Below are 57671 nucleotides of genomic sequence, written 5' to 3'. Positions count from 1 at the left end.
CCGATCACGGTGAAAGCCCAGTTCAGTGGCGGGTTCGCCGACGTACGGGCGGGGCGTGCGCGGGCTGTGGCGGGCCCGCGGGCCGGTGCCGTGGCGGCCGCCTTCGGCCGAGTGCACGCGGTTTCGGGCGCCCCCGCCGAGGGCCGCCACGGCGCCGTTCCGGACCGCTCCGGAGCGGGTTTCTCACTCCGTCGCCTTCTTCGCCCGGCTGGGCTGCACGCGCTTCGGCTCCCCCGGCATCTTGGGGTACTCCGGCGGGTACGGCAGGTCGCCCAGGCCGTGGTCGGCCTCGTCTCGCCGGGCCAGGTCGAGCAGGGACTCCAGGCTGAACCGGCGGTCGTCCATGTCCGCGTGGACGTCGCCGGCCTCCGCGTACCGGGCCGGCATGGAGATGATGTCGAAGTCCTCCGGCACCGCGTCGTCGACCTCGTCCCAGCGCAGCGGCGCGGAGACCGGGGCGTGCGGCCGGGGCCGCACCGAGTAGGCGGAGGCGATGGTGCGGTCGCGGGCGGTCTGGTTGTAGTCGACGAAGATCTTCTCGCCGCGCTCCTCCTTCCACCACTTGATGGTCACGTGCTCCGGCATCCGGCGCTCCAGCTCCCGGCCGCAGGCGATCGCCGCCCGGCGCACCTGGGTGAAGGTCCAGCGGGGTTCGATCGGTACGAAGACGTGGAGGCCGCGCCCGCCGGAGGTCTTGGGCCAGCCGCGCAGTCCCGCCTCGTCGAGGACGGCGCGCAGTTCGTGGGCGGCGCGCACGGCGTCGGCGTAGTCGGTGCCGGGCTGCGGGTCGAGGTCGATGCGCAGCTCGTCGGGGTGGTCGGTGTCGTCGCGCCGCACCGGCCAGGGATGGAAGGTGACGGCTCCGAGGTTGGCGGCCCACAGGACGGCGGCGGGTTCGGTCGGACACATCTCGTCGGCCGACCGTCCGCTGGGGAAGGTGATGTGCGCGGTGGGGATCCAGTCGGGGAGGTATTTGGGGGCCCGTTTCTGGAAGAAGGACTCGCCGGTCACGCCGTCGGGGTAGCGCTCCAGGGTGGTGGGGCGGTTCCGCAGCGCGCGGGTGATGCCCTCGCCGACGGCCAGGTAGTAGGTGACCATGTCGAGCTTGGTGTAGCCGCGCTCGGGGAAGTACACCTTGTCCGGATTGGACACGCGTACGGTCCGCTCGCCGACTTCCAGTTCCACCGCTGCCGCCTTGCCTGCCATGCGTGTCAGCGTAGAGCTCGCCGACATTCCCCGCATACCGGACAATCGACCCATGGATCTGCCGGTGATGCCGCCCGTGAAACCGATGCTGGCCAAGTCGGTGAAGAAGATTCCGCCCGGCATGCAGTACGAGGCCAAGTGGGACGGCTTCCGCGCCATCGTGCACCGCGACGGCCCGGAGCTGGTCATCGGCAGCCGTACGGGCAAACCGCTGACCCGCTACTTCCCCGAGCTGGTCGAGGCGCTGCCGCCCCGGCTGCCGGAGCGGTGCGTGGTCGACGGGGAGATCGTGATCGAGCATGCCGGGCGCCTCGACTTCGACCGCCTCACCGAACGCATCCACCCCGCCGACTCGCGGGTGCGGATGCTGGCCGTGAAGACCCCCGCGCGGTTCGTCGCGTTCGATCTGCTCGCCCTCGGGGACGAATCCCTGCTCGACACCCCGCTGACCGAGCGTCGGGCCGCCCTCGAGGAGGCACTGGGCGGGGTGGAGCCACCGGTCCACCTGGCTCCGGCGACCACGGATCCGGAGCTGGCGGCGCGCTGGTTCGAGCAGTACGAAGGGGCGGGCCTCGACGGGGTGATCGCCAAGCCCCTGGATCTGCCGTACCGGCCGGACGCCCGTCTGATGTACAAGATCAAGCACGAGCGGACGGCCGATGTGGTGGTGGCCGGCTACCGCCTCCACAAGAGCGGTCCGGTCGTCGGCTCGCTGCTGCTCGGTCTCTACGACGACCTCGGCGTCCTCCAGCACGTCGGTGTCTGCGCGGCCTTCACCGCCCGGCGGCGCGAGGAACTGGTCACGGAGCTGGAACCGCTGCGGATGGACCCGCCCGACGGCCACCCGTGGGCGATGTGGACGGACGAGTCCGCGCACGCCGGGGCCCGGCTCCCGGGGGCGCCGAGCCGCTGGTCGGGAAAGAAGGACCTGTCCTGGGTGGCGCTGCGGCCGGAGCTGGTCTGCGAGGTCGGGTACGACCACATGGAGGGCGACCGGTTCCGCCACACGGCTCAGTTCAAGCGGTGGCGGCCTGACCGTACGCCGGAGTCCTGCGGGTACGCGCAGCTGGAGGAGCCGGTCTCGTACGACCTCTCCGAGGTGTTCGCACCGGTTCAGCCGTAGAGCGCCTCGATCTCCGCCGCGTAGGCGGCCGTCACGGCGTGCCGCTTGACCTTGAGGGACGGGGTCAGCATCCCGTTCTCCTCGGTGAACTCGCCCGGCACGATACGGAACCGGCGGATCGACTCGGCCTGGGAGACGGCCCGGTTGGCGTGGTCGACGGCCTTCTGGACGTCGGCGATCAGCTCCGGATCGTCGCGGAGCTCCGCCACCGGGGTGTCCAGGGGCCGTTTGCGGACGGCCAGCCAGTGCCGTACGGCCTCGGGTTCGAGGGTGACGAGCGCCGCGACGTAGTGGCGGTTGTCGCCGATGACGAGGCACTGACCGACGGGCGGGCGACTGCGCAGTCGGTCCTCCAGGACGGCCGGGGAGACGTTCTTGCCGCCGGAGGTGACGATGATGTCCTTCTTGCGGCCGGTGATGACGAGATAGCCGTCGTCGTCGAGGGCGCCGAGGTCGCCGGTGGCGAACCAGCCGTCCCGCAGCACCTCTTCGGTGGCGGAGGGGTTGTTCCAGTACGCGGTGAAGACGATGGGGCCCTTGATCAGCACCTCGCCGTCGTCGGCGATGCGTACGGCCGTGCCGGGGACGGGCCGGCCGACGGTCCCGGGCCGGGGCCTCAGGGGCGGCGTGACGGTGGCGGCGGCGGTGGTCTCGGTCAGGCCGTAGCCCTCGTAGACGAGGATGCCGGCGGCGTAGAAGAAGAGACTGAGGCGACGGTCGAGAGGGGAGCCGCCGCTGATGGCGTACCGCAGCCTGCCGCCGAGCTCCTTGCGGACACGGCGGTAGACGAGCAGGTCGTACAGGGCCCAGGCGGCGGTGAGGCCGGGCCCGGGGCGACGGCCGTTGCCGAGGAAGTGGTCGATCGCCGCCTGCCCGAAGCGTACGGCGACGGAGTCGGCGCGGTCGAAGGAGGCGCCGCGGCCGAGTTTCTCGGCGGTGGCGCGGCCGGTGTCATGGATCTTCTCGAAGAGATAGGGCACGCCGACGAGGAAGGTCGGCCTGAACCGGCGCAGCTCCGGCCGCAGTTCCCGGGGGTCGATGCTGGGGAAGTGGCCGAGTTCGATCCGCGCCATGAGGCAGGCGATCTGGAGGGCCCGGCCGAGGATGTGCGCGAGCGGGAGGAAGAGGAGGGTCGAGGCGGTCTGCCCGGTGACCTCCGTGAAGACCGGATGCAGCAGCTCGACGGTCGCGGACGCCTCGGCGTGGAGGTTGCCGTGGGTGAGGACGCAGCCCTTCGGACGGCCGGTGGTGCCGGAGGTGTAGCAGAGGGTGGCGATGGTGTCCGGGGTGAGGGCGGAGCGGCGCTGGTTCACCACCTCGTCCGGCGTCCCGCTGCCGAGGGAGGCGAGTTCGGCCAGGCCGCCGGAGTCGGTCTCCCAGACGCGGGGCGGTTCGGGCAGCGTGCGGGCCGCTTCCAGGACCGCGGCGGTGTGTGCGTGGCTCTCGGTGACGACGTGGCGGGCCCCGGAGTCCCGCAGGATCCACGCGATCTGTTCGGGTGCGGAGGTCGCGTAGACGGGGACGGTCTGTCCGCCGGCCGCCCAGACGGCGAAGTCGAGTACGGCCCACTCGTAGCTGGTGCGCGCCATCAGCGCCACCCGGCCCCCGGGTTCGAGTCCGGCGGCGACGAGCCCCTTCGCCGCGGCGGTGACGGGCCGCCAGTCCCCGTGGCGCCGACGGCGCATGACGACGGCGCCGGGATCCTCCGCGGCATGGTCGAAAGGGATGTCGGCGGGGGTGCCGGCCGGCACCGCCGCGGAGGAGAGGGGCGTGCGCGCCTCCCGAACGACACCGTTCTCGTCCCGGACCAGCTCGACCGGGAACCGGTCGGCGAGATCGCTGCGCTTCCTGGCCTGCTTCAGATCCTTGCGTACGCCCATCGGGACTCCTGTTCGCGGGGTGCGGCGGGGAGTTGCCTGGATCTCCGGACTGACTTCGGAGTCAACTTACTAGGGCGTAACAAGAATTCAACCGTCCGGACGCGTTCATCTCGCCCCCCCGGCCCGCCGGGAGCGCGCTACGGGACGGGGGCGGGCGCGCCGGCCTGTTCCGGGATCGCGGTCTCCCCCTCGGCCTTGCGGCCCGGGCGCACCCGGTCCCACAGGGATCCGCAGCGCCGGTCCAGCCACAGCAGCAGGACGGTCGGGGCGAACACCGCGTCGGCGGCGATCATCACCATCGAGAAGTACGGCAGACCCATCAGCACCCAGATGCCGATGTGCTCGCCGATCATCAGCACGAGCAGGACGTTCTTCACCTTGCGCCGCATCAGGGCGAACGGGAACGCGACCTGGATCGCGACGGTTCCGTAGGTCATCACCAGCGAGAGCAGCGCGTTGCCGCTCAGCGCGTGGCTGAGGGCGGGCCAGGGCGTCAGGAACTCCAGATGGGTGGCGTAGTAGACGGCGGAGCCGTTCTGCCAGGTGGTTCCCTGGATCTTGTACCAGCCGGCGCTCGCGTACACGAGACAGATCTGCGCCCCGATGACGAACAGGGCCCCGTTGTGCACCAGGTGGGCGATCCGGTCGCAGACCTGACGGGCGGCGCCGTCCCCACCCCGTGCGCGACCGGCCCACCACCAGACGCCCTGGACGACCCAGAGCCCGCCCAGCAGCGCGATCCAGCCCGCCGAGAACAGTCCGGCGAGCGCGAGCGGGGCGAGCAGGGCACCGAGCAGCGCCCAGAGCAGGACCCCCGGCGTATCGCGGTCCCCGGCTCCGCGCCGCGACGCGCGGCGCGCGTCGAGCGACCAGACCTGGGCGCAGCGGGTGAAGAGCAGATAGAGCGCGAGGATGTGCAGAAGCCGGTCCCCGGCGGTGGTGACGTAGTCGTTGCGGTGCTGGAAGGACAGCATGCACAGCACGAAGACGACGGAACTCGCACGAGTGCGCCAGCCGAGGAGGAGAGCGACCGCGGCGGCGACGGCGAGGAGGTAGAACACCTCGAAGTACGCCTGGCCCTCCCACCACAGCAGAGCCGAGAAGCCCTTCTCGGGCGGGACGCCGCGCTCGGCCATCGCGCGGCTCCAGGCCGCGTCGGGGCCGTAGATCGCCGCCCGGTCGGGCCAGTGCCGCAGCAGGTAGACGAGCCAGACCGCCGCGAGGCCGATGCGCAGGACGGCGGTCTGGTAGGGGGCGTACGAGGTGGCCGCGGCCCGCTCGTACCAGCGCCGCGCGGTGGTGTCGCTCATCGTGCGCCCGCCTCTCCCGTGAGGTCTTCGCGGGTCACCCGGATCCAGGGGTGCTCCTGGCTCGTGGGGGCGGCGGGGACGGGCTTGGCCGCCCACCGAGGCGGCGTGACGGTGGTGGTGACGGTACGGAACTGGATGTGGTCGGGTACGTCGCCCGCGGTGTGCCGGCTCAGCGGCCCGAGGGCGAGACGCTTGAGGAAGCGCTCGTACAGGACGCCCTCGGCTCCGATCGGCCGGCCGGAGTCGTCGTGGTAGCGGCTGTAGTCCCGCCAGCCCTGCCGGATCTGGTCCATGGTCACGGTGGGCAGGAGGCTGCCGCGCAGCTCGGCGAGGTCGAGGGCGGTGAGGTCGACCCACGGGGTGGTGCGTGCCGTGCCGTCGGCGGAGCCGGTCCGCGCGCGGGCCAGGATCCGGGTGTTGCGGTCCCCCGGGTCCGGCGCGAACACCCGCCAGCTCTGAGACAACTCCGGTCCCACATAGCCGTGGATCGTCCGGCCGTACTGCTTGCTCACCGCGTTCTCGGGCGCCACGTGGAAGAAGACCATCCCCAGATGGACGAGGACGGCGCCGACGACGACGACCGCCGCCGCCTCGACCAAGAGGCGTGCCCAGCGCGACTCCGCTGCTGGCTCCATGCGGATTCCTCAGCTTCCCTTCCCGACGGACGCCCGCTGCTCCGCGTTCCGGCGGTGGGCGGCCTCGTCGAAGGCCGGCTCCGGCTCCGCTCTCGAACTCCTGTGGCCGGGCCCGCGTACGAACCGAACCCGACCAGGCCCCCCTGCCGGACGCGGAGCGCGGCCTGCTGCGACCGCGCGTCCTCGACCTTCTCGTTCGCCAGCATGCTACGTGAGCGCTCGGGTGCGTTCCGGCGCCTCCCCACCCGCCGAACAGCTGCGCGGAGGGGTGAGATGCTTCACATTCGGCGACCGCCGGCCCACCGCCGGAAGCGGAATCTCGGCTCTTCGTTCGGTGGACTGCCGAGCGATCCGGATCACCGGTTCGCCAGGAAGATCGGCCAGCGCGCCACGCACCTGCGGGAACGTCCCGCGCCCGCCGCCGGCCCGTCGGGCGCGCGAGGGCCCGACCGATCCGTACGCCGTGCCGAACGGCCCCGAGACCGTTGCACCGTGGAGACATCCCCGTCGGCGAAACCGCATCCTCATCCGGTACGTATGTAAGGAGACCCCGCCTCCACAACGGACCCACAAGGACTGACCCGTGATCACCTCGCCCTCGCGCCTCGTTCCCGTTCCGATCCCCGACCGCGTGGCCGCGATGATCGGTTCCTGCCTGCCCCTGCACGTCCTGCAGGCGGAAGTCGACGCCGACAGCGCGGCTCGCGAGGTGTACCGGTTCCGCGGGCCGCTGTGCGCGGAGGACCACGCGGACCGCGAGCACGCCCTGGCCACGCTGGCCCGAGCCAACAAGATCCTTGCGAAGCATCACCCCCTGCTGCCGGTCCGCCCGATGTGACCGGACGACTGGGGCCTCGCTCGTCGACGTGCGGCCGCGGCCGGACGCCGTACCGGTTCGGCCGTCCCCCGCATGCGCGGTGAACCGCCCGGTGTGAGGCTGCCAGGGTGACGACCCTCAGCGAAGCCGCGCCCGCGCCCCCGGCCGCCGAGCCGCCCGTGCTCGACAGCCGTCGCCGCAACATCGTCTTCGGGACGATCATGCTGGGCGTGCTCCTGGCCGCGCTCGACCAGACGATCGTGGGCACGGCCCTGCCGACCATCGTCTCGGACCTGGGCGGCGCCGCCCACATGTCGTGGGTGGTCACCGCCTATCTGCTGGCGGAGACGGTGGCCACCGTCCTCGTCGGCAAGTTCGGGGATCTTTTCGGCCGCAAGGTGATCTTCCAGATCTCCGCGATCGTCTTCATCACCGGTTCGTTCCTCTGCGGACTCGCCACCAACATGACGCTGCTGATCGTCTGGCGCGGACTGCAGGGCATCGGCGCCGGCGGGCTGATGGTCACCTCGATGGCGCTGATCGCCGATGTGATCCCGCTGCGCGACCGTGGAAAGTACCAGGGCGCCATCGGCGCCGTCTTCGGCGTCTCCACCGTCATCGGCCCCCTGCTCGGCGGACTCTTCACCGACCATCTGAGCTGGCGCTGGGCGTTCTACGTCAACGTCCCGATCGCGATCCTGGTCGTCATCGCCGCCGCCCGCACCATCCCCTCCGTACGCTCCGTGAGCCGCCCGGTCATCGACTACGCCGGCATCGCGCTGGTCGCCGCCGGCTCCAGCGCCCTGATTCTCGCGACCAGTTGGGGCGGCAACGAGTACGCCTGGGGTTCGGGGGTCATCATCGGGCTCTTCGCCGGCGGTCTGATCGCCCTCGCGCTGTTCTGCCGGGTGGAGACCCGGGCGGCCGAACCGATGCTGCCCATGCGGCTGTTCGCCAATCCGGTCTTCACCGTCTGCTCCGTGCTCAGCTTCGTCGTCGGCTTCGCCATGCTCGGCGCGATGACCTTCCTGCCGTCCTATCTGCAGTACGTCGACGGGGACTCGGCCACCGTCTCCGGCATCCGCACCCTCCCCATGGTCGTCGGCCTGCTCATCGCCTCGATCTTCAGCGGCAACGTGGTCAGCAAGACCGGCAGCTACCGGATCTTCCCGATCCTCGGCTGCGCGGTGATGGGTCTCGGCCTCTACCTGCTCTCCCTCATGGGGACGGACACCAGCACCTGGCTGGAGTCGCTGTACATGTTCGTGCTCGGTGCCGGCATCGGTCTGTGCATGCAGGTGCTCACCATCGCCGTGCAGAACACCGTCGAGTACGCCGACCTCGGCACCGCCACCTCGGGCGTCACCTTCTTCCGTACTCTCGGCAGCTCCTTCGGCACGGCCGTCTTCGGCACGATCTACACGAACGCGCTGCGGCCGAACCTCACGGAGGGGGTGGGTTCGGCGGCCGCGGTCTCCGGCACCCAGGATCCGTCCGTGATCGCGCGGGCCGCCGAGAGCCCGTCCGGGCTCCACGGGCTGCCGGACGACACGGCGGCGCCGATCGTCCAGGCGTACGCGGACACCCTTCACACGGTGTTCCTCTGGACGGTGCCCGTCGCCGTCATCGGCTTCGTCGTGGCCCTGTTCCTCAAACAGGTGACGCTCCGGGACACGGCCCGGGCCTCGGCACCCGACATGGGCGAGGGCTTCGGCTCCCCCACCACGGCGGGCGACTCGGCGAAGCTGCTCGAACTCTCCATCGGCCGGATCATGCGGCAGGCCGATCTGGACACCGCGCGCCGGATCGTCGCCGGCTCCGACACCCGGCTCGACCCGGCGGGCGCGTGGGCCGTGATGCAGGTCGAGCTCTTCACCCGGCTGGTCGGACACGCGAGTCTCGGCCTGATCGCGGCGGGGCGCCGGGTGCCGCCGGAGGTACTGCTTCCGGTGTTCGACCGGATGGTGGAGGAAGGGTTCCTCACCCGGGACGGCAATCTGCTCTCCCACACGCCGGCCGGCAAACGGGAGGCCGACATCATCACGCGCGCCTGGTCGGACTGGCTGAGCGACCGGATCGAGCGGGAGCGGGGCCGCCCGAGCGGACCCGAGCTGCGGGCGGCGACGGACGCGATCGCCAAGAAGCTCATCGCGGAGGACCTGGCGAACGGCCTGCCGTCGGGCCGACGTGAGCCGGTGGGCGCCACGGCGCGCTGAGCGGGGGGGTGGGCCGCGTTCCGCCCGGACCGGTGGCGCGTCGCGTTCCGCCCGGTCCGGTCAGACCGCAGGGCAGTCAGTCCCCGTCGATGAAGTCGCCGTCCACGTACACCCAGGCGCCCTCATGGCGGGCGAAGCGACTGCGCTCGTGGAGGGAGCCGGGGGCGCCGCCGTGGGTGTAGCGGGCGACGAACGTGACGGTCCCGGCCTGGTGGAACGCGCTGCCGTCCGTCGTGTCCCGGATCTCCAGCCCCGTCCAGCGCATCGACGGATCGAAGTCGACCTCGCCCGGCCGTGTCGCCGGCGCCCAGGTACGCAGCAGATACGGCTCGTCGCGGACGACGAAGGCGCTGTAGCGGGAGCGCATGAGGAGTTCGGCGGTGGGGGCCGCGGCGGTGCCGGCGTGGAAGCGTCCGCAGCACTCGCCGTAGGAGGCGGCGAGGCCGCACGGGCAGGGCGAGTCCCCGGTCACGGACGGCGCGGCGGGCTTCGCGACGGGCTTCTTGGGGCGGGTGTTGCGTCGGGACATGGGCCCATTGTGTCCCGGGCGCCGGGGGACGGGATCGCGCCATGTGTGCGAAGGGGCCCGCACGATGCTTCCGGGCGCCGATGGGCGCCCGTATGCTCCTGCGCCGGACCTGAGGGTTACCACCGGTAAAGGGGTTGGGGCATGGAGCGTGCGTCGAGTTCACGTCGGACCTTCGTGGCGGGCGCCGCCGCCGTCACGAGCGCGGTCGCCTTCGGAGCCGTACCGGCGGCGGGCGAGGCGCGAGCGTCGACCGGCGGGACGTCGCCCGCGTCCGTCGCCGTCCTCGGCGGCGGGGTCGCGGGTCTCACCGCCGCCCATGAACTGGCCGAACGCGGCTTCCGTGTCACCGTCTACGAGCGCCGGGCGCTGGGCGGCAAGGCCCGCTCCATGGACGTGCCCGACAGCGCACGCGGTGGGCGGCGGCCGCTCCCCGCCGAACACGGCTTCCGCTTCATCCCCGGCATCTACCACAACCTCCCGGACACGATGCGGCGCATCCCCTTCCCCGGGAACCCCAACGGCGTCTGGGACAACCTCGTCGCCCCGGCCGAGATGGCGTTCGCCCGCACCGGCCGCGAGGACCTGCGCATCCCCCTTCCCTGGCCGGGCCACCGGCCCGCCGAGCTCACGCTCGACGAGATCAGCCGCGCCCTGACCGCCCTCATGGAGACCGCCGTCTCCATCCCGCTCCACGAGAGCGCGTACTTCGTCAACCGCTTCCTCGTCTTCCTCACCAGCTGTGACGAGCGCCGTGACGAGACGTGGGAGCGGACCCCCTGGTGGGACTTCCTGCGGGCCGAGCGGATGAGCTACGACTACCAGCGCATCCTGGCCGTCGGTCTCACCCGCAACATCGTGGCGACCAAGGCCGAGGAGGCCAGCACCCGCACGGTCGCCACGCTCCTGGAGGCCTTCGCCTTCAACGCTCTGGGGCGCGGCGCCGACGGGCCCCTGGACCGGATCCTCGACCTGCCCACCAACGAAGCCTGGATCGACCCGTGGGTGGCCCATCTGACCCGCCTGGGCGTGGAGTTCCGCGTCGGCTGGACCGTACGCGAGATGGCTTACGACTCAGGGGCGGGCCGGATCGGCGCCGCGGTGGTCGAGGACCCGCGGGGGGTCCGGCGGTCGGTGACCGCCGACCACTACATCTCCGCGATGCCGGTGGAACACGCCCGTCGGACCTGGGGCGCCGCGCTGCGGGCGGCGGATCCGCAGCTGGCGCGGTGCGACCGGCTGGCGACCGACTGGATGACGGGCATTCAGTTCTATCTGACCGAGCGCGCCCCGCTGCTCGCCGGACACGCCAACCTCATCGACTCGCCCTGGTCCCTCACCTCCATCCAGCAGGCGGGTCACTGGCCGTCGCGTGACTTCCCGGCCGACTACGGCGACGGGGCGGTCGTCGACTGTCTCTCGGTGGACATCTCGGAGTGGGACCGGCCCGGCATCCTCTACGGCAGGACCGCCAAGCAGTGCACCCGCACGGAGGTCGCCCGGGAGGTGTGGGCGCAGCTGAAGGCCGCGTTCAACGACACCGGCCGTACGGTGTTGAAGGACAGCGCCCTGCACTCCTGGTTCCTCGACCCGGGTGTGGACGGCCTCGGCACGCCGAACCCGACCAACGACGACCAGCTCCTCATCCACCCGGTCGGCACCTTCCACAACCGCCCGCGGGCCGCCACGAGGATCCCGAACTTCTACCTGGCCGGCGACTACGTGGCCGTCGACATCGACCTGGCCACCATGGAGGGCGCCAACGCCTCCGCTCGCCAGGCCGTGAACGCCCTGCTCGACCGTGCGCACTCCTCCGTCGCCCGCTGCACGGTCACACCGCTCTTCCGCGCCCCGGAGCTGGAGGGGCTCAAGCGGCACGACCGGCTGCGTTACCGGCTCGGCCTGCGCAACGCGCTCGACGTGGGCTGAACCTCCGAAGGCCATGCGGGCGCCTCACGGGCGGTAGCGCAGCGGATGCTCCTCGGGCACCTCGACGACGGCGATCCGGACCCCGTCGGGGTCCGCGATCCACATCTCGACCAGGCCCCAGGGCTCGGTCACCGGCTCCCGGAGCACCTCCACATCCTTGCCCCGCAGCTCTTCGCGCACCGCCCGCACATCGGCCACCTGCATCCAGAGCCGCAACTCCGGCGGGTCCGTCGCGGCGGCGGCCCGCCCGGACACCTCCAGGAACCCGCCGCCCAGGAAGTAGACGGTCCCGCGCTCCGGTCCGGTGCCGAACTCGCGGTACACCGCGAGCCCGAGGGTCTCGCCGTAGAAGCGCCGGGACCGCTCGGGATCGGCCGGCCGGAGCAGAATCCTGCTGCTCAGTACATGCATCCGAGTAGCGTACGACCATGAAACTGACGATTCTCGGAGGCGGCGGATTCCGGGTGCCGCTCGTGTACGGCGCCCTGCTCGGGGACCATGCCGAGGGCCGGGTCACCCATGTGACGCTGTACGACCTCGACGGCGGGCGGCTCTCGGCCGTCGCCCGGGTGCTCGCCGAACAGGGAGCCGGGGTGCCGGACGCCCCGGAGGTGACGGCGACCACGGATCTCGACGAGGCGCTGCGCGGAGCCGACTTCGTCTTCTCGGCGATCCGGGTCGGAGGGCTGGAGGGACGGGCGGCCGACGAGCGGATCGCGCTCGCCGAAGGGGTGCTGGGCCAGGAGACGGTCGGGGCGGGCGGGGTCGCCTACGGGCTGCGGACGGTGCCGGTCGCGACGCACATCGCACGGCGGATCGCCGAACTGGCCCCGGATGCCTGGGTCATCAACTTCACCAACCCGGCCGGTCTGGTCACCGAGGCGATGTCCCGGGTCCTCGGCGACCGGGTGATCGGCATCTGCGACTCCCCCGTGGGGCTCGGCCGCCGGGTCGCCCGGGTGCTGGGCGCCGACCCCGACGAGGCGTGGATCGACTACGTCGGCCTCAACCACCTCGGCTGGCTGCGAGGTCTGCGCGTCGGCGGCCGGGACGTGCTGCCGCGGCTGCTCGCGGACGAGCAGGCCCTCGGCTCGTTCGAGGAGGGCAAGCTCTTCGGCGCTGAGTGGCTGCGATCACTGGGCGCGATCCCCAACGAGTACCTGCACTACTACTACTTCAACCGCGAGGCCGTACGCGCCTATCAGCAGGCCGAGCGGACACGCGGAGCCTATCTTCGGGACCAACAGGCCGGATTCTACGAGGAGATGGGCAAGTCGGACACACCGGCGCTTGCGACCTGGCGGCGCACCCTCGCCGACCGCGAGGCGACCTACATGGCCGCCAACCGGGAGGCGGCGGGCGTCGGCGAGCGCGACGAGGACGATCTGGAGTCGGGCGGTTACGAGAAGGTGGCGCTGGCCCTGATGCGGGCCATCGCGCGCAACGAACGCGCCACGCTGATCCTCAACGTCCGCAACCGTACGACCCTGTCGGTGCTCGACACGGACGCGGTCATCGAGGTCCCCTGCTTCGTGGACGCGGCCGGCGCCCATCCGGTCTCCGTGGCGCCCCTGCCGTACCACGCGGTGGGTCTGGTGACGGCGGTCAAGGCGGTCGAGCGCGAGGTTCTCGCGGCGGCGGAGAGCGGCTCGCGGGCGACGGCGGTCAAGGCGTTCGCGCTCCATCCGCTGGTCGACTCCGTCACGGTGGCGCGCCGGCTGGTCGACGGATACACGGACGCGCATGCCGGACTGTCCTATCTGCGAAGGTGAGTCGTACGGCTGACGAACACCTTTACGCCACTGAGGGCACGGCATACGCTCGCGCCCCATGACCTTTCCTGGCACACGTCTGCGCAGGGTGGCGACCGGACTCGGGACGGCCTGCCTGCTGGCCGCCGGTCCGGTGGCGGCCGGACCGGCCGTCGCCGAACCGGCCCCCGCCCAGGGCGCCATGACCACCTCCGTCACCGAGGCGGCCACCGTCGTCCCCGTCCAGACCACCGGCCCCGCCGACAAGCGGTTCAACCTGGTGGTCATGGGCGACGGTTACACCGCGGACGAGATGAGCGACTTCCGGGCCGACGTCGACAAGCACCTGAACGTCCTGTGGAGCGTCGAGCCCTTCGCCTCCTACCGCTCCTACATCAACGTCTGGGCGGTGGAGATCCCGTCGCCCGACTCCGGTGTGGACTGCGACCCCGGCCTCGACGCGCCGGCCCGTGACACCCCGCTGAACATGGGCTTCTGGGGCGGCTGCAACCCGGACAGCGTGCAACGGCTGCTCACCGTCGACAGCCGGCGGGCCGTCGCCCTGGCCGATCTCGTGCCGGGAGCGAGCGGCGCCAACCGGCAGATCGTGGCGCTCGCCAACAGCGACACCTACGGCGGCGCGGGCGGCAGTTACGCCACCGCGTCCGGCGGGAACGCGCTCTCCTCGCTCATCACCCCGCACGAGATCGGCCATTCCCTCGGCAAGCTCCAGGACGAGTACGACTACTACGCGCGCGGAGTCCCCGGCGGCACATACTCCGGTCCGGAGCCCTCGTCGACCCACCACACCCTCCTGACCGAGGGGCAGATGCGGGACCAGCGCGCCAAGTGGTGGCGCTGGCTCGGCGAGAAGAGCGAGTCGGGCGGTGTCATCGGCCGGTTCGAGGGCGGGATGTACAGCACCAAGGGCGTCTGGCGGCCGAGCGCGCACTCGCTGATGAAGACGCTCGGGTACGCCTTCGACCAGGTGGAGCGGGAGGTGATGGTCCAGGCGATCTCGGCCAAGGTGAACCTGGTCCAGGACCACACGCCCAACACGGCACCGGTCGGAGCGGACCGGACGGTGTGGGTGGACACCCTGCATCCGGTCGGAGGCGAACTCGACGTCCGGTGGCGGCTGGACGACCGTCCCCTGAACACCGGCAACGCGCGCACCCTGGACCTGCGGTCGCTCGATCTCGCCCCCGGCACCCACACCCTGACGGCGACGGTGAGCGATCCGACGCCGTTCGTCCGGGACCCGGCGGTACGCGGTTCGGCCGCCCTCACCCGTACCGTCGGCTGGAGGGTGGACACCGCGCTCACCACGCCCCGGGACGACGTCTAGGCCGCGTTCACCGGTCACACCCCGACGGGGACGCCGGTCGGCGCTCGGTCGGTGGTCCATGCCGACACCACCCATCCGGCGCACCGCACGCCCGCCGTACGGTGGAGCCTCGACGGGCGGGCTGTCGCCAATCCGGGCAACGACCGTGATCTGGACCTGCGTTCCCTGCGGCTCGCCTCCGGTACGCACACGCTGACGGCCCGGATACCCGGCTCGGACGCGGTGTTGAGGTGGACGGTGGACGCCCGTCCGGCGACCGCCTCGTACGAGCTGTCGCCGCCGTCCCGCACGGTCACGCGCCCCGGCCGGCCCGTCGAGTACGTCTACGACGGCGAGTTCACCATGCGGCTGACGGCCCGGGACGACCGGCCGGGGGTCGTGGTGAGCCAGTTCCGGGTGGACGGCGACGGCTGGTACACGTACTACGGCTGGCCGACGGACGCCGACGCGCCCTTCCGCTTCTCCCCCAGCGGCACGGTCATCGACGGTCTCGTCTACGGCAAGCTGGGCAGGAGCCGGGCGGTCCCGTGGGACGACGCGACGCCGGACTACGGCACCCACACGGTGGAGTACCGCACGATCGACGCGGCGGGGAACGTGGGGGCCGCGAAGAAGTTCCTGGTCACCCTGGTGAAGCCGGGGAGCTGACGACCGGAACCGTCAGCGCCGGCAGGAACCGGCAAGAGCGGGCAGGAGCCCGGCAGGAGATGACGGCGAAGCCCGCGGGCCGTGCGACGGCCCGCGGGCATTCCTCGAAGGGGCCCGCTCTTCGGTCAGGGCTTGCGCGCGACGGCGGCCCAGCCCGGGATCGGGCCGTCGCCCTGGACCGGAACGGGATCGCCCAGCTCCGGGTGCCACTCCGCGGTGAGGGACACACCGGGCTCGACGAACTCCATACCGTCGAAGAACGCGGCCAGTTCGTCTCGGGAGCGCGGCCGCAGGGTCAGCCCGCGCGCCTTGTACATGCCGACGGCCTTCGCCGCGCCCTCGGGGTCGAAATCCCCGGTGACGTGGGAGAGAACGAGGTAGCTGCCCGGCGCGAGCTTCTCGACGATCTTGGCGACCAGGTCGTACGCCCCGTCCTCGTCCCCGACGAAGTGCAGCAGGGCGAGCATGGACAGGGCGATGGGCTGGTCGAAGTCAAGGACCTTTCCGGCCCTCTCGAGGATGACCTCGGGCTCGCGGGCGTCCGCCTGGATGTACTCGGTGGCGCCTTCGGGAGTCGAGCGCAGCAGGGCGGCCGCGTGCGCGAGCACGATCGGGTCGTTGTCGCAGTAGACGATCCGCGACTCGGGCGCGACCCGCTGGGCGATCTGGTGCAGGTTGGGCTCGGTCGGGATGCCGGTGCCGATGTCCAGGTACTGGCGTACGCCGTTGGCACCCAGCCAGCGGATGGCGCGGTGCATGAAGGCCCTGTTGACGCGGGCCATGTCCCGGCCGCGGGCGTCGACGGTGAGGAGCTGCCTGGCCATCTCCTCGTCGACCGGGTAGTTGTCCTTGCCGCCCAGGAACCAGTCGTACATCCGCGCCGGATGCGGCTTGCTGGTGTCGATCCGTACGGCTGCTGGGTCCTGGGTCATCGGCACTCCTGGTCAACGGAGAGGAACGGCGGTCTAGGGAGCAAGAGTTACTCGACGGTAGGGGCGTTACGGAAGGGTCAGGTGAGCAGAAAGTCGGCTTGGCCGGATTTCGCGCCTTGGATGAAGGCGGCGATCTCCCCGTGGGTGTAGATGAGCGCGGGTCCCTCAGGGTCTGCGGACTGTCGCACGGCGACTCTGCCGTCGGCCAGCTTCATGGCCTCCACGCAGTTGCCCCCGTTCCCGCCGCTCCACGGCTTGTGCCATCCCTCGGCACCGAGATCCGCGGCGGGCATGCCGTTGTATATGCGATCCATTCACAGCTCCTTGCGGAGATTCCGGAGAATCTCCTTCGTGCGTTGTGCAGTCGCGGCCTGGGCCGCCATGCGGTCCATGACCTCGAGGTGTGAGGACACCTCGGGGCGCGCGTCGAGATAGACGGCGCCGGTCAGGTACTCGCTGTAGACCATGTCCGGGAGTTCGGGCATGGCGAAGCGGAAGAGGACGAACGGTCCGTAGGTGCCGGGGTGATGGCCGGACGCGAACTCCGCGATCTGCAGGGTGACGTTCGGCAGCTCGGACGCTTCGAGCAGCCGGTCGAGCTGGTCGCGCATCACTTGGGGCCCGTCGCCGACCGGTCTGCGGAACACCGTCTCGTCCATGATCACCCAGAACTTCGGCGCGTCGTCCCTGGTCAGCAGGGACTGCCGCTCCATCCGCAGGGCTACATGACGTTCGATCTCCTCGGCATCGCCGCCGCCGACGGCCCCGCCGCGCAGGATGGCGCGGGCGTACCCCTCGGTCTGCAGCAGACCGGGGATGAACTGGGGCTCGTACTCCCGGATGAGGCTCGCGGCCCCCTCCAGGCTGACGTACATGGAGAACCAGCCGGGCAGCACATCGTGGAACCGCTGCCACCAGCCGGGCAGATTGGCCTCCTCGGCGAGGGCGATGAACCCCTCCGCCTCGGAGTCCGTGATGCCGTACGCCTTCAACAGGAGCTGTACGTACGGAATCTTCAGCGCAACTTCCGCCGTCTCCATCCGGCGGATGGTGGCCGGGGCGACCCGGAGGATCCTGGCGGCCTCCTCGCGCTTCAGGCCGGCGCGCTCGCGCAGATCCTGCAGTCGCTTGCCGAGAACGACCTGTCCCACCGTGGGGGCGGACCGCGGCTCGCTCACTCCCAGACCTCCCCGACGCGCTGTTTGGACCGAGTGTGCCATGAAGAAGGCCAGAGAGAACACAGCACTCTGCAATTTTCAGAGTGCCACTTGCCAAGTGTCCGCTACGGGAGCAAAGTATTCCGGTGAACCAGTACGCGCTGCTGCCGCGCGTCGCCACGGTGGGGGCGATGTACGGCACTGCTTACCCACTGTTGTGAGGAACCGGTCGTGGCTTCTGGTAACGCGCTCCCCTCAGGCCTTATGAGCCCTCGCGTCACGACCCAGCGCCCACGGACCGATACCCCCGACGTTCGCCGGTTCGCCTTCGAGCTCCCGGCCCGCACCGTGTCGGTGGCACGCGCCCGCCGACTGGCGGAGGAGCGCCTGATCCTCTGGGGCTGCGATCCGGAGATACGCGACACGGTCACCCTCATCGTCTCGGAGCTGGTCACCAACGCGGTCGTGCACACCGCGAGCAGCCACATCGTCTGCGAACTGCGCGAAGGGGAGGAGCAGTTGCGCATAGCGGTACGGGACGAGGGCGGCGCGGCCGATCCGCTGATACGCGACTGCGGCGAGGAGGAACGCGGCCGGGGCCTGGTCCTGGTGGACGCCCTGTGCAGCGCCTGGGGTGCGGACAGCACCGGCCACGGGACGGCCAGAATCGTCTGGGCGGAACTGGCCCACGGCACGGGACAGCCGTGCTGAGGTCGATGGCGACCCTGCTGACGCCGCGGGCCCGCAGGGCGGCGGCGGCCGATGCGACGCATCTGGTCGTTCCCGCGGGCTTCTCGACCGCTCTGGGCTGCGACGCGGTGGGGGTGCCGGTCCGCTACGGATTCCGCGTCCTGTCCCGGCTGCCCTCGAAGGGCTGCGTCTACGCGGACACCGACTGGTGGTGGTGGCTGGTCCCGGCCGGCTCCGATCTGGACCTCCGGTGGCCGATGCCGGCCTGCTACGCCCACGGGGCCGAGATCCCCGACCGCCGCCCCCGCCTGATCCACCACCCGGACGGCTTGTCTCCGTACACTCCGCCGATCCCGCTCTACCTGCTCGTCTGTCAGCTGACCGGCATCGCTCCGTCCTGGCCCGTACAGGGCAGGCGGGGGGACGGCGTAGTGTCGGCACATGTTCACCCCCCAGGGCCCGACGCTCCGTGAGCTGGCCGTGCAGGCGCTCTCCTCGGTGGAGCACGGCTACGACCTGCTGGCGACGAAGTTCGACGAGACCCCTTTCCGCACCTCGGACCGCCTCCTGGACGCGGTGACCGAGACGCTCCGCCCGCTGGGCCCGTTCGGCGCGGGCCTCGACGTGTGCTGCGGCACGGGCGCCGGCCTGCGCGTTCTGGAGGAGGTGTGCACGGGCCGGGTCACGGGCGTCGACTTCAGCGCGGGCATGCTGGCCCAGGCGCGGCGCGCCCACCCCGCGGCCACCCTGGTCCGCGCGGACGCCCTGGCCCTCCCCTTCGACGGCGCCTTCGACCTGGCGGTCAGCTTCGGCGCCTTCGGCCACTTCCTCCCGGAGGAGCAGCCGCCGCTCTTCACCCGGATCCACGCCGCCCTCCGCCCGGGCGGCACCCTGGCCTTCCCGCTCCCGGCCCCGCCCCGGGTCGGCTCCCTGCCGTACTGGACCCTGTTCGGCTTCGACGCCGTGATGCGTCTGCGGAACGCGGTGCGCCGGCCACCGTTCGTCATGTACTACCGCACCTTCCGCCTCGCGGACGTCCTGGCGAACCTGGAACGGGCGGGCTTCACGGTGGACCTGCTGCCGATGGAGTCCCTGGGCCGCCGGGAGGACGGCAGCCCGCGCTGCCGCCTGGTGGTGGCGCGCAGGTCGTGAAAAACGAGTGGTGAAAAACGAAGAGTGCCGGTCGAGAGAGATCTCGACCGGCACTCTTGCGTGGTGGGTCGTTCACGAGTTCCCTTGACCAGGCACTACAGAGGCAATTGATGTTGAGGTTCCCGCGAGTCGCAAGATCACTCCCCAAGTGAACGCACATGCATTTTATTGAAGGGATGCACCTACGCCCGGATCGAACACCGGCAAGCCGTCGTCGGACTGATCAATGAGTACCACCGAGCCAGCTGATCGTCCGGCAAAGCCGCAGCTCACAGGCTGTGAAGCCATTCTGAAGCGGTACGGGTGGAGCGAGCTACTGGCGCACCCGGAGATTACCCACCAGAGGCCAGAGGCTGGTCAAAGTCCCCTCGTCACCACTCCCTGCGGCTCGCCGTTGACCGTTACCGCAGGGTCGGCCTCCACCACGCGCACGGTCATGTCGATCGGTGCGGGGCGGGCATTGGCCGCTTCGGCTGCCGAGAGGTGTCGGACGTTGGAGGAGCCGTCGGCGAACGGGCGGACGGTGTGGGCCAAGAGGCGGGTCAGCTCATCGTCGAGGCCCTGCTGCAGCGGAGTGCCGTCGGGGCCGAAGGAGTCGATCTCGCGCTCGGCGAGCTGCTTGCCGGTCGCCGCGTGGGTGGCGGTGAAGCGCAGGATGCCGCTCTCGTTGTAGCTGAACTTGATCTCGATCTTGTTCCGGCGGATGTCCTGTTCCCGGGTCGGGAGATTCACCTCGATGTTTGCCAAGGGGAAGGCACGGTCGCTGTCGGCCGGGTAGCCAACCTCGCCCTCGATCACCGGCACACGCACGAAGGAAGCGCGCGGCGTGTCCGGGTAGAAGTTGGCCGAACCCTCCGCGGGGAGCGTGGCGTTACGTCGGATGATGGCGCGGAAGCCCTTCTGTTCGCCCGCGCTCACGGCCGTGCCCAGGTCGTAGCTGGTCACGAGGGAGAAGTCGCTGTCGTCGCCGAGTTCGCCGTCGAGGGAGGCCGCGTAAATGGCCGCGCCTCGGGCGACGGCGGTCATGGGCCGGCACAGGCCGCTGTCGACGATGCGGTCGTGGCCGAGGAGCTCGCCCAAGGCGTGACGCACCTGGGGGATGTGCGAGGTGCCGCCGATCATCAGGACGGAGTCGATGTCGTCCGAGGTGATGGCCAGGTCTTCCAGGGCCTGCTGGACTGCCTCCAGGGCGCGGGTGATGAGCGGGGTGATCGCCTCGGTGTACTCGGCCGCGGTGATCCTGACCTCACGCCTCGAGATCGAGGGGGCGAGACCGACCGGGAGGTCGAAGAAGAGCGCGCCGTCCATCGGCACGGAGGACAGGGCGATCTTCGTCAGCTCGACCGACCGGCGCCAACGCCGTCGTTCGGCCTTGGTGAGCTGGTCTGCGGTCAGGCCGACCTTCTGCTGGATCAGCTGGGCCAGCGCATTGTCGAACTCCAGGCCTCCGAGAGCGGTGATACCGCGGGAGGTCTGCTCCTCGAAGAGTCCGTCGTCATATTCAAGGACGGTGACGTCGATGGTGCCGCCGCCCCAGTCGAAAACGAGGAAACGGCCGGGGATCGGGACGTCGCGGACGTACGAGATCGCAGCCGCGGTGGGCTCGTTGAGCAGGGCCCGGACCTTCACTCCGCCGAGCGCTGCCGCGGCACGCGTGCGGTAGCGGGCGCCGCCCGTCGCCTTGGCGGGGACGGTGACGACCGCGTCGGAGAGGTCGAGCAACTGGGCGGAGACACCGTCCTTCATGCGGCTGAAAAGGGCGGCAGCCGCGACCGTGCTGTGAAACTTCTCCGAGCCGACCCAGGCGTGGTGCTCCTCGAGCTGTGCTGCGACCTCGAGGCCGTCGATGTCGCCGTCCTTCTCGGCACCGGAGCGGGTGCCCAGCATGCGCTTCACGGCGTCGAGCGGCTCACTGGTGCCGGTCTTCGCCTCCCAGCCGAAGCAGAGGGTGCGCTGGATGTCGCGGACGGACAGCACGGAGGGGAAGAGCTGCTCGAACTCCGACATCCGCCACTGCGCGGGCACGTGGTCGCTGTCGACCGGCAGCACTTCGGTGGTGTGCCCGTTCCAGTGGGCCACCACGGAGTTGCTGGTGCCGAAGTCGATCCCGAAAGTCATCGCGTTCCCCTTTGTGTCATACCAAGTCGCCCACTCACCGCAGCACGCAGCGTCTGCCTGTATGTCAGCGCCGGAGCAGGATCCTCCACGTCTGTTGCAGCACTGGGATCGGCCATCCCCGGCGCAAAAGCTTCCTGTCCGGCAACGGCCCGCAGCCAACCGCGTTCGACGAGCTTCCCGGACTCGTTGTCGACGTAGGCCGGCACGACGAGTTCAAAGGTGACAGGGCCTCTCTCCATCACGCCGGGCTGGTCCTCCACGACGTTGAACAGCGACTGATCGCCGGTGTCGCCGACGATCTGCAGACCGGCCTTCGCCGCCTCGTGGTCGAGGCGGGTCACCACTGCCGTTAGCTTCTTCGCTTCCAGCGCCTGCCGGTGCAGGACGGCCAGCTGGGACAGGTGCATCTGGCGCGTGCGGATACTCTCCAGTACACCCTTGCGCACTGCTTCGGTGAACTGGGGAAGCACTCGGCGCATCAGCTCGGTCCGGAAGGCAGCGACCAGATCGGCTTCAGTCTCCTTGTCTGCCAGAGCGGCGCCCAGCTTGCCCGTCGCCGCCTCCAGCTCCTTCTCCACCACGGGCAGGAGCGTCTCGTTGACCGACTTCAGGATCGCGGCCGCGTCCAAGGTCCCCGGAGTGAACTCCGGGATCCCACTGTCGGCGTGCCTCCAGGGCTTTTTCTCCGCAGCCCTGGCCTCGCCGAGGCTCCGTACGCTCCCGTCCGTCGATTCGTGTTCCTGGTTCTGCTGGGTGTCGTCACGGGGGCCGGGACCACTGTCGCCTTTACCGGCTTTGCTGCTCACGATGTGCTGCTCTCTGGGTCTTCAAGGGCTGCGAGGTCTTCGGCAGCCGGGGAAAGGCGTTCTGTCGCCCTGGTGATCATTTCTCGGGCCGCCTCGGTGCGGGACCACGCGCGGTCGCTGTCCGTGGGCGGCGCGGTGAGCCTCTGCAGAGGTTCGGGCGGGAGTTCCAGCCGGTGGCTCGTGCCGGTGGGTTCCTTCCAGCGGTGCGGGGCGAGCGGGACGGCGAACCGAGGTATTTCCTGCTGCTCCCGCTCGGCCTTCTCGATCATGTCCTTGGCGCGGTTGATCCGGATGCGGCCGCTGTCGTCGAGCTCCTTCCTCAGGGCGCGCCAGGCCTTCTTCCAGTCGTCCGCCCCGTCGGGCACGCCGAGCACCAGATAAGGGTTGAGCGGCTGGTCGCGTTCTCCGCTGGGCCGGGCGTCCAGGAAGCTCCGGTTCTTCCGCAGCATGGCTACGGCACCTCCGCCGAGCTGGTCCCGCACCGGGGGACGGCCTTCGGCGTCCTGCTCCAGAAGTTTGAGGGACTCCGTCATCTCCTGGCCCGCGCGCAAGTAGGCCTGGACGTTCTGGGCCTCCCAGCGCACCGGCTGCGAGTGGTGCCGGAGCCTAGCGGCCATGGTGAGCGCAGCCCTCCTCCGCTGTTCCGCCGTCTCGTCGTCCCCGTGGAGGAGGGCACGGTGCATCTGCCGCACAGCCCTGAGCAGGGTCCGCACGCCGATCCAGCCGTTGAACCTCTTGTTGCTCGTGCTGCGCACGCTGGGGTGGATCCGCTCAAGGAGGACCCACAGTCGTTCGTCGGCGACGAGGCCGTCCGGGACCTCGCCGGTCCGCCGCACCTCACGCAGGGCGCCGAGGAACTTCTGCGTCGGCGGCAGGAGATCGGTCCACTCCTCGGCGACGGCCTTGGCGTCGTTGGCCTGCAGCCTCACCAGCAGGCGCCAGTCCTGCGGCCAGTCACGGCCGGGTTCCGTTCCCGGGCCGGCTTCCCGGCGCTCCCGTTCCAGGGGCCAGGCCAGCAAATCCATCTCCTCGTCGGTGAGGGACGCCGGGTCCAGGCGGGCGCGGAAGTAGGCGGCACGGGAGGTGCCGTTGGGCTCGGGGACCGCGCCGATCCACTCCTCGTCGATGTAGTCGTCGAGGAGCGGCCGGGGAAGCTCCGCCAGGAGCGCTCTCTGCTGAGGGGCCGGCAGATCGGTCTCCATCAGGCGACGGTCGTCCTGGTAGATCTGCCACATGCTGCCCGGATCCCCCAGGAGCGGAAGTGGCTTGTCCTCCAGGAGGGCGCGGGCGCGGTCGTCGAGCAGGCCACTGAAGACGTCCAGCCCGTGCTCCTGTGCCATGACGAGTAGGGAGACGCCCTTGACCGGATCGTCCTGCCGGGCCGCCGCATCGGCCGCGGCCCGGGCCAGCTTCTGCGCGGAGAGCGTCCCGGTCGCCGCCTTCAGGGCGTCGGGCAGCATGCGCTCGGCGAAGGAGCGGGCGCGTTCCCAGGTCTCCCGGTCGGTGAATCCTTCGGGGATCGGCTGGGGCATGACCGGTTCCGGTTCCGGCTGCTTCTGCGGCGGAACGACCGGAGTGGGGCCGCCGCCGGCTTCCGCGCCCTGCGGAGCTCCCCCGACAGTCCGGCCCTCGGCGCGGGCCTGTCGGAGGGCGAGGCGGCGGACGATCTCGCGCTGCCGCAGCTCCTCCAGGCGGGCTTGCTCATCCTGGCCCGCTCCCAGCGGGATTCCTGCCGTCATCAGAGCTCCTCCGCGAAGATGTGCACCTGCTCGATCACTGCGGCAGGGGTCCTGTCCAGGCTGTAGGAGTCGGCGAAGGCCACCTGGGTGGCGAGATCTGTGGCACGGACCTCGTGACGCAGGGCCTGGAGCCGTTCGTTCCCACACTCCTCGGAGGCGGACTCCAGCGGATGCTTGACGGCGACCGCGACGGGCTCGCCGGTGAAGTCCGAGGTGAAGAGGGCCACGGGTCCGGCGGCGGTCTCCTTGAGACTGACGGTGGGCTCCTCGTCCGCCCACCCCTTCAACAGGACGGCGTGCTCATCCGGGTCGATCCGCAGTTTCCGGCCGCGCAGGGCGTCGGTCAGGTCGCGGGCGAGCCGCCAGTCGTAGAGCGGGTGGAGGCGCATGTTGGAGTAGTCGCGCAGGCAGGCGTAGCAGGAGCTGCGGCAGTTGTGCGCATGATGGTCGGCCTCCAGGTCGTGCACGTAGCGGTCGACCGCCTGGAGGAACTCGTCGATGTGTTCCTCCGAACCGAGGTAGGTGCTGAAGCCCGCGCCGTTGTCGAGGCTGTCCGCCAGGTAGGCCATGACTGGGGCGGCCACCGGGGCGTCCGAGCCGTGGATGCCGCTGAGGAGTTCCTCCGGCTGCACGTCCAGGTGCGGGGCGGCGGCACGGCGCAGCAGGGCCGCCAGCGAGTACCAGGCGGCGCGCCGGCCGTGGTATGCCTCGGGGAAGCCGTCGATCTGATGGGACCTCGAGATGTCGAAGCGGAGGCCCCGGTTCGTATCGAGGGCGCCCTTGGCTCCGATGAAGAGCATGTCGGTGTGCTGGGTGGCGCCGAGGGCGATCTCCAGGTCGGCTTCCGCCTTGGGGTTGTCCAGAGCGAGGTATCCGCGCCACGGGCCGGTGTTCTTGGCGAACCGGAAGAGTTTTCCGGAGTTGGTGTTGACGATGTAGCGGTCACCACTGCCGGTGTGGACGACCATCCAGTCGTCATCGGCACGGTGGATGCGCGGGGCGGTCTTCTCCAGGTCGGTGGCGGTCCGTGCGCTGGTGGCGTTGGAACCGAGCTCCCGGTAGCCGTCGTAGTCCCGTGCTTCGTGAGCGGCCCGGAAGCCCGCGGGCTCCCGGAAGGGGACGGCCCTGTAGTACTTGCTCTCCGCGCCGCAGGCGGGGCAGGTACCGGCGCTCCCGGTTTCCGGCTCGACGGCAGCCTGCGGGTCCACGTGGGAGCAGATCCGGCACATGGCGACCAGCTGTTCCGGTCCGAACGGCTCTTCGACGGCCTGAACTCCGCGACCGCTCGGGACGAGGGAGACCACTCCCCTGGAGCGGAGCAGACGGCCGTCCTGCGGGGTTTCGCTGCCCGGTGCGAACTTGCTGAGGGCAACAGCCAGGTCGCGGTTGACGGAGTCGGCCGGCGGCCAGGGGAAGGTCCTTCGCGGGATGCTCCGGTAGAGGAGGCGGGAGCGGGTCGGGAAGCCGAACATGGGCAGGAGCCCCGCCTCCGCCAGGCGCTGGCTGAGGTCGGAGTGGCCGACCGTCCGGGCTGCCACCTCGTCGACGTGGACGAGGAGTTCGTCGACGGCGGCCACCGGATCGATGGCGGCGATGCTCTCCGGTGTTCCGGCCCGGAAGGCGGCGGCAGCGGCTTCGATGCGGTCCTCGTGCTCGGCGATCCAGCGGCGCACGGCACCACGGTGCGTCGGCCAGTCGGCGGCGAGGCCGAACTGTCCGTGGACGTTGGACGTCATGTCCGGCCCCTTCCTGCGGTCCTTCGGCTGCAGGGGCTCGAAGGCCTGGCGCAGGACCTCTCCCAGCAGGACCCGACGGAAGACGGAGACCATGCCGAGGACCAGGTAGGGCGGCGGAGTCGGATCGTTGGTGATCGCTTCTGGTCGGGCGAAGTAGTGCTCGTCGTGGCTGCGGCCGCGGCAGACGGTGAGGGCCACGGCGACCGGGCTGTTGCGTCGGCCCGCTCGCCCCACCCGCTGCTGGTAGTTGAAGCGGGTGGGCGGCATGTTGGCCATGATCACGGTGTTGAGGGGGCCGATGTCGACACCGGCCTCCATGGTCGTGGTCACGGAGAGCAGTTCCAGGCCGTCCGCCTGCGGGACGTCGTCGTCGCCGAGGAAGACGTCCTGGAAGAGGCTCTGCCGGCGCTGCGCCTCCAGCCGGTCCGTCTGGCCGGTCAGCTCCGCGGTGCGCAGGGGGAAGTCACCGGTGCGGTGGGCGGCCTTCCACGCGTAGTAGTCGTCTTCGAGGACTCCGTTGTACTGCTGGGGCACGTCGGGCAGAGGGGTCGAGCACTTGGTGCACAGCCCCACGCCCGGGTGAAGATGCGGCCGGTGGCAGGAGCGGCACGTCCAGGTCTTGTTCTCGCCGGGGCGGAGCGCCACCTTCTCCGGCTTGATGACGTAGTCGACCACGGCGTCCTTCCAGACGCCGAGCACCCGGTCCTCGATCGTCCGCACATCGGTGCCCTGGCGTTCGGCGACCTGCTTCCAGAAACGCTTCAGTGGCGCGGGCGGCCTCTGCAGAGAGGCACGTATCCGGGTGAAGCGCCGCATCAGGCCGAGGATCCGCAGACTGGCACGCGCCACGGCCTGATCGCTGTCCGGGCCGGTCTCCAAGGGCGAGCGGTCGTCGCGCAGGCAGAGCCAGCCGAGTCCGAGCGATTCGAAGTCACGGCCGCCGCCGGAGAAGAGGCTGCCGATGGTCTCGAGGCGGAGGCGGGAGCGGAGGCGGTTGAGGAGTTCCTCCTGTGCCTGGGTCTCCACCACCGCTTCCCGGTCCCGCTCCCAGTTGTAGAGCGCGGTCCAGGGCTGTCCGGCCGAGGTCTGCTGGAGCGAGGCCGCGGGACCGGCGGGGTTGGTGCCGTACGTCAGCAGCATGCCTTCGAGGTCGGAGGCGAGGTCGTCCAGGGAGGGCAGTTCGGAGAACTTCCGCTCCAGGTCGGGCAGGAGTTCCGGTTCCGCGTCGAGGTCGTCGGTGAGGATCGCCTTCAGACGTCCCCAGTCCGCCGGGTCGCGGTCCCGCAGCCGTTCCATCGCAGCACGGGCACCGGCACGGTCGACGGCTTCCCCGCCGTAGTGGGCCTTGACCAGCTGGAGGTCTCGGAACGGATCTCCCTGCTGCTCGACGGCTTGGGCGCTGAGCAGGCGGAGAAGGTCCTGGTGGTGGCGGAGGGCGAGACCGCTGGCGAGTTCGGAGGCGTCGTCGCGGCTGTCGGAGAAGGCGATCGCCTTGCGCCGGCCGTCGGGAAGGTGGCCGAGGGCTTCGGTCACCAGCACCTGGTTGATCTTGTAGAAACCGGTGCGCATCCGCCGGACCGGCGCGCTGCGCAGCCGGTCAGGAGATTCCAGCGGTATGAAACGGCCGTCCCTGTCGTACTTGATCTCCCAGTCGTCGCCGCAGGCAGGGCAGCGGGTGGGGAAGGCCTGAAGCCGGGCCGGGTCATGGGCCGGCTTCTTGCCCTCCTTGTCCAGGGGCACGGAGATGTGGAACGACCATCCGGTGTGCTGGACGTCCCGGTTCTCCAGGCGGCCGGTGGCGGGCTGGTAGGCGCTGCGGCGGAACTCGAACTCGACTTGCGGCCCGCCGTCGGACAGGCCCGCGTGCCAGCCGGGGTCGTCGAGGCCGAGGCCCTTTGTACGCGGCCAGTACACGACGTAGTTGGCCGCGGTGGGTGCCCCGCTGGCCTCGTCGGGAAGCAGATCCATGTCCGGGAAGTCGGTGTGCAGGGCACCGGTGAACTTGCGCCGCCGGGTGTCCTTGGGGCTGGCGTACCCGCCGAGCATCAGGTCGCCGCAGGCCTGGCAGGAGAGAAGCTCCAGTACGCGGGCGCCGCAAATGCAGCGGGAGGTGGGCTCGGCGAAGAGCCGGCCGACCCGGCGTTCGGGGCCGTGCTCCACGGGGATGCGGGGGCAGTTCGGGTCGGAGCAGGCCCAGATGCCCTCGATGTTCCGGAAGAAGAAGTGGGCGCGGAGCTGGGGGAGTTCAGGGTCCTGGGCGGAGCCGAGTACGCGCAGGACGCCGTGGAGGGCGTCCTGGCGCTGTTCCTCGGGGACGTCCGGGAAGAGGTTCTTCGCCAGTTCGGGGGCGGGCAGGGCACGGGGCTTCCCGCCGGGAGTGAGTGCGCGCTGGAGCGCCGGGCCGAGGCCGGTCTCGAGAGCCAGGGCGACGGCTTCGTCCTGGGTGACGGGGGCTTTCGCGGCCTGCGCGAGGCGTTCGGTGTGGGCGGCCAGGTCGCCCTCGCCGCGGATCTCCTTCGCCTTCCCGGGGATGATGACGCGCCGGGAGCCGGGCAGGGCGAAGAACCCGTCGAGGAACTCGTCGTCCCGGCCGGCCTCCAGGGAGGCGGAGGCGGCGAGTACACGCAGTTTCTCGGGGCTCTTGTCGAGGCCGAGGCGGTGGCGGAGGTTGCGCAGCAGGTAGGCCACCTCGGTGCCGGCCGTGCCGCGGTACATGTGGAGCTCGTCGAGGATCAGGGTGAGGCGGGCGCCGGGGGTTTCCTCCAGCCACTTCCTGGTGGCGCTGAAGATGTGCTCCTCCTGCTTGCGGAGCAGCATGATGTTCAGCATCGAGTAGTTGGTGACCATGATGTCCGGCGGCGCGGCCTGCATGTCCCAGCGGGCGTGCATCTCCGCTCCGCCGAGGCGCGGGACGAATGGCCGCAGTTCCTCGTCGAGCTTCTCGTCGGCCTTGCGCTGCCGTTCCTGGACCTCCCGCAGGTACTGCTTCAGACGGAAGTTCGCCGGCTCGGAGTCGCGGCCGCCGGAGACGGGGGTGGCTCCGGTGTAGCGGCCGAAGTAGAAGCGGTGTCCGTTGCGCTTCCGGTCCAGCCATGCATGGGCCTCACGGCTGTCCAGCGACTTCCGGAGCCGGACCAGTTGGTCGTCGGCGAGGGCGTTGGTGGGATAGAGGACCAGCACGCGCAGGGCGGCGGGGTGCCCGTGCTCGCCCTGTCGGCTGGGCACGTGGTCGCCGTCTGTCTGCCACCATTCGGGCTGCACCGCACGGGTGCCCTGCCAGTGGGCGGACTCTGCGACCAGGTCGGCGAGGACCGGCAGCAGGAAGGACTCCGTCTTGCCGGAACCGGTGCCCGCGGTGACCACGAAGTCCTTGCCCGCGCAGGCGGCGACCAGGGCGTCGTGCTGATGCCGGTAGAGGCTGGTCACGCCGTCGGGGAGGGTGAAGCGGGCGAACTCGGCCGCGTCGGGGTGAGCCCCTGCTTCGGCGAAGGACTCCGCGATGCCGACGCCCCAAGAGGCGTACTGCGGGCGCAGCTCGATCAGCGGGTCGCGCCAGGCCCCGTTGTCCCGGTCCAGGAGGTTGCGCCGTTCCTCCATGACGGAACGGTCCTCGACACTGAACGGGGTGTCGTAGTAGCGGAAGAGCGCGCTGCGCAGGTCGTCGAAAGTGCCCATGACGTCCTGGACTTCGGTGTTCGTCACCGTCGCTGTCTGCTGTTCGAGGCTCACTTGGCCCTCCCGCCGGTGGCCGCTACCGGTCGCGGCATGGTCTCCAGGTTCTGCCGCAGCGAGGCCGCGATCGCCTCGGCGAGCGCCCTCGGCACGTTGTCGTACGCGCGAGTCTGCGCCTGCTTGCCCGCCGAGGGCGGGAAGCCGCTGCACAGGACGGCCGCGCGCTCGTGCAGGGCGGGCAGGGGCGCGTACCGGTCGACGAAGAGCCGGCCGATGCCGGCCCGGCCCTTGCCGGATTCCGACCGCCAGCGCATCGCGCCGGTGCGGTGGCGGGCGAGCTCCAGGTAGACGCCTGTCTCGCGTTCCACGGCGTGGAAGACGCCGTTGCGGCGGACGCGGGTCAGGCGTGCGTAGTCGGCTCCGCGCCACCGGTACAGGCCGTCCTCGTCGTCCCGTGTGACGGGGACGAACCGCTGGAGCCGCAGCTCGTACTTCTCCAGCGTGCCGGCGGTGCTCCCACCGGGCGGTGCGGACTCGGGGCCCGGCGCCGCCTGCGGAAGCAGCTCCGTCAACTGCAGGGCGGCGCAGGGCACGTGGCGGACCCTGAGAAACTTCGCGGCGTCCTGCAGGGTCCGCGGGTCATCGTACTGAAACAGGAGAGTGTCGGGCAGCGGAGCCTCACCGGCCTCCGGCCGGTGAGGGACGGTGATCAGCTCCATCCATTCCTGTGCCGCCTCCTCGACGCGCGTGCCGAGCCGCGCGGTGCGCGCGCCGGTCAGCACCGCGAGACCGTCGGCGTGGGGCAGCCGGGTCAGCACCGGCGGGGCCACCGACCAGCGATCGGCGCGCGGGTCCACGTCGATGAAGCCGAGGGCGGCGGCCTTGCGCATCCAGTCCCAGTCGGCGTACTCCGTGAGTTCCAGGCCCCATGCCTGGGCCTGGCCGCGGACACCGTCGCGCAGTGCGGACGCCTTGCCGCTGCGGCTTTCGCTCAGCCAATGCAGGAGGATCCCGCCGAACTCGGTGCTGCTCATCGGTTCCGTCATCGGTCCAGCTCCTTCGCTGCCTGCACATACGCGGCCCACGAGGGCTCGGCGGACGCCTGCTGGGCGTTGAGGACGGCGCGGGCCCAGGCCCGCGGGTTGCCGGCGCTCTTCGGCTTCGGCGTTCCGGGGTTCACCGGGCGGCCCTTCCAGCGTCCGCTGCGGCGCTCCAGGAGCCAGCCGCCGACGCCGTGGAAGCATGCTTCGAAGCGGAGCGGTGCGGGGGTGTCGGGGAGGCGTTCGGTCCACCAGTCCGGTCGCTCCGGAATGTCCAGCGTCCACAGCCGTCCGTCGGCCGCCGTGAACAGCACCTCGTCAGCGTCCCGGCGACACAGCTCCATGACGGTCGCCGCGTCCTGGGGGGTGGCGCCCGTGCAGTCGGCGCCGGTGATGCCGGTCGGCAGGGTCTGCTGGTCGAGGACGGAGGGCGACGGGGAGGCCTTGCCGTCCCCGACGGTGAAGCCGCAGACCCTGGTCGCCTTCGGCTCGACGACGGCCTGGTCCGCGGTGGCGAAGCCGATCTCCACGCCCGCGTAACTCACCGTGTGACGGCCAGGCTCCAACCGGAGCACAGCCAGAGGGACGGGGCGGCCCGCGGCGATCGCCTTCCTGAGCTCGGGCCGCTCCTTTCCGTCGACCAGGAGGGTGTCCGTGCCCTCCGTGGCGTCCGGGAGGACCACCTGGGGCTCGCCTCCCCGCAGGTACAGGTGGGGATCGAGCGAGGGCGCGAGCTTCAGCCCGCCCTCGAGGCGGAGCTTGAACTGCGCCGGGGGATGCAGGAGACCGACCGCGCCCTGAACCTCCATCAGCGCGCGGCGCAGGGTGACCGCGTCGTGGAAGGTGACGGGTTTGTGCAGGGACCAGCCCTGTGGCACCCAGGCGAGCTTGCCGGTGTCGGCGCTCCGGCCCGTGGTCGCGGCCTTGTCCAGCAGCCGCTGCACGTCCCGCTGCGCGGTCGGGGCGGCGAGCACGACGTGTGCCTCTCCCGGGCGGAATCCATCGGTGTCTGCCCAGACGCCGAGCACGTCGTCCCGTGCGAGCACCAGGACGGAGCAGGAGGGGCGGCTGAGCACCAGGTCGTCCCCGTCGCGGCGGATGCCCCTGGTGAGAGTGTCCGCGCTCGGTGCGGGCAGGCCCGTCACCTCGTAGTAGGCGCTGTCACCGAGCTGCTCGAGGACGACGCCGCCGTTGAGCTCGATGCGCGTATCCTGCTCCGCGGACCGCAGGCGCGCCACCCAGCTGAGACGCCCCGCGTCCAGCCGTACCAGGAGTTCGGCCCGGGTGACACCAGTGGGCACCAGCTCGTCCGAACCGTCCCAGGAAGCGGCGTAGTTGCCGATCAGCCTCGCGAGGAAGGGGCGGAACTCCTCCTCCCGCAGGGCGTTGCGGAAGCCCTTGGAGAAGTGCTGCTCCATGCCTCTGATCTCGATCTGGGCCAGCAGCGTCTCCCCCGGCAGGGGCCAGGTCGTGCCGTGTTCCCGCAACGACCGGAAGAACTTCGGCAGGAAGGACCGGTCCGCGCCGCTGAGGAGCGCCTGGGACTGGGCGAACCCGATCATGCTCCGGTTGGAGGGCAGGTCGGCGGGTGTGGGAAGGGTGCACAGGCCCCGCGCGCCCTCCTGGCTGTGCTGCCAGGAGGCCAGCACCTGCCACATGCGGGATATGGGCTCGTAGTGGTGGCTGCCCAGTCGCTTCTCGTCGCCGGTCAGCAGCTCGGAGAAACGGGCGTGGTAGGCGGTGGCCCGGTGGTTCCGGTCGTTCACCATCCGGGACGCGGCCATCACCGAGCAGGCCAGCAGCGGCAGGAAGGCGGGCACGCCGTCCTTGTCCTGCTGCCGCCTGCGCCAGCGGTAGTCCTCCAGTGCGCTGTACGGTTCCGTGGTCCCCAACCGCAGGAACCTGCCCACGCATTGGGCGAGGGGCTCCTCGAGGCCGTACCCGTGTCTGAGCTCCTGCTCCACGTCGTCGTCGACGTAGAAGAGCGTCGGATGGCCCGCGTGCTGCCGTCCGAAGAACTCTTCGGCCAGCGCTTCCTGCCACCCCTGATAAGAATGATCCACTCTGTCCCCACAAGAGATGCCCCGATGCCCTATTTCGTCAAATTCCCGGCATGGAACGTTCTTCCACTTCGCCCTAGCCCCGCCACTGACAACGGGTCACTACCGAACGCCCTCGCGGGCGCAGCCCTCTACTGCCACGGCCCGGAGCAACCTGACGGCACGCACCACACAGAGGCGCCCCACCCCTCACTGCTTCCACAAGCGTCCATTGCAGCGCTCGCACAACCACCCGAAATGCACGGCCAGAGCCTGACTGAGAGTGATGCGCTTGCGGCGATGGCAGCATCCACCGCGATCACCCAGGGCGCGATCGGTGCACCTTCAGCCAAAGGCTACCTGCGCAGGTAACGTGAGGGAAACGTGAAGACCGCCAATCAAACTGACGCCCTCTACGCGGCCTCTGACGCGGTGGCCCTCGTCTTCATGCGCGGCTCCCTGCCGAAGAACGCGCGGAACTTCTCGACCGTCCCGATCTCCCTCACGATCTTCCTTATCCATGCCTGGGTGTAGACGTATTCGTTAAAGGCTTCGTTGTACGTGCAGTACCTGGCGTCGGTGACATACGGGTCGCCGGAACCCTTGGCCGGACGGACCTTCAGCCGCTTCCACATCTCCACGTGCTCGATGTACACACTGAACCGGAAAGCCAGTTGCTCCTCGACGCGGGCAGCGACCTGCGTCGGGCGCATCCTGTTCAGGTCCGCCACCTCGACATGGCGGTCCCTGGTGATGACAGCTCCCTTGCGCCCTGCCTCGACCATGATCCGACGCTCGTCCTCGGTCAGGTCGTCGAGCTTGACGAAGTTGACCACCAGGTCGGCGTCCGTCTTGGAGCCGGTGATGGGCACCAGCCGTACCCGGTAGTCGTACCTGGGGTCGTCGAGGACGGACGGATCGATACCCGCCTCGTACCTGGCCACCAGGTCACGGGTCTTCCTGGGCAGCCCCCTGGCGGCCTTCCGCATCTCCTCGTATCCGTCCGCGGTCAACGCCTGGACGGAGAGCGGGAAGCGGAGCCGGTCGGCGAGGCTGTAGCCGGCACCGAAGTGGCCGGCCATCTCCTGCTCGTAGTTGATCACGTAGGCCTGCGCCCTGCCGCCCGTGACGATCCTCAGGTTGTGCTCGTAGCGGTGTTCCACCTTGTTGCGCAGGGCGACGAAGAGCTCAGCGTTGAGGCGCACCGTGTCGCCGCTGTTGGGAAAGCGCTCCTTCAGGCACTTCTCGAGGTCCCAGGCCTTCGGTTCGCCGTCGATCATCTGGTGGCGGCCGGTCTTGGAGTCCAGATAGTGGTAGTCGATCTCGGCCTTGTGGAATTCCGCGTGGAGCAGGTAGTGCCACGCCTTGTGCATGTGGGTGAGGAAGTCGCTGTAGTCGCCGCTGGAGCAGTTCCATTCGTCGAGCGCCTTGAGGGCATGACGCTGGGACTCCATGAGGATGTGGTGCCACCGGGAATGGGCCATGAAGATGCTCGCTCGCTTTCGTCCGGGTACGGGGAGATCGGTTCTCAGGGTGATAGAGCTGTCCGCAGACGGCGTGACGTGGGCTGCCTCGCGTCTCCTGCGGCTGCCTGTGTCGATGTAAAGGTACGAAGACGAAGGAGGCCGTGAGCCTCGGCAACTGCCGCTTCGGTCCATAGCCTCAGGCAGCAACAAGGTCGCTCTCCGGCGCCTGCGGTGTGCCGTCCGGCAGTCCCCTGGCGCGGAGTTCCTGCCGCAGGGCCTCGGCGAAGGCCGCCGGGGATGACATGCGCGCCACCCTCAGTTCCAGCATGTCCACCGGCCGGGAGCGGCCGACGAGGCGGCGGGCACGCTGCTCCTTGCACACGGCCACCGCCTGCGACCGGGCCTGTCGCACCCTGCGCGCGTGTGCGCGCAACCGTCGCAGCCGCTCGGGGGGTTGAGCCGAGAGTTCCGCGCGCCGGACGGCCCCACGAGCGAGGACGTCGGCGTGGGCGAGAGCGACGGTGATGGGACCGGCGAGCGAGGCGTGTTCCAGAGCCGCGGCGGTCTCCGGAGCGCAGATCCCGTTCATGCGGGCGAGGACGGCCTCATGCAGGGCGGTGAAGTCGTCGGCGAAGCGACGGATCAGCTCTGTGTGCTCGGTGATCGTCACGATGGCCTCCCAGGTCGCGGGTGGTGGTGAGCGGGGCCGCACAGGGTGTGCGATCAGGGCGTGGGTGCGGGAGCCGTGGGTCGTGCCCCGCGGGGGGCGCCGTCCGGGGAGGGGCGTCGGCTGAAGAGGTCTCGGCGTCAAAGATCCCGCGCGGCCGACCTGTTCAGCTCCGCACTCCCCGGATCTTCCGGCCCAACTGGCTGTTCGGGTCGAGGAGCGCGCCCGCGACGCGGCCGGCGGAGTCCTTCACACCGCCACTGAAGTTGAGCCGGCCGGTGGAGCCGACGCTGGCGCAGACGCCGTCCCAGTAGGCGGGTTCGCGCTCCCAGCGGACGTCGGCGAGCAGGTCCTCGACCGTCTCGTAGCTCATGGCATCACCGGGGTCGCACCAGGGGGTCGCGCGGTGCAGCAGGACGCCGAGGCCTGCCATCACGGCCGGGGCCGTGATCGCGCTGCGCCGGGCGAAGTCCGGGAAGCGGCCCCCGATCAGCCGGGACACCAGACGGACGACGACCGTCTCCACCTCGTCGGCGTCGGTGTTGGACGGCAGATTGCCCTCGTGGACGTTGGCCGCCGAGTACTCCACACCCTTGCCGCCGAAGACGGTGGTGACGATCAGCGCCCGCAGCGCGGACAGCGTCACGACCTCCTTGTCGGTCCTGGTGAGCTGCCGCTTGCCGGCGTTGACCAGCTTGCCGAACGGCATCCGCCGACCGTCCGACTCAACCTCGATCTTCTCGCCGACGACGTAGGCGAGTCGAGTGGCGAGGTCGCGCTGGTCCATGGACATGGCCAGGTTCTTGGCGACGTCGATGCCCTTGACGTTGCGGTCGTAGAAGATCTGCCGCGCGTCCGCCGGGGAGATGCCCAGGTAGAGCTCGAAGGGGATACGGACTCGCCGGCTGAGCTCGGCGTAGGTGAGGCCGAAGGCCTCCGGGTCCTGGTAGATGTCGTGCCAGGCGGTGGTCTGCGTCTCACCGTCGATGGCGATCACCATGGCGTCCGGGGCGACGGTCAGCGTCCGCAGGCCCGAGTCGGGGACCAGCTCGTCGCTCATCGCAGCGATCTCGCCCGCGTGCCAGAGCGTGATCGGGGGCGTGGACCAGGCGGAGCCGTGCTTGCCGAGGATGCCGTTGGCGATGTACTCGGCGTAGTCCGGGATGTTCTTGCCCTTCTGGGACTTCAGCGTCCGCTGCACGGTCGAACGGAGCTCGGCGTGGCGCCGGTCGTGCCCGGAGGCGGTCTTGAGTGCGCGCGGGTCCTCCTCCTGGCGCGGTGACGGCACGAGACGCACCAGCGTCGCGAGGGACATGGTGCCGATGACCGCGTCCTCGCGGAACGGCATGACGGTGAGCGGGATTCCTTCCGGGGTGCCGCTCGGCATGGTCAGGCGCATGGGTTTCCCCCTGTGTGGTGGTCGATCGGGCTCGCCTGGCCCTGAGGCGCCGCAGGTCCCCCCGGCATCCGGCCGGGAGCGGTTGGCGCAGGACAAGGCGCTGGGCGCTCAAGGACATGGCTATGGCAAGGGAAGTCACGCTTCGCGCCGGGGAGTACCGCTCACCGGAGGAAGCGATTACATGAAAGCATGGCCGTGAAAGCACTGTCCAACAGCTTGCAGGAGTTGACTCGCGCTGTACGCTGTAACCACGCCGACCGTCGGACCCAGGACCACATCCATGCCGCAGCCCCTCGCACCATCCGCCCAGGTGACAGCCGCCGAGATCTCCCGCATCGCGGGCGTCACGCGTGCCACCGTCAGCAACTGGCGACGTCGGCACGACGACTTCCCGGCGCCGTCCGGGGGCACGGACAGCAGCCCGCTGTACGACCTGGAGTCGGTGCGCGCCTGGCTCGCCGCGCGTGGCCACGTCTCGGCGGCGAATCCCTCGGAGGAGCTGCGGACCACGCTGCGCCTGCGCGCGCAGAGCGGCGGCGGCACGTCGGACCTCCTGCTCCTCGTCCTGGCGGCGGCGGGCCGCTCACCGGAGGAGCTGACGGCCGCCGCACAGCTGCCGGACCCGGACCTCGTCACCCACGCCCAGCGCGACGTGGCCACCGCGGCCGACGCCGTACCGAGCGCGGACGCCGTCCACTTCAAGGCGGACGACGCGGCGGTGCTGCGTGCGCTGTATGCCTGTGTACGCGACGACGGCGGCCAGGCCGCACTCGGCGTGCTCGCCGAGCGGGAACTGGAGGACAGCGCCGCGTCCGGCGCGTACCGGACCCCGGAACCGCTTGCGGACCTGCTGGCCGCCCTGATCCCCGGATCAACGGCCCGCGTCCTCGACCCGGCCTGCGGCAGCGGCACCCTCCTGGAGGCCGCCGCGCGGCGGGGAGCTCGTGAGCTGTACGGCCAGGACAACCTCCCCGTGCAGGCCCTGCGCAGTGCCGTGAGCCTGATGCTGACGGCTCCGGAAGCCAAGGTCACCGTGCACGCCGCTGACAGTCTCCGCGCGGACGCCTTCCCCGACCTGCTCGCCGACGCGGTGCTGTGCAATCCGCCGTACGGCGTGCGCGACTGGGGCCACGACGAGCTGGCGTACGACCCACGCTGGGCGTACGGCGTCCCGGCGCGCGCCGAGTCGGAGCTGGCGTGGGTGCAGCACGCGCTCGCCCACCTCACCCCTGGCGGTCACGCCGCCCTGCTCCTGCCGCCCGCCACGGCCGGCCGCGCGTCGGGGCGCCGAGTACGGGCGGAGCTGGTACGCAGCGGGGCCCTGCGCGCGGTGATCGCGCTTCCTGCCGGCGCGTCGGTGCCGCTGCACGTCGGGCTCCAGGTGTGGGTGCTGCAACGGCCCGAACCGGGCGGCCCGGAGCACAAGTCGGTGCTGTTCGTGGACACGGCGGCGGACGCGGCGACGGGTACGGCGACGGCGGCCGGGCGCGGTGGAACAGCGGTGACCGGGCGGACGCGGGGCGGGAGCCGGTCCGCCTCCCTGGACTGGGAGGGGATCACCGCGCACGCCCTGGGCGCGTGGCGGGCGTTCGCGGAGAACCCGGACGCCTTCGAGGGCGAACCAGGTGTCGCGCACGCGGTCGGCGTGGTGGACCTGCTGGACGACGTGGTGGACCTGACCCCGGCGCGGCTCGTCCGGGCGACACGGACGGAGATCGATCCGGCGAAACTGTCGGCCGAGGTCGATGCCACGCGCCAGGACTTGGTGAAGGCCGCGAAGTCCCTTGCACGGACAGCCGGTCGCGAGGACTGGAGCGCCGCGGGCGCCGGTGCACGCGAGTGGCGGACGGCGACGGCCTCCGACCTCTCGCGAGGCGGAGCGCTCACCCTGCTCCGCCCGGTGCCGGACAGCGTGCGCACGCGGGCACACGCCGCGAGCGGTGAGAGCGGGAGACCAGAGACACGGGCGGTGCTCACCGGCACGGACATTGCGACCGGGTCGGGCCCCACGGGAGACCCGATGGGGCTGTACGACGACACGTCACCCGCGATCGCCGTCGGGGACGTCCTCGTACGAGCGGTCGCGAGCACGGACGGCCCCATGGCCCGGGTCGCGGGCGAGCAGGACGCCGGCGCACTGCCCGGCCCGCAGGTCCACCTTTTCCGCCCGGACCCAGCGCGCCTGGACGCCTGGTTCCTCGCCGGGTTCCTGGGCGCGGAGGACAACATCGCGGGCGCGTCGACGGGCAGCACGGTCCTTACGGTCAGCGCGGGCCGGCTGCGCGTGCCGCTGCTGCCGCTGGAGGAGCAGCGGCGGTACGGGGAGGCGTTCCGGCACGTGCACGCGCTCCGGACGGAGGCGCAGCGGGCGACGCGGCTGGCGGAGGAGACGGCACGGCTGCTGGCGGGCGGGCTCACGGGCGGGCAGTTGCTGCCGTCGCCGGGAGACGGCTGAGGTACGCGGCCGGAGGTACGCGGGCGGGTGGCGATTCGACCCATTCGGCACGCAGGCCTCCACACATGGACCACACTTGTCAGACCGCCCCGGCCGACCGCTCAACGCGGCTCGGCCCGGGCGGTGGGGTCGGGACATTTCGGAAGGAATCCGGGGATCCAGTTGAACAGCAGTAAGCACACGGAATTGGCGAACCACGCGTGGTCCGTCGCCGACCTCCTGCGGGGGGACTACAAGCAGTCCGACTACGGCAAGGCATCCTGCCGTTCACGGTGTTGCGGCGACTGGAGTGCGTGCTGGAGCCGACCCGCGAGAAGGTCGCGGAGATCGCGGAGCAGCACGAGGACAGCGGCATCGACCCGGACCGCTTCCTGCGGCGGGCCGCGGGCCACTCCTTCTACAACCGGTCCAGCCTGACCCTGAAGAAGATCGCCGCGGACCCGCAGAACGCGGCGCAGAACCTCCAGGTGTACGTGGGCGCCTTCTCCGACAACGCGCGGGGCGTGCTGGACCGCTTCGAGTTCGCGCAGCAGATCAAGCGGCTGGACGCGGCCGGGCTGCTGTACCAGGTCATGGGTAAGTTCACGGACCTGGACCTGCGCCCCGAGGTCGTGCCCAACCACAACATGGGTTACATCTTCGAGGAGTTGATCCGCCGGTTCGCCGAGCAGTCGAACGAGACCGCCGGTGAGCACTTCACACCCCGCGAGGTCATTCAGCTGATGGTGCGGCTGCTGGTCGCGCCGGACGGGGACGCGTTGCAGCTGCCGGGTGCGGTGCGCACGGTGCTGGACCCGGCCTGCGGCACGGGCGGCATGCTCTCCGCGATGGACGACCTGATCACGGAGCTGAACCCGGACGCCACGGTGGAGGTGTACGGGCAGGAGCTCAACCCCGAGTCGTGGGCGATCTGCCGGTCCGACCTGATGATCAAGGGCCAGGACCCGGACAACATCGCCTTCGGCAACTCGTTCTCCGATGACGGGCACGCGCGGAAGTCCTTCGACTACATGTTGGCGAACCCACCGTTCGGCGTGGAGTGGAAGAAGGTCAAGGACGAGGTCGAGCACGAGCACAAGGCGCTGGGTGAGGCCGGCCGATTCGGGGCGGGGCTGCCGCGGATCAACGACGGGTCGCTGCTGTTCCTCCAGCACATGATCTCGAAGATGAAGCCGGTGGACGTGAACGGCGGGGGCGGTTCGCGGCTCGCGATCGTCTTCAACGGCTCGCCGCTGTTCACGGGCGCGGCGGGCTCGGGTGAGTCGGAGATCCGGCGCTGGATCCTGGAGAACGACTGGCTGGAGGGCATCGTCGCGCTGCCGGACCAGTTGTTCTACAACACAGGTATCTCCACGTACTTCTGGATCCTGACGAACCGGAAGAGCCCGGACCAGAAGGGCAGGGTCGTGCTGCTGGACGCGCGCGACCAGTGGCAGAAGATGCGGAAGTCGCTGGGCGACAAGCGCAAGCAGCTGGGCTCGGACCACATCGCGACGGTGGTCAAGCTGTACGGCGAGGCGCTGGCCGTGGTGGACGACCCGGAGCACTCGCTGCACGGCAAGGTGAAGGTCTTCCGCAACGAGGACTTCGGCTACCAGCGGATCACGGTGGAGCGTCCGCTGAAGCTGCGGTTCGAGGTGACGGAGGAGACGCTGGAGGCGCTGGAGGCGTCCAAGGCGATCCAGAAGCTGCCGCAGGCGCCGGCGCTGGCGGACGCCTTCAAGTCCCTGATGGGCGCGAGTTGGGGTACGAAGCAGGAGGCTTGGCTCGCGTTGAAGGACGCGGTCGTGCAGGCCGGCGGGACGTGGCCTACGGGGGCGCCGTTCAACAAGGCGCTGCGGGACGTGGTCGGCGTGCGGGATCCGGAGGGTGAGGTACAGCTCGTCAAGGGGCAGCCTGAGCCGGATGCGGAGCTTCGGGACTACGAGAACGTGCCGTTGGGGGACGACGTCGAGGAGTACCTGGAGCGGGAGGTTCACCCGCATGTGCCGGATGCGTGGATCGACCACGACAAGACGAAGGTCGGGTATGAGGTTCCGTTTACGCGGCACTTCTATGTGTACGAACCGCCTCGGCCGTTGGCGGAGATTGATGCGGAGTTGAAGGCGCTGGAGGCCGAAATCCAGGGGCTCCTGCGGGAGGTCACCGAATGACAACCACAGGTCACTGGCTCCAGGCAGCACCAGCGCACTGGACTCGTGGGCGCCTCAAGAACCTCATCGCAACGGCAACGAACGGCACTTGGGGAAGCGACCCTAGCGACGACGACAGTGCCGTACGCTGCGTCCGCGCCGCAGACTTCGATCGCGCGAGCCGACGCGCAGATCTCACCAACGCGCCACTGCGCTACGTGGACCCATCCACACTGCGGCAGCACCTTCTGCACCCTGGTGATCTCATCCTTGAGAAGTCAGGTGGTGGTGAAAAGCAGCCCGTGGGAATGGCCGTCCTGTTCACCGAAACAGGCAATGCTGTCTGCTCAAACTTTTGCGCACGGATCAAGCCATCTTCAGACGTCGACTCGCGCTATTTGACCTACGTGTTCGCCGCGGCATACGGTCAGGGGTTGACCCAGAGCGCGATCAAGCAGACAACAGGCATCCAGAACCTTGACACCGGATCTTTCTTTGCATCCCGCTGGGCCTACCCAACAAAAGAGGAGCAGTGCCGCATCGCCGATTTCCTCGACGCGGAAACCGCCCGCATCGACCGGTTGGATGCACTGGACCTGCGGGTTTTGACGCTCCTAAAGGAAAGGCGGCAGGCAGTTATAGACCATGCCGTGACCGCGTCGGCCGAAAGCTGGACAAAGCTCTATTGGAGGCTTTCGCTACTTCGTGATGGCACGCATCAACCGCCACCACGGGTCAACGCCGGAGTGCCACTCCTTACGGCACGCAATGTGAGCAGCGGAACGCTCCGTCTCACTAACCTCGATACCCACGTCAGTGAAGACGATGCCGCACTTCTCGAGCGCTCCCTTCGCCTGAGAGAGGGCGATGTCCTTCTCTCCGTCAAGGGAACGATCGGAGCGTGTGCGGTTACGCCTAGCGGTTTCCCGCGGGCTGTACTCGACCGGAATGTCGCCGTGCTCCGCCCTGCTGCTGGCCACTCAAGCGAGTGGATTGCAACCGTATTGCGCTCAACTGCCCTCCAAGAGCAGATGCGACTCGCTATCTCTGCAGTGGCTCAACCTGGTCTCCCTCTGGGAGAAATTCGCAGACTACGCATTCCGGACGTACAACCCGATACGCAATCGGTTATCACCCATCGCGTTCGTGTGCAATGCGAAGAAATTGACCACTTGATTCAGCGCGTCGAGCATAAGGGCGCTGTTCTTGTCGAGCGTCGTCAGGCGCTTATCACAGCCGCCGTGACCGGCCAGTTTGACGTCTCCACCGCCAGCGGCCGCAACGTAACCGAAGGAGTAACCGTATGAGCCCCGTGCACGACGAGTCCTCCTTCGGGTCTGCCATAGTCGCCGCCCTCTGCGAGCGAGGATGGCGCGAGGCGAACCCCGAGGACTACCAGGCCGATCTCGGGCTCGACACCAACGAGCTGTTTACCTTCATCGGCGCCAACCAGCCCGACGAGTGGAACGAACTCCTCACCGTCTACGGCGGCAACCCCAACGAGGCCCAGCGCGGTTTCGCGCAGCGGCTTGACCGTGCCATCGCTGATGACGGGCTGCTCCATGTCCTCCGCAGTGGCGTCAAGGACCACGGAGTCCGTCTCCGCGTCGCCTACTTCAAGCCCAACCTCATCTCTGCCGACTCCGTACTCAACGGCTACCGGGCCAACCGCCTCACCGTCGTCCGGGAACTCCCCTACGCCACCAAACAGGCCGACTGGGGCCACCGGCTCGATCTGACCCTGTTCCTCAACGGCATACCGGTCGCCACGGCCGAGTTGAAGAACCCGCTCACCGGGCAGGGCGTCGAGCAGGCCAAGGAGCAGTACCGGACCGATCGGGACCCGACCGAGTTGATCTTCACGCGGCGCGTGATCGCGAACTTCGCCGTCGACCCCGACCTGGTCTTCGTCACCACGCAGCTGCGCGGCAAGAGCACCCAGTTCCTGCCCTTCAACACCGGCTCGAACGGCCCCGGCCAGCCCGGTGGGGCAGGAAACCCGGCGCCCACGGCCCACGGCACATACGCCACCTCCTACCTCTGGGAACAGGTCTGGCAGCGGGACAACTGGCTCGACCTCCTCCAGCGCTTCGTGCACCAGCAGAAGCACAAGACGCCCGGCGGTGGCACGACCAAGTCGACCATTTTCCCCCGCTTCCATCAGTGGGACGTAATCAAGAAGCTCACCGCTCACGCGTCGGTTCACGGTGCCGGCCAGAACTACCTGGTCATGGCCTCCGCCGGCTCGGGCAAGTCGAACACCATCGGCTGGCTGGCCCACCGCCTCAGTGACCTGCACGCCCGGACGGATCCGAGCATCCTGAATCCCGATGCGCTCGCCGAGGGCCGTATCAAGCCGGGCGAGCCCGTCTTCGACAAGGTCATCGTCATCACGGACCGTCGGAATCTGGACGCTCAGCTCCGGGAGACCGTCGGCAGCTTCAGTCAGACCGACGGCCTGGTCGTGAAGGTCGACGAGAAGCACGGCGCCAAGAGCGAGCAGCTCGCCCGCGCCCTCTCCCGCGACACCGGGAAGATCGTCACCGTCACCCTGCACTCGTTCCCGGCCCTGCTCGACTACATCAAGCGTAACCCCACCGAGATCAAGGGCACCCGCTTCGCGGTCATCGTCGACGAGGCGCACTCCTCCCAGTCCGGTGACGCCGCCACCGCCGTGAAGTCCGCCCTGCGGGACCTCGGCCTGGACGCCGACTCGGACGACGAGGGCGCGACCACGGTCACCGTGGACGACCAGCTCAAGGCGAAGGCGGTCGCGCGTTCCCGCGCCACCAACCTCTCCTACTTCGCCTTCACGGCGACGCCCAAGTCCAAGACGCTCGAACTCTTTGGCACGGACGGCGTCGAGAACGGCAAGACCGTCTACCGCCCCTTCCACACCTACTCCATGCGCCAGGCCATCGAGGAAGGCTTCATCCTCGACCCCCTGCGCAACTACGTCACCTACAACACCTACTGGAAGCTCGCGAACCTCAACCGCGACGAGAAGGAGGTCGACCCCTCCAAGGCGAACAGCCTGCTCGCCCGGTTCGCGCTCATGCACGAGCACACGGTGTCGCAGCACGCCCAGGTGATCGTCGAGCACTTCGTCCACCACACCCGCGGCCGGCTCGGTGGACGCGCCAAGGCCATGGTGGTCACGGCGTCCCGCCACTCGGCCGTCCAGATGGCCCGCGCCATCCGCAGCTACATCGCCGACCGCGAGTACGACACCAAGTACCCGGACCTGGGCGTGCTCGTCGCGATCTCCGGCACCCTCACCATCGACGGCGAGGAGACCACCGAGGTCAAGGAGAACGGCGGCATCTCCGAGGCCGCGCTGCCGAAGGCGTTCGGCTACACCCGTGCAGACGACAAGGCCGCGAAGGCCGGCGGCAAGGGGCAGCAGGAGTACCGGATCCTGGTCGTCGCCGAGAAGTACCAGACCGGCTTCGACCAGCCGCTCCTGACGACGATGTACGTCAACAAGACGCTGACCGGCATCGCCGCCGTGCAGACCCTCTCGCGCCTCAACCGGACCGCCGAGCGCAAGTCCCAGGCCGACCTCGCCGTCCTCGACTTCGCCAACGAGGCCGAGGACATCAAGGAAGCCTTCCGCCCGTACTTCGAGGAGGCGCACACCCTGCCCTCCGACCCGAACCTCCTCTACACGGCCCAGAGCCGCGTCATGTCCGCGCCGATCATCTCGGAGCAGGACATGGACGAGTTCGTCGCCGCGTACTTCCAGGCGGAGAAGAAGGCGGGTGGTGTCCAGTCCAAGTGGGAGAAGCTGCACGCCGAGTTGTATCGACTCCTCTCCCCCGCTGTGGCCCGCTTCACCGCCCTGCTGGAGAGCGAGGAGGAGGACGATGTCGAGACGGCCGAGGAGTTCCGCGCCAACCTCAACGACTACGTCCGCAAGTACGGCTTCCTCGCGCAGATCGTCCCGTACCGTGACGCCGAGTTGGAACGCCTGCACCTCTACGGGCGCCACCTCCTCAACCGGCTCCCCCGGCTTGCGGACGGCGGAGTCGATATAGGCGAGGTCGACCTCAGTCACCTGCGCGTCGAGAAGACCGGCGAGCACGACGTGTCCCTCAACCCCGAGGGTCCCGCCGAGCTCAAGGGCTTCGGCGACGGGGCCGGCGGTGCGAAGGACGCGGACAAGTCACTGCTGTCCGAGCTGATCGAGAAGTTCAACTCCAAGTTCGGTACGGAGTTCACCGAGGAGGACGTCCTCCCGGCCTTCAACGCGACGAAGAAGGACCCCAAGGTCCGGGCCGCGGCCGTCGTCAACGACGAGGAGAACTTCGGGATCGTCTTCGACAAGAAGTTCGAGGAGAACATGATGGATCATGTCTCCACGATCGACACGCTCGGCAAGCGGTACTTCGGTACCGACCGGGACTTCAAGTCCAACCTCGACCGCAGCGCCCGCCGCGCGGCCTGGCGGATGATCCGTCGGGAGGAAGGGTTGGACGACTTCTGACGCGCTCGGGGTCCGGCGCGATGTGCGCACCGGACCCCGCTCGTCATACGTCCACGGTCAGCGGCCTGCGGCCATCCGTACAAAGCCGGCCCACGCCTCCGCCCCAATGGACAGCCTGGCTTCTGCGGGCCGCTTGGAGTCACGTACCAAGACAGCGTCGCTGGTCTCGGCGACCTCGATGGACTCGCCGCCCTCCGCGCCGCTGTAGCTGCTCTTGCGCCATGCCTCGCCCGTCTTCATAGCTCTCCCAGCACCTTCTCTACGAATCTCAGGGACTCTCGCGGAGTGAGAGCCTGGCTTCGGTGATCCCATAACGCGCTGAGATGGACCGCACATCGTTCCGGTCAGTGACCAGGATGCTGCGACCTTGTACCTCCAAGTACGCGATCTGTTCCCCCTTCTTCGGGGTGATCAACGTGAACGGGCCATCAACACCGGCGTTGTCTTCCTGATCGTTCGGCATGACCTGAATCTCGACGTTGCGCCGGTGTCCAATGGACAGGATGTTCTCAAGCACTCCACGCAGTACGTCTCGGCCGCCGAACGGCTTGCGCAGCACGGCCTCTTCGATGACGAAGCTCACCAGTGGTGCCGGCCAACGAGCAAAGGTCTCCTGACGCGACAGACGCGCCGAGACACGCTGCTCGATCGTGTCCGCATCCAGCAACGGTCGCCGCATCGCCAGCAGGGCTCGCGTGTATTTCTCGGTCTGGAGAAGCCCTGGAACTGCCTGGACCGCGTAAAGGAAGAGCTCGTGCGCGTCCGCTTCCAGCCGCGCCGCGTCCCTGAAGAAGGACGGGTACTGAGCCCTCGCCACCTCTTCCTTCAGTGCTGTGAGCAGCCCACCGGCCCCCAACACCTCATCCGCCTTCTCAATGAACTGAGGCTGCGGAATCCGCCTCCCCTGCTCAATGCACGCGACCGTTTCCCCCGAGTACCCCACCCGCTTCCCGAACTCCGCCCGCTCCAGCCCCGCCCGTGTCCGCAGCAGCTTCAACTGCCGCCCGAACGCGGTCACCACACCCGTCCCCGGCTCGTCCTCCGGCCGCTGCTGCCGCCGCGCCACCGTCTCCTCGTCCCGCACCTCGGTCACCGCTGTGCCGCCTCTCCCCGCGTACCGTCCCGTACAGCGCCCGCGCCCGCCCTCGCACGAAGGCCCGATAGCGGAGCGTCACCACTGGTCACGCTAGGTCACAGCGCGCCACCGTGAGCGCATGACCGCAACACAATCACCCGTCACGGTGCACCAGTCCACGATGCGCTTCAGCTCCACCCCGCGTGGCGCCCGCCTCGCCAGGCGCATGTGCGAGCACTGCCTCCACGCCTGGGGCGTCCCGTACGACAGCAACGCCCACGACGTCGTCACGCTCGTCGCCGCGGAGCTGCGCGCCAACGCCGTACGGCACGGGCACGTCCCGGGCCGGGACTTCCAGGTGCATATGACAGCCTCCCCGTCGACCCGCACCGTACGGATCGAGGTCACCGACACCCGTGGAGAGAACGTCCCCCTCCTCTCCGCCGCCCCGTCACCGGACGGCGAGAGCGGGCGCGGCCTGCTGCTGGTCGCGGCGCTGGCCGACCGCTGGGGCTGTTCGCCGCGCGCCGGGGGCGGGCCCGGCAAGACCGTCTGGGCCGAGTGCACCGCTTACCCGACATGACCTGATCACGCAAGCGGCACCCCCGCAGGTTGGACGCGCACGCCCTCGCCCGGAAGACTGATCCCCGAACACATCGGAGACCTCTGAAGACCTCTGAAGTCGTCTTCGGACACTCGACGCGGGCGGGGGCCAGGACCAGGTGCCGGACGGACGACGGATCGCGGGGCGCTACGAGCTGCTGGAGCAGTTCAGCCACGGCGGCATGGGGGACGTGTGGCGCGGCTACGACGCCGTGCTGGACCGGCCGGTCGCCGTGAAGCTGATCCGCCCGCAGGCCGTGACGTCGCCGCATCTGGCACGGGAGCTTGAGAAGCGGTTCAAACGCGAGGCGCGGATCACCGCACGGATCCAGCACCCGGGCGTGCCGCAGGTGTACGACGCCGATCTCGACGAGTCGTACGAGCAGCTGTTCCTGGTGATGGAACTGGTCGACGGCGTGCCGCTGACCGCGTACGTGAGCCCGGACCGGCCGCCGCTCCCCGTCAGCTGGGCGGTGGCCGCGGCGGCGCAGGTGGCGACCGTGCTGTCGTACGCGCACGACGTGCCCGTCGTCCACCGCGACCTGAAGCCCGGCAACATCCTCGTCGCCCGGGACGGCACGGTGAAGGTGCTGGACTTCGGCATCGCGGCGATCCTCCGCACGGACGTCACCAAGCTGACCGCGACGGGCAGCCCGGTCGGGACGTACCAGTACATGGCGCCGGAGCAGGTGCGCAGCGCCCGGGTGACACCGCGAACAGACCTGTACGCGCTCGGGTGCGTCCTGCACGAACTCCTTTGCGGACAGCAGCTGTTCGCGGGGGACAGTGAGTGGCAACTGATGATGCAGCATGTCAACGCGGCCCCGGTGCCGCTGCGCCGGCTGCGGGCCGACGTACCGGAGGCCCTGGAAGAACTCGTCCTGCACCTGCTCCGCAAGGCGCCCGAGGCGCGCCCGGCGGACGTGCAGGAGGTGTACGAGCGGCTGCGCCCATTCCTGCCGGTGCCCGGCGAGGAGTCCGAACCCGAGGCGGCGGGGCTCGTCGGAGCGCCCGACCCCACCGGGATCTTCCGCCGCCCCTACGCGCCCCGCTCGCGCGCCGGAGCCACGGGCGCACGGCAGAACGCGGCCGGCGCCGGGCCGGACGCGGTTCCGCCACCCGTGTTGCCGCCCGCCCAGCGTGACGAGCTACGGGAGCAGATCCGCGAGGTGTACGAGCACTGCGCCGCGCTGTGGGACGAGGACCGCTTCTCGCAGGCGGCCGAAGTGGTAGGCGAGATGATCGAGTCGGCCGCCCGGGTGCTCGGCGCGGAGAGCAAGGCGGTCCTCGCGCTCCGCAGGCGCCGGGCGTTCAGCCGTCAGCTTGCGGGTGATCACCGGTCCGCGCTGCCGGAGTTCGAGGCCCTGGCGGACGCCTATGGGCGTGTCAGCGGGCCGAGCAGCGAGGAGGCCCTGGACTGCCGGGCGCAGGCGGCGCGCTGCCGTGGCGAACTCGGGCAGGTGACCGAGGCGCTGGCCGGGCTGCTCGGTGTGCTCGACGCCGTCCGCGCCGTCGACGGTGACGTGAGCGAGAACGCGGTGGAGCTGCGCCGCGACATCGGCATGCTGCTGCTGGCCCAGCAGCGGGCGGCGGAGGCGTACGACGTCCTGGAGCCGCTGCACACGGACCTGTGCGTGGTGTTCGGCCCGGACGACGAGCTGACCGCCGAGGTGGCCGAGTCCCTGGCGGTGATCCGTCTGGATCTCGACGGCGACAGTGCCGGTTCCTCGGCCTGACCTGGCCTTTGCCCGCACCGCGGGCGGCCGGGGCACTAGGATCTCCGCATGCCGCAGCTCGCCTTCGACATCGGTTTCTTCGCTGAACTCCCCAAGCTCCAGCCCCCGGTGAGAAAGGGTGTGCTCGACGCCTGGGAGAAGTTCAACCGGCTCACTCTGGACCAGCTCTTCCAGGATCAGGGTCTGAAGCTGGAAAGCCTCGTGAAGGCGAAGGACAAGCAGATCCGGACGATCCGCATCGACCAGTTCTGGCGCGGTGTGGTGCTCGCACCGCCCTCCGGGGACACCTTCGTCCTGCTGAGGGTCATGGCTCACGACAAGGCCATCGCCTGGGCCATGAAGCAGAAGTCCAGCATCAACGAGGTCACGCGCGCGGTCGAGATCCGGGACGCGGCGACCCTGGACGAGATCACGCCGGCGTACGAGCGGGTGGCCGAGTCGTCGCCGAAGCCCCGGCTGTTCGCCAAGTTCTCCGACGGAGATCTGAAGGCCCTCGGCATCGATGACGAGACACTGCGGCAGGCCCGGTCGCTCGTCGACCAGGAGCAGTTGGACGTCTTCGCGCCGCTGCTGCCGCAGGACCAGCGGGAGGTGCTGCAGTACCTGGCCGCGGGCTGCACGGTGGAGGAGGTCTGGCAGGACATCGTGGCCCCGTCGCTTCAGGCGTCCACGCAGCCGGTGGACACGCGGGACTACGAGACCGCGATCCAGTACACCCGGGCGCGTATCGCGCTGGTGACGGCTCCCGAGGAGCTGCGGGACATCCTCGAGAAGCCCTTTGCGGCCTGGCGGGTGTTCCTGCACCCCTCCCAGCGGAAGGTGGCGTACCGGGCGTCGTACTCGGGGCCGGCGCAGGTCACGGGCGGGCCGGGCACGGGCAAGACGGTCGTCGCGCTGCACCGGGTCAAGCACCTTCTCGGGCACCTGCGCGACGGCGACCGCATCCTGCTGACGACGTACACCAACGCCCTCGTCAACGCGCTCCGCTCGGGCCTGGAGTCCCTGGTGGACGACCCCGAGCTGCGTGAACGGGTGGACGTCTCGACGGTGGACGGGTTCGCCAGCCGCGTCGTCGCGGAGGCACCGAACGCCGTGCCGCTGCGGCCGCTGATGAGCAACGAGGAGGTGAGCCGCTGGGGCAAGGCCGCCAAGGCGACCGGATTCACCGGCAGCGCGCAGTTCCTCACACAGGAGTACCGGCACGTCGTCCTGGCGCAGGGCATCAGCACCCTGGCCGAGTACGAGGCGGCGGACCGGCGGGGACGGGGCAGCCGGCTGGCCACGGCCGAGCGGCCGCTGGTGTGGGAGACGGTGGAGCGGTTCACGGCCGACCTGGCCGCGGACGGGGCCCGGACCTGGCTGCAGACGTGCGCGGAGGCGGCACGGCTGCTGGAGGCGACGGGGCCGCCGTACCGACACGTCGTGGTGGACGAGGCGCAGGACCTCCACCCGGCGCAGTGGAGGCTGCTGCGCGCGGCCGTCCCCGCCCGCCCGGACGACCTGTTCATCGCGGGCGATCCGCACCAGCGCATCTACGACTCGCGGGTGTCGCTGAAGTCGCTGGGCATCAAGGTGGCCGGACGGTCAGTGAAGCTGCGCAAGAACTATCGCAGCACCCAGGAGATCCTGCGCTGGTCCACCGCCCTGCTGATCGGCCGCCCGATCGCCCAGCTCGAAGACGAGGGCCGCAACGAGACCCTGCTCGGTTACCGCTCCGCCCTCCACGGCGACGGCCCCGTCGTACGGGACGCGTCGACCGAGGAGGCCGAACTGGACCTGCTCGTCGAGCAGGTGAAGGCGTGGATGGACGCGGGTGTCGGCGCCGGGGAGATCGGGGTCAGCGCCCGGTTCAACAAGACGTGCGCGAAGGCGGTCGCCCGCCTGAAGGACGCCGGCGTTCCCGCCGCCACCCTGCGCGCCGCCGACGCCTCCACCCAGGACGGGACGACCGTGCGCGTCGGGACCATGCACTCGTTCAAGGGCCTGGAGTTCCGCTGCGTCGCGGTCATCGGCGTCACCGAGGACGCGCTGCCGTTCCCTAAGGCGGTCACACCGCCCGAGGTGGACTCCAAGCAGCACGAGACGGACATGCTGTCGGAACGCTGCCTGCTGTTCGTCGCCTGCACAAGGGCCCGCGACAGCCTGTACGTCTCCTGGTCGGGCAAGCCCAGTCCGTTCCTGGTGGAGGCGGAAGTGTAGAGCGAGTTCCTCACTGTCTGGTTCTGCCGACATGGGTCAGGCAGACTCTTTGTCAGAGCTTCGTGTCCCGCACAGGACACGGACACGGAACGAGGCGATCGCCACCCGTGGCGCCTCCGCCGCCGGCGTTGACGTGGCGCACCGTCACGACCGGGGAGCAGGACGAGACACGGCGGAGTTCGCGCGGCGAGGGGGGCCGATCGTGAGTGCTCAGGAAACGCACTTCCAGGGTGCAGAGATCTTGCAGAGCACACGTACTCATGTCCGCTGGACCTTGCAGAAGCTTTCCGCACCGGTTTCCTTCTCCTGCCATCAATGCGGCAGGGCAACCACGGACACAGTGGTCGCCATCAAGACGACGAGTGCGGGCAGGAAACTCGCCCACTGCGCGGACTGCCACCTTCAAAGGTTCACCAGCGCGGCCAGTACCCATGAGCCTCATGCCCCGGCCGTCGGCACTGCCTCGGCTCCTGACGGTGCAGAAGGTGCGGCGACCTCCAGGCTCGACCAGACGGTACTGATCCGGCAACCGGACCCGGGTCAACCCCATGACGTAGTCGAGACGGCCTCCGAACTGCAGTGGACGTTCGTGATCCGCCGACATCACGTGGAGCACGGGCAGTGTCCGCTCCCCTCGCAGGCCGCACGTCGGATCCGGACGGCCAAAGTCGTGCACCTTGACCACGGCCGCGGCTTCCCCACAGTGTTACTGGATTCGCTCCGCAAGAAGGTCACCAAAGAGCACCTCCGAGGGATCCGATGGCCGCGCGCGGAACTCATGCCCGGCACGCGGATCACGGCCAAACTGGACCGCAGCCGGCCGCGTCTGTCTCTCACCCCACTGGAACGTCCCGTCTTCATCGCGAAGAAGCGGTTCTCTTACGCGTATGACCCCCGGATCATCGCCCGTGAACTCCCGACGAGCCTGGCCCACAGCCCAGCGGGCATCGGTGTCTCGCTCGAGACACGATCAGCTGCTCGTCGGCAGGCAGCTCGTCGGTGTCCCGGTGGGTGGCCTGTGCGTCGTAGCGGGGAAGACCGAGCAGCTCGTTGAGGACGTTGGCCAGCAGACTCCGGCGTGCGGCCAGGAAGTCGGGGAAACGGTCCAGGGACCGCAGCTCCGGATCGCCGGGGATCCACTGTTCGGCCAGGCGCTCCGGCGCGATCCCCGCCATGTAGTCGACGGGCAGCCTGGAGGAGATCATCTTGTTCGTCTGACCGGTGACGAAGGCCAGGTTGGCGAGGCTGTTCCACTCCTCCTTCGCGTATGTCCCCTGGACTCGGGCGCGCGGGAACACGTGATGGAATTCGATCTTGGCGCCGCTGTTCATCGGCTGGTCGCTGATGGCGATGTTGGTCGCCCAGTCTCGCGCCGTGCCCCGCAACGCGGCGATGTAGAGCAGTTTGAAGAAGGGATGCGTGGAGTACTTCTGCTCCAGGTCCCTCGGATGGAGGGCGCTGTCCCGGGACCGGGTGCCGGAGGCCCGGCGGATGAGTTCGGCGAACAGGCCCTCTCCCTCACGCGATTTGATCAGCCGTGCCTCCGCGTCGAGCTTGCCCTCGACCTGCAGCGAGTAGTGACTGAACGCCATCGCCGTGTACACCCAGCGGCGCAGCAGCTGAGCCTCCCCCGGACGCAGCTTGCCGTCCCGGTGGTGCAGCAACAGGTCGGGCACGATAGTGACGTTCGGCGACGAGAGGACCTCGGACCGGGGGATCGAGCACTCGCCCTTCAGGAAGTCGATGGCGAAGCGCAGCGCCCTCTCGGTGGCGTGCCAGGCCTCCTTCAGCGCGGCTTCGTCCATGTCCGCCCCGATGAGCTTGATGTGATGGGCGCCGGTTCCCGCGAGGAGGCTCGTGAGACGCAGGACGGCTTCCCTGTTCAGGGCGAAGTTGCTGTCCTGCAACTCCTGGTGGAAGGCGTCCATGGTGTCCAGGCCGTCGGACCAGCGCGCCGCGATGGCGCTGTAGACGAGGTCACCCTTGGACAACCTTCGACCGCCCTTGTTCAACCGGGCGAAGAGTTCGGCGACCTCCTCGTAGTCGTCGGACTCGTAGGTGATGACGGCGATCTCCTGCCTGCGGATGTCATGCACCTTCTGCAGGCGCTGCATCCATGCGCCGAACTGCGGGGCGGAGTACTCGATCCCGGCCGCTTTGAGCACCTCGTGGTACTGCACGTTCTCCTGCAGCAAGGTGGAAACACGGAACAGGAGCGGGTCCTTGCCTTGGATCGCGCTCGGGTTGACGAACTCCTCGGTGCGCACGTCGAAGCGCAGGTCGATGAACCGGCCGTCCGCCTTCGACTCCGGCCGGTACACCCACGCGAGGGAGGTCAACCGCTGTTGCCCGTCCAGCAGGTAGAGAGGCTGGTGCGCCGACTTGTCGGCCTGGACGACGGCAGCCGTCTTGAAGGGGACGGTCAGATTGGTCTTCCACAGCAGCAGGGCACCGACGGGGTAGCCCCGGTAGAGGGAATCGAAGAGATCGCGTACGTCGGGCCTCATCCAGACGAAGTCGCGCTGGATGGAGGGAATGACGACCTTGCCCTGCAACAGGTCCTCGATTTGAGAAGCGATCTTTTGGTTTGCCAGCCCCATGCTGCCCCCAGCCTGCGTGTGCTCCGCCACACACACGCTATCAACTACCGAGAAGGGCCAACCGCGGCCGAGCGGAACCACCTTCGCTTGCCAGGGTCGTCGCGTACCCCGCTCGGCCCTCCGGATGCCCGTACCCACGCCCCTACGCCGAACTGGCAGACATGGACGGCACGACACGCTGATCGGGTACAGCTCGGCCCTGCACGGTTTCGGGCCACGCGTCCGCGCGGCGGAGATGGAGGAGGCTGAGCTCGACGACCGGGTCGAGCAGGTGCGTGAGTTGGTGGACGGCGGTGCCGCGTACGAGGAGATCGGTACCTGTGCGCGGTCATAGTGACTTGCGGGAAAGCCAAGGACCGCCGATCGCGGCCGGGGTCCCCGCAAGCCGGGTGGTCCGCGCGGGAGTCGCCCGCACAGACGACGCAGTCAACGCGGGTGCATGCACACTTTTTAGGGCTCGAGTACCGCTACACCGCCGTCGTCGGCGTCAACGACCGCGCCCTGCCGAATTCTTCGGCCGCCACCCCGCAGAAGCTCGATCGGCTCCAGCACGAGGCCGCCCTCGCCGCGGAAGCTGCATGCTGTTCGCCGCCTGCACCCGGGGGACAGCCTGTACGTCTCGTGGACCGGGCAGCCGTGCCCATTCCTGGTGGGGCCGCGTGCGGGACGTAGCCGACACAGTCTGCTCGTCATCCCTGAACCGGGCACACACCAGCGAACCGAAGGGGTTTGACGATGCTTTCAACCGTATGGGAAGGTGTAGCCGCTTCAGCTCGTGTAAGGCGGCGCGGCGAAGGACGTCGTGACGCGAAGGGGTGGACGGGCGGTAGCGAGGGGGATGCGGCTTCAGCCGCCCACAGGGCTGCCGGGATGCCGGCGACCGGAATCCTTCTCCTGCCCGCAGCAGTGCGGGATGCCCCGGGCGGGGCGCTCGCGGAAGGAGCATGTGATGGCCGACGAGAAGACTCCTGATGAAGGAGCGGCCGAGAAGGCCGGGCAGTGGGTCGCTGAGCTTGCGGAGAAGGTCATGGTGAACGGCGTGGGGCCGATCACGGGGTCGGCAACCTGGGCCGAGGACCGTCTTTCGCGTCGGCAGGGTGCCGATTACCGGGCACCTGGTGACGATGAGCGCCGCTCTCCCCAGGACATGAAGGACGACATCGACGCGGTCGTCGCCCGCCTCATCAAGGAGTCCGTGGCCGCAGCCGGGGCTCAGGGGTTCATCACCGGGCTCGGAGGTCTGCTGACCGCAGGCGTGACGATACCCGCGAACGTGGCCGCATCCTTCGCCGTCAACATGCGGATGGCCGGCGCTATCGCGCACCTTCGGGGATGGGACATCCGTGATCCGCACGCGCGGACCGTCGCGATGATGCTCGCGATCGGGATGAGCACGCAGCGCGTCCTCGCAGCCTTCGGGGTGAAGGCAGGCCAGAAGTTCGGCGAGCAGATGATCAAGAAGATCCCGATCACGATGATCCGGGCGATCAACAAGAAGGCAGGGACCCACCTCGTCGCGAAGTATGGGACCCAGCGCGCTGCGATCACGCTCGCCAAGGGGATCCCAATCCTGGGGGGCCTTGTCGGAGGGGCTGTGGACGCAGGAGCGACTGCTGTCATCGGGCGGACCACGGACAAGGCCATGCGTGGCGACACCCTGCGGGCCGAGGAACCGAAGTAGCGAAGAAGCGAACCAGGTGGACCAGCGCGCGCCTCTTCCTCGCTGGGCGTGGAGGAGCAGCGGGAGGACTTCCGGCACTACCTGCGCTCGTCGCCGCCTGCCCTTGTCAGACCTCGTCCAGGTCGTGGGCGGTGCTTGCAGGTGTTGCAGAGCCTGTCGACAGGCACGTCACCGTCATCCCGGAGGTCGAAGTCCTCGCTCCAGAGCCTGCTTGGTCCCGAAGGCATGGCCGGCCTTCCCCCGTAAAGATGGACACGCGTTTGTGCGTCCTGCGGCGAGCGTGAGCTTAGCCGCGTCGTGTCGCCGTTCGTATTCGTCGGGGCCGGGGCGGCCGTTGGCGAAGTGTCTGCGGCGGGTGTTGTAGCAGGCCAGTCAGGCGAAGACGGTGACCTGCAGGTGGCAGCGTCGCTGTAGACGCGGGCTCCGCGGAGGGTCTCGCGTTTCCGAGACGCATGGAACCGCTCGCAGGCCGCGCTGTTCGCGCTGCTGCCGACCGCGCCCATCGACCGGTTGACCCCGAGCTGGTCGCAGAGGCTGGCGCGAAGGCCCCCGAACCGTATTGGGCCCCGTGATCGGAGTGGAAGAGTGCCCCGTCCACGCCGCCGCGGGTGCGGGCGGCCATCCGCAGGGCGTCGGCGGCCAGGTCCGTGCGCATGTGGTCGGCGATGGACCAGCCCACGACCTTCCGGCTGAAGCAGTCCAGGACCGTCGCTATTCTGTGGAATCTGTGACCTGCTGTTTCGTCATTGGGCGCCTTGTCGGACCTCGACGATCAGCAGCAGCGTCATCCCCTCATCGAGCCGATCACGAGGCTCAAGCCCCCAGAAACGACGAAATACCGGCGAGCCACATGACTCGACCGGTAATTCGTGAACGCTTCGGGACGATCTCGTGAACGTCCCGCGTGGTGTCCGAGGGGGGACTTGAACCCCCACGCCCGATAAAGGGCACTAGCACCTCAAGCTAGCGCGTCTGCCATTCCGCCACCCGGACCAGGTGTCTTGCCGCTTTGGGGTGTTCCCCGCGGCGACATGGATAACTCTACCAGGGGTTCGAGGTGCCTTTCACCGGCGTTTCCCGTGGTCAGTGACGTGCGGATGGCCTCACTTCCTTGATCCGGGCGACAGCATCGCCTGCTTTCACGCATCGTCGCCTGTCGTATACGTCGAGTAGCGCCGAGGAGTGGGGCCGCCTAGCCTGCCCCGGTGAGCCACCTCTCCGAGTACCGCAGGCCACGGATGCTGTCTCCGCTGCGTGAGCATCTGCGCGACACCTTCTGGTTCGCGCCGGTCGTGGCGATGGCGGGCGTGTTGCTGCTCTGGGCCGCCGCCTCGGAGCTGGACGCCGCGATCGTCGCGACGCTGCAGAAGGAGAGTGCGTACGACGAGGTCGGCGAACTGATCGGGATCGTCGAGGACGCCAAGACGATCGTGACGACGATCAGCTCCGCGATGATGACGTTCATCGGTGTCGTCTTCTCGATCTCGCTCGTCGCGGTGCAGATGGCGAGCGGCCAGTTCAGCCCCCGGGTGGTGCGGATCTTCATCAGGAGCCGGATCACCAAGGCGACGTTCTCGGTCTTCCTGGCGACGTTCCTGCTGTCGCTGCTCGTGCTGACCTCGTACGACAGCCAGGCCGATCCGCGGTACGTGTCGACCGTGCCGCTGGTGCAGTCGTTGCTGACGCTGGCGATGGTGGGGCTGAGCCTGCTGCTCTTCGTGGCGTACGTGAACACCACGCTGCGGCTGATGCGGGTGGGGCATGTGGTGGACCTGATCGCGACGGAGTCGTTCCGGGTGCTGGCGAAGCAGCCGCGGTACGAGGGTGAGGTCGGGCAGTTCGGGGCCGCGACGGCGTTCGTGGTGCACCGGGGCCGCGCCGGGGTGGTGCGGGATGTGAACGTCGCGGTGCTGGTGCGGGCCGCCGCCCGCACCGGGGTCGTGCTGCGGCTGTTGCCGAGGATCGGGGATTTCGTGGTGCCGGGCACACGCGTCCTGGCCGTGCACGGGGAGGGCCGGGTGCCCGCCCGGCTGGGGTCGGCGGTCTCCGTCGGGATCGAGCGGACGTTCCACCAGGACGTCGGTTTCGGGCTCCGGCAGCTCGCGGACATCGGGCTGCGCGCGCTCTCCCCCGCCGTGAACGACCCGACGACGGCGGTGCAGTGTCTGGACCGGATCACACAGCTCCTCGCCGTGGTCGCGGGCCGGCCGCTGGGTGCGGTCCACCATCGCGACCGGAAGGGCAAGGTCCGGCTGGTGCAGGACGTGCCGGGGTGGACCGATCTGGTGGATCTGGGGTTCACGGAGCTACGGGGCTGCGCGGCGGCCAGTCCGCAGGTGTCCCGGCGGATGCTGGCGGGCCTCGACGATCTGCTGACCCTGGCCCCGGAGGAGCGGCGGGAACCGCTGGCCCGGCACCGCGCGCTCCTGGTGCGGCTGGTGGAGCGGGCGGTGCCGGAGCCCGCTGACCGTGACTTCGCGCTGGAGGCGGACCGACAGGGGATCGGCTGATCATCGCGTGCTCGGCCCCGCGTGCGCCGGTGTCAGGGCATGAGGTGGTGGTCGGGGAAGTTGCCCGGCCGCCGTTCCCCGTCGGGGCCCTCGGTGACGGCCTTGACCAGCAGGTCGCCGCCGACGAAAGCGCCGCGCCAGGACGCGCCGAAGCCGCCGAAGAGTTCGGCCCGGTCACCTCGGGAGCGGGGC

Annotated in this window: 39 protein-coding genes, 1 tRNA gene and 3 pseudogenes (1 of these 43 only partly in view); 19 read left to right on the top strand and 24 right to left on the bottom strand. The window is 69.5% G+C overall.

Annotated features, from left to right (window positions below):
* Nucleotides 1-183: 183 nt before the first annotated feature.
* Nucleotides 184-1206 (bottom strand): non-homologous end-joining DNA ligase, encoded by a 1023-nt coding sequence (gene ligD, locus ABZY12_RS06710; protein WP_356887851.1) that lies wholly within the window; start codon nucleotides 1204-1206, stop codon nucleotides 184-186.
* 52 nt (nucleotides 1207-1258) lie between these two features.
* Between ligD and ABZY12_RS06705 the strand changes: the two genes are divergently transcribed.
* Nucleotides 1259-2329 (top strand): ATP-dependent DNA ligase, encoded by a 1071-nt coding sequence (locus ABZY12_RS06705; protein ID WP_356887849.1) that lies wholly within the window; start codon nucleotides 1259-1261, stop codon nucleotides 2327-2329.
* Here ABZY12_RS06705 and ABZY12_RS06700 read toward each other — a convergent pair.
* The 3 genes from ABZY12_RS06700 to ABZY12_RS06690 all read right to left on the bottom strand — a co-directional run bounded on the left by ABZY12_RS06700 (nucleotide 2320) and on the right by ABZY12_RS06690 (nucleotide 6154).
* Nucleotides 2320-4209: an AMP-dependent synthetase/ligase gene (locus tag ABZY12_RS06700; protein ID WP_356887847.1), complete on the bottom strand. Its 1890-nt coding sequence runs from the start codon at nucleotides 4207-4209 to the stop codon at nucleotides 2320-2322. The two genes, ABZY12_RS06705 and ABZY12_RS06700, sit on opposite strands and share 10 nt — an antisense overlap.
* A gap of 137 nt (nucleotides 4210-4346) precedes the next feature.
* A complete protein-coding gene (locus tag ABZY12_RS06695; protein WP_356887845.1) occupies nucleotides 4347-5519 on the bottom strand; it encodes an HTTM domain-containing protein in 1173 nt (390 codons plus the stop codon).
* Complete coding sequence (locus ABZY12_RS06690) at nucleotides 5516-6154, bottom strand: DUF5819 family protein (RefSeq protein ID WP_356887843.1); 639 nt, start codon at nucleotides 6152-6154, stop codon at nucleotides 5516-5518. The genes ABZY12_RS06695 and ABZY12_RS06690 overlap by 4 nt, the downstream gene beginning before the upstream one ends.
* A 586-nt stretch (nucleotides 6155-6740) precedes the next feature.
* Here ABZY12_RS06690 and ABZY12_RS06685 point away from each other — a divergent pair.
* Together ABZY12_RS06685 and ABZY12_RS06680 are read left to right on the top strand one after the other, a co-directional pair.
* Nucleotides 6741-6992: a hypothetical protein gene (locus ABZY12_RS06685; protein ID WP_356888131.1), complete on the top strand. Its 252-nt coding sequence runs from the start codon at nucleotides 6741-6743 to the stop codon at nucleotides 6990-6992.
* Between the two features lie 107 nt (nucleotides 6993-7099).
* A complete protein-coding gene (locus tag ABZY12_RS06680; protein WP_356887841.1) occupies nucleotides 7100-9187 on the top strand; it encodes an MDR family MFS transporter in 2088 nt (695 codons plus the stop codon).
* A 76-nt stretch (nucleotides 9188-9263) separates the two neighbouring features.
* On the opposite strand, the gene ABZY12_RS06675 is transcribed toward ABZY12_RS06680, so the two are convergent.
* Nucleotides 9264-9716, bottom strand: a complete 453-nt coding sequence (locus ABZY12_RS06675; protein ID WP_356887839.1) for a YchJ family protein — start codon at nucleotides 9714-9716, stop codon at nucleotides 9264-9266.
* 141 nt (nucleotides 9717-9857) lie between these two features.
* On the opposite strand from ABZY12_RS06675, the gene ABZY12_RS06670 reads away from it, so the two are divergent.
* The gene (locus tag ABZY12_RS06670; protein ID WP_356887837.1) at nucleotides 9858-11642 is read left to right on the top strand and encodes an FAD-dependent oxidoreductase; all 1785 of its coding nucleotides are present in this window, start codon (nucleotides 9858-9860) and stop codon (nucleotides 11640-11642) included.
* A gap of 24 nt (nucleotides 11643-11666) precedes the next feature.
* Here the strand turns inward: ABZY12_RS06670 and ABZY12_RS06665 are convergent, their stop codons facing one another.
* Complete coding sequence (locus ABZY12_RS06665) at nucleotides 11667-12053, bottom strand: VOC family protein (protein ID WP_356887835.1); 387 nt, start codon at nucleotides 12051-12053, stop codon at nucleotides 11667-11669.
* 17 nt (nucleotides 12054-12070) lie between these two features.
* Between ABZY12_RS06665 and ABZY12_RS06660 the strand changes: the two genes are divergently transcribed.
* From ABZY12_RS06660 to ABZY12_RS06650, 3 genes are read left to right on the top strand one after another with little or no spacing between them, the layout of a single operon-like run.
* Nucleotides 12071-13414 (top strand): 6-phospho-beta-glucosidase, encoded by a 1344-nt coding sequence (locus ABZY12_RS06660; protein WP_356887833.1) that lies wholly within the window; start codon nucleotides 12071-12073, stop codon nucleotides 13412-13414.
* Nucleotides 13415-13472: 58 nt separating this feature from the next.
* Nucleotides 13473-14741: a M64 family metallopeptidase gene (locus tag ABZY12_RS06655; protein ID WP_356887831.1), complete on the top strand. Its 1269-nt coding sequence runs from the start codon at nucleotides 13473-13475 to the stop codon at nucleotides 14739-14741.
* Between the two features lie 51 nt (nucleotides 14742-14792).
* Nucleotides 14793-15389, top strand: a complete 597-nt coding sequence (locus ABZY12_RS06650; protein WP_356887829.1) for a hypothetical protein — start codon at nucleotides 14793-14795, stop codon at nucleotides 15387-15389.
* A gap of 125 nt (nucleotides 15390-15514) precedes the next feature.
* Here ABZY12_RS06650 and ABZY12_RS06645 read toward each other — a convergent pair whose 3' ends face one another.
* The 3 genes from ABZY12_RS06645 to ABZY12_RS06635 all read right to left on the bottom strand — a co-directional run bounded on the left by ABZY12_RS06645 (nucleotide 15515) and on the right by ABZY12_RS06635 (nucleotide 17499).
* The gene (locus tag ABZY12_RS06645) at nucleotides 15515-16321 is read right to left on the bottom strand and encodes an SAM-dependent methyltransferase (RefSeq protein WP_356887827.1); all 807 of its coding nucleotides are present in this window, start codon (nucleotides 16319-16321) and stop codon (nucleotides 15515-15517) included.
* A gap of 77 nt (nucleotides 16322-16398) precedes the next feature.
* The gene (locus tag ABZY12_RS06640) at nucleotides 16399-16635 is read right to left on the bottom strand and encodes a DUF397 domain-containing protein (RefSeq protein WP_137992288.1); all 237 of its coding nucleotides are present in this window, start codon (nucleotides 16633-16635) and stop codon (nucleotides 16399-16401) included.
* Nucleotides 16636-17499, bottom strand: a complete 864-nt coding sequence (locus ABZY12_RS06635) for a helix-turn-helix transcriptional regulator (protein WP_356887825.1) — start codon at nucleotides 17497-17499, stop codon at nucleotides 16636-16638. It abuts the gene before it with no gap.
* A gap of 243 nt (nucleotides 17500-17742) precedes the next feature.
* On the opposite strand from ABZY12_RS06635, the gene ABZY12_RS06630 reads away from it, so the two are divergent.
* Genes ABZY12_RS06630 through ABZY12_RS06620 form a run of 3 tightly spaced genes read left to right on the top strand, consistent with a single transcriptional unit; the run spans nucleotide 17743 to nucleotide 19320 of the window.
* Nucleotides 17743-18189, top strand: a complete 447-nt coding sequence (locus tag ABZY12_RS06630; RefSeq protein WP_356887823.1) for an ATP-binding protein — start codon at nucleotides 17743-17745, stop codon at nucleotides 18187-18189.
* Nucleotides 18190-18194: 5 nt separating this feature from the next.
* Nucleotides 18195-18641 (top strand): hypothetical protein, encoded by a 447-nt coding sequence (locus ABZY12_RS06625; RefSeq protein ID WP_356887821.1) that lies wholly within the window; start codon nucleotides 18195-18197, stop codon nucleotides 18639-18641.
* Nucleotides 18610-19320: a class I SAM-dependent methyltransferase gene (locus tag ABZY12_RS06620; RefSeq protein ID WP_356887819.1), complete on the top strand. Its 711-nt coding sequence runs from the start codon at nucleotides 18610-18612 to the stop codon at nucleotides 19318-19320. Before ABZY12_RS06625 ends, ABZY12_RS06620 begins: the two co-directional genes overlap by 32 nt.
* A 357-nt stretch (nucleotides 19321-19677) precedes the next feature.
* On the opposite strand, the gene ABZY12_RS06615 is transcribed toward ABZY12_RS06620, so the two are convergent.
* From ABZY12_RS06615 to ABZY12_RS06575, 9 genes are all read right to left on the bottom strand, one after another.
* Nucleotides 19678-21438 carry an Hsp70 family protein gene (locus tag ABZY12_RS06615; RefSeq protein ID WP_356887817.1) on the bottom strand — a complete coding sequence of 587 codons (1761 nt, stop codon included), beginning with the start codon at nucleotides 21436-21438 and terminating at the stop codon, nucleotides 19678-19680.
* On the bottom strand, nucleotides 21435-22244 hold the full coding sequence (locus ABZY12_RS06610) for a hypothetical protein (RefSeq protein ID WP_356887815.1): 810 nt from the start codon (nucleotides 22242-22244) through the stop codon (nucleotides 21435-21437). The genes ABZY12_RS06615 and ABZY12_RS06610 overlap by 4 nt, the downstream gene beginning before the upstream one ends.
* The gene (locus ABZY12_RS06605; protein ID WP_356887813.1) at nucleotides 22241-23983 is read right to left on the bottom strand and encodes a hypothetical protein; all 1743 of its coding nucleotides are present in this window, start codon (nucleotides 23981-23983) and stop codon (nucleotides 22241-22243) included. Before ABZY12_RS06605 ends, ABZY12_RS06610 begins: the two co-directional genes overlap by 4 nt.
* Complete coding sequence (locus tag ABZY12_RS06600; protein WP_356887811.1) at nucleotides 23983-29448, bottom strand: DEAD/DEAH box helicase; 5466 nt, start codon at nucleotides 29446-29448, stop codon at nucleotides 23983-23985. The genes ABZY12_RS06605 and ABZY12_RS06600 overlap by 1 nt, the downstream gene beginning before the upstream one ends.
* Nucleotides 29445-30437 carry a hypothetical protein gene (locus ABZY12_RS06595; protein WP_356887809.1) on the bottom strand — a complete coding sequence of 331 codons (993 nt, stop codon included), beginning with the start codon at nucleotides 30435-30437 and terminating at the stop codon, nucleotides 29445-29447. Before ABZY12_RS06595 ends, ABZY12_RS06600 begins: the two co-directional genes overlap by 4 nt.
* A complete protein-coding gene (locus ABZY12_RS06590; RefSeq protein ID WP_356887807.1) occupies nucleotides 30434-32494 on the bottom strand; it encodes a hypothetical protein in 2061 nt (686 codons plus the stop codon). The genes ABZY12_RS06595 and ABZY12_RS06590 overlap by 4 nt, the downstream gene beginning before the upstream one ends.
* Nucleotides 32495-32883: 389 nt before the next feature.
* Nucleotides 32884-33954, bottom strand: a complete 1071-nt coding sequence (locus ABZY12_RS06585; protein WP_356887805.1) for a DUF3644 domain-containing protein — start codon at nucleotides 33952-33954, stop codon at nucleotides 32884-32886.
* A 178-nt stretch (nucleotides 33955-34132) separates the two neighbouring features.
* A complete protein-coding gene (locus ABZY12_RS06580) occupies nucleotides 34133-34606 on the bottom strand; it encodes a hypothetical protein (protein WP_356887803.1) in 474 nt (157 codons plus the stop codon).
* Between the two features lie 163 nt (nucleotides 34607-34769).
* Nucleotides 34770-36002 (bottom strand): DNA sulfur modification protein DndB, encoded by a 1233-nt coding sequence (locus ABZY12_RS06575; RefSeq protein WP_356887801.1) that lies wholly within the window; start codon nucleotides 36000-36002, stop codon nucleotides 34770-34772.
* Nucleotides 36003-36282: 280 nt separating this feature from the next.
* Here ABZY12_RS06575 and ABZY12_RS06570 point away from each other — a divergent pair, with 280 nt between their 5' ends.
* The 4 genes and pseudogenes from ABZY12_RS06570 to ABZY12_RS06555 all read left to right on the top strand — a co-directional run bounded on the left by ABZY12_RS06570 (nucleotide 36283) and on the right by ABZY12_RS06555 (nucleotide 45075).
* Nucleotides 36283-38457, top strand: coding sequence for an N-6 DNA methylase (locus tag ABZY12_RS06570; RefSeq protein WP_356887799.1), 2175 nt, complete (start codon nucleotides 36283-36285; stop codon nucleotides 38455-38457).
* Nucleotides 38458-38619: 162 nt separating this feature from the next.
* Nucleotides 38620-40610 (top strand): annotated as a pseudogene (locus tag ABZY12_RS06565) (class I SAM-dependent DNA methyltransferase).
* Between the two features lie 197 nt (nucleotides 40611-40807).
* Entirely contained in the window at nucleotides 40808-41896 is a 1089-nt protein-coding gene (locus tag ABZY12_RS06560; protein ID WP_356887797.1) for a hypothetical protein, read from the top strand.
* Nucleotides 41893-45075, top strand: coding sequence for a type I restriction endonuclease (locus ABZY12_RS06555; RefSeq protein WP_356887795.1), 3183 nt, complete (start codon nucleotides 41893-41895; stop codon nucleotides 45073-45075). The genes ABZY12_RS06560 and ABZY12_RS06555 overlap by 4 nt, the downstream gene beginning before the upstream one ends.
* Before the next feature lie 57 nt (nucleotides 45076-45132).
* Here the strand turns inward: ABZY12_RS06555 and ABZY12_RS06550 are convergent, their stop codons facing one another.
* Together ABZY12_RS06550 and ABZY12_RS06545 are read right to left on the bottom strand one after the other, a co-directional pair.
* Nucleotides 45133-45315 (bottom strand): DUF397 domain-containing protein, encoded by a 183-nt coding sequence (locus ABZY12_RS06550; protein ID WP_356887793.1) that lies wholly within the window; start codon nucleotides 45313-45315, stop codon nucleotides 45133-45135.
* Nucleotides 45312-46141: pseudogene (locus tag ABZY12_RS06545) on the bottom strand (helix-turn-helix transcriptional regulator). Before ABZY12_RS06545 ends, ABZY12_RS06550 begins: the two are co-directional and overlap by 4 nt.
* Nucleotides 46142-46289: 148 nt before the next feature.
* Here ABZY12_RS06545 and ABZY12_RS06540 point away from each other — a divergent pair.
* The 3 genes from ABZY12_RS06540 to ABZY12_RS06530 all read left to right on the top strand — a co-directional run bounded on the left by ABZY12_RS06540 (nucleotide 46290) and on the right by ABZY12_RS06530 (nucleotide 50688).
* Nucleotides 46290-46733, top strand: a complete 444-nt coding sequence (locus tag ABZY12_RS06540) for an ATP-binding protein (RefSeq protein ID WP_356887791.1) — start codon at nucleotides 46290-46292, stop codon at nucleotides 46731-46733.
* Nucleotides 46734-46872: 139 nt separating this feature from the next.
* Nucleotides 46873-48489 (top strand): serine/threonine-protein kinase, encoded by a 1617-nt coding sequence (locus ABZY12_RS06535; protein ID WP_356887789.1) that lies wholly within the window; start codon nucleotides 46873-46875, stop codon nucleotides 48487-48489.
* A 48-nt stretch (nucleotides 48490-48537) separates the two neighbouring features.
* A complete protein-coding gene (locus ABZY12_RS06530; protein WP_356887787.1) occupies nucleotides 48538-50688 on the top strand; it encodes a DEAD/DEAH box helicase in 2151 nt (716 codons plus the stop codon).
* 899 nt (nucleotides 50689-51587) lie between these two features.
* Here the strand turns inward: ABZY12_RS06530 and ABZY12_RS06525 are convergent.
* Nucleotides 51588-53288, bottom strand: a complete 1701-nt coding sequence (locus ABZY12_RS06525; protein ID WP_356887785.1) for a DUF262 domain-containing protein — start codon at nucleotides 53286-53288, stop codon at nucleotides 51588-51590.
* Between the two features lie 949 nt (nucleotides 53289-54237).
* Here ABZY12_RS06525 and ABZY12_RS06520 point away from each other — a divergent pair.
* Nucleotides 54238-54969 carry an EcsC family protein gene (locus ABZY12_RS06520; protein ID WP_356887783.1) on the top strand — a complete coding sequence of 244 codons (732 nt, stop codon included), beginning with the start codon at nucleotides 54238-54240 and terminating at the stop codon, nucleotides 54967-54969.
* Nucleotides 54970-55255: 286 nt separating this feature from the next.
* Here the strand turns inward: ABZY12_RS06520 and ABZY12_RS06515 are convergent.
* Nucleotides 55256-55687 (bottom strand): annotated as a pseudogene (locus ABZY12_RS06515) (DDE-type integrase/transposase/recombinase); the annotation flags it as partial.
* A gap of 187 nt (nucleotides 55688-55874) precedes the next feature.
* Nucleotides 55875-55962 (bottom strand) — tRNA-Leu (locus tag ABZY12_RS06510).
* A gap of 245 nt (nucleotides 55963-56207) precedes the next feature.
* Between ABZY12_RS06510 and ABZY12_RS06505 the strand changes: the two genes are divergently transcribed.
* Entirely contained in the window at nucleotides 56208-57479 is a 1272-nt protein-coding gene (locus ABZY12_RS06505; protein ID WP_356888129.1) for a DUF2254 domain-containing protein, read from the top strand.
* Between the two features lie 32 nt (nucleotides 57480-57511).
* Here ABZY12_RS06505 and ABZY12_RS06500 read toward each other — a convergent pair whose 3' ends face one another.
* Nucleotides 57512-57671, bottom strand: partial view of an aldehyde dehydrogenase family protein gene (locus tag ABZY12_RS06500; protein ID WP_356887781.1) — the end only. Its footprint extends 1415 nt past the window's final position; 160 of the gene's 1575 nt are visible here — the last part of the coding sequence; its start codon lies beyond the right edge, outside the window; its stop codon occupies nucleotides 57512-57514.

The sequence above is a fragment of the Streptomyces sp. NPDC006551 genome, from assembly GCF_040611675.1.
Classification (GTDB): domain Bacteria; phylum Actinomycetota; class Actinomycetes; order Streptomycetales; family Streptomycetaceae; genus Streptomyces.
Note: the sequence above shows the minus strand (reverse complement) of the source record. Positions and strands in the feature narration are given on the sequence as shown.

Bases quoted from the DNA above. Each gene is read 5' to 3' on its own strand.
- ABZY12_RS06540 (WP_356887791.1), top strand. From the start codon at position 46,290: ATGACCGCAACACAATCACCCGTCACGGTGCACCAGTCCACGATGCGC.
- ABZY12_RS06705 (WP_356887849.1), top strand. From the start codon at position 1,259: ATGGATCTGCCGGTGATGCCGCCCGTGAAACCGATGCTGGCCAAGTCG.
- ABZY12_RS06585 (WP_356887805.1), bottom strand. From the start codon at position 33,954: ATGGCCCATTCCCGGTGGCACCACATCCTCATGGAGTCCCAGCGTCAT.
- ABZY12_RS06670 (WP_356887837.1), top strand. From the start codon at position 9,858: ATGGAGCGTGCGTCGAGTTCACGTCGGACCTTCGTGGCGGGCGCCGCC.
- ABZY12_RS06550 (WP_356887793.1), bottom strand. From the start codon at position 45,315: ATGAAGACGGGCGAGGCATGGCGCAAGAGCAGCTACAGCGGCGCGGAG.
- ABZY12_RS06645 (WP_356887827.1), bottom strand. From the start codon at position 16,321: ATGACCCAGGACCCAGCAGCCGTACGGATCGACACCAGCAAGCCGCAT.
- ABZY12_RS06665 (WP_356887835.1), bottom strand. From the start codon at position 12,053: ATGCATGTACTGAGCAGCAGGATTCTGCTCCGGCCGGCCGATCCCGAG.
- ABZY12_RS06675 (WP_356887839.1), bottom strand. From the start codon at position 9,716: ATGTCCCGACGCAACACCCGCCCCAAGAAGCCCGTCGCGAAGCCCGCC.
- ABZY12_RS06605 (WP_356887813.1), bottom strand. From the start codon at position 23,983: ATGACGGCAGGAATCCCGCTGGGAGCGGGCCAGGATGAGCAAGCCCGC.
- ABZY12_RS06575 (WP_356887801.1), bottom strand. From the start codon at position 36,002: ATGCGCCTGACCATGCCGAGCGGCACCCCGGAAGGAATCCCGCTCACC.
- ABZY12_RS06625 (WP_356887821.1), top strand. From the start codon at position 18,195: ATGGCGACCCTGCTGACGCCGCGGGCCCGCAGGGCGGCGGCGGCCGAT.
- ABZY12_RS06505 (WP_356888129.1), top strand. From the start codon at position 56,208: ATGCTGTCTCCGCTGCGTGAGCATCTGCGCGACACCTTCTGGTTCGCG.
- ABZY12_RS06555 (WP_356887795.1), top strand. From the start codon at position 41,893: ATGAGCCCCGTGCACGACGAGTCCTCCTTCGGGTCTGCCATAGTCGCC.
- ABZY12_RS06640 (WP_137992288.1), bottom strand. From the start codon at position 16,635: ATGGATCGCATATACAACGGCATGCCCGCCGCGGATCTCGGTGCCGAG.
- ABZY12_RS06595 (WP_356887809.1), bottom strand. From the start codon at position 30,437: ATGACGGAACCGATGAGCAGCACCGAGTTCGGCGGGATCCTCCTGCAT.
- ABZY12_RS06690 (WP_356887843.1), bottom strand. From the start codon at position 6,154: ATGGAGCCAGCAGCGGAGTCGCGCTGGGCACGCCTCTTGGTCGAGGCG.
- ABZY12_RS06695 (WP_356887845.1), bottom strand. From the start codon at position 5,519: ATGAGCGACACCACCGCGCGGCGCTGGTACGAGCGGGCCGCGGCCACC.
- ABZY12_RS06530 (WP_356887787.1), top strand. From the start codon at position 48,538: ATGCCGCAGCTCGCCTTCGACATCGGTTTCTTCGCTGAACTCCCCAAG.
- ABZY12_RS06525 (WP_356887785.1), bottom strand. From the start codon at position 53,288: ATGGGGCTGGCAAACCAAAAGATCGCTTCTCAAATCGAGGACCTGTTG.
- ABZY12_RS06660 (WP_356887833.1), top strand. From the start codon at position 12,071: ATGAAACTGACGATTCTCGGAGGCGGCGGATTCCGGGTGCCGCTCGTG.
- ABZY12_RS06655 (WP_356887831.1), top strand. From the start codon at position 13,473: ATGACCTTTCCTGGCACACGTCTGCGCAGGGTGGCGACCGGACTCGGG.
- ligD (WP_356887851.1), bottom strand. From the start codon at position 1,206: ATGGCAGGCAAGGCGGCAGCGGTGGAACTGGAAGTCGGCGAGCGGACC.
- ABZY12_RS06700 (WP_356887847.1), bottom strand. From the start codon at position 4,209: ATGGGCGTACGCAAGGATCTGAAGCAGGCCAGGAAGCGCAGCGATCTC.
- ABZY12_RS06615 (WP_356887817.1), bottom strand. From the start codon at position 21,438: ATGACTTTCGGGATCGACTTCGGCACCAGCAACTCCGTGGTGGCCCAC.
- ABZY12_RS06630 (WP_356887823.1), top strand. From the start codon at position 17,743: ATGAGCCCTCGCGTCACGACCCAGCGCCCACGGACCGATACCCCCGAC.
- ABZY12_RS06620 (WP_356887819.1), top strand. From the start codon at position 18,610: ATGTTCACCCCCCAGGGCCCGACGCTCCGTGAGCTGGCCGTGCAGGCG.
- ABZY12_RS06570 (WP_356887799.1), top strand. From the start codon at position 36,283: ATGCCGCAGCCCCTCGCACCATCCGCCCAGGTGACAGCCGCCGAGATC.
- ABZY12_RS06520 (WP_356887783.1), top strand. From the start codon at position 54,238: ATGGCCGACGAGAAGACTCCTGATGAAGGAGCGGCCGAGAAGGCCGGG.